Source organism: Aliiruegeria sabulilitoris (genome assembly GCF_001558155.1).
GTDB classification, from domain to species: Bacteria; Pseudomonadota; Alphaproteobacteria; order Rhodobacterales; family Rhodobacteraceae; genus Tropicimonas; species Tropicimonas sabulilitoris.
In genome coordinates this window covers 170,308-227,426 of sequence record NZ_LOAS01000008.1, presented here as the reverse complement: position 1 = coordinate 227,426, position 57,119 = coordinate 170,308, and the positions used below count along the sequence as shown (strand labels likewise).

Below are 57,119 nucleotides of genomic sequence, written 5' to 3'. Positions count from 1 at the left end.
TGCCGCCCGGCTCGCTTGATCATATTGGCCAGACAGCGTGCGCAGGATGGAGCCGACGTTGCGAAGCTGCTCGCCTTCGACGCCGCCTTGCAAAAGTGGCTCCAGAAGGCATTGCTCCCGGATCTGCCGATACCGTTCGCAGAGTTCCTGACCTGCTTCCGAGGCGCTGTAGAAAACTTCCTTGCCGCGCTTTTCGGAGACCAGAAGGTCCGATTTCATCAGCTTGCGCAGCGCGTAGTTCACCGTGTGCATGTCCTCGATATTGAGCAGGAAGCAGATGTCCGAGAGGCGCTTCTCCCGGTCGCGGTGATTGACGTGGTGGAGGACGAGAATTTCCAGCGGCCCCAGATCGGCCCCGCCGGCCGCGGTCATGCAGCGCTGCATCCAACGGTTGAAGGCATTGTGGACAATGATCATGCCGTATTCGAATTCCGACATCTCCCAGCCTTCGCCTTCGGCAAGGTGACGGGAAGAGACGATACGGCGCGGCGCGGTGCTGGTCACGTTTTCACCCAGATATCGTTGATGTTTCGCCGGTATATTATCAACGATTGTACGAAACGCGAGGGAATTACGCGCGCTTTTTCAGGTCGGACTGGGGTAAAATCGCGTTCTCCATGCAGGCGAAATGCATGGACGAGCCGGATCAGGAGAGTTTCTGGTCCGGAAACAGGTCTTCGGGCAGCACGACGCCGCGTTTCTCGGCGCCGTCCTGAACCGCCCGCCGTATCGCCTCGCTCCGCTTGAGAAGGCGCAGGAACCGCTCCTCGTCCAATTCGAGCAGAGTCGACGGCGCGATGGCACGGACCTCGGCGAGGCGGGGTTTGCGCATCAGGATAGCCATATGCCCGAACATCTCGCCGCGTCCCAGCCGCCATGTTTGCCCGGCACGTTCCAACTCGACCGCGCCGGAGGCGATGAAGTAGACGCTCTTGCTCGCTTCCTCCCTGTGGATGATCACGTCGCCGGAATTCACGTGGCGGGTTTGCATCGCGCGCCCCAGACGCTTCTGAAGCTTGGCATCGAGATCGGAGAAGAGCGGGAACTGCCGGATGATCTCGGTGCGCCGGAGTGCGATGTCGAGGCGCGGGCGCTCCTCGCTCGCCGCACGCCGCGCCGAGAGGTCCTGCATCAGCGTGGAGTAGACCTCTGCCCCGATCAGGCCATCCTCGCGCATTGTGGTGTATTCGCGCTCCTCGATCCGCAGCGCGGTACGACGGATGAAACGGCGTTCCAGTTCCTCGGCATAGCCGGGATATTGCAGCCGCAACCCTTCCAGCGCGGTTTCCACCCCTTCGACCCTTCGCGAGAGCAGTTCGGCGAGCAGATCGGCCACCCGCCGACCATGAATGCGGCGGATGCGCCCGTCGATGAAGGCGCCGAGATCGCGCAGGATAAGGCGCTGAGAGAGCAGTCGTTCGAACCGGTCGGCGGTCATGCGCGCCAGTGGCCGGGACAGGCCAAGCCGGTTGTTCAGCCAGACAGCGGTTCGGAAGGCGCGTCCATAGGTGATGCTGCGCCGCGCTGCCTGCTGATAACCGCTGCGGCCAGCGATGCGTGCGCCCTCGATCAGCCGGTCGGCATCCGAGAGCACCTGTTCGGCCATGCGCGCCGAAATCATCCTCTCGCGCATTCCGGCCAGGATCGTATCGCGTTCATGGCCGGCCAGCGCGATCAAGCCGAGCGTGATGCGGTCGCGGTCGAGAATGTCGGCGCTGTCCTCGGCCTGTTTGACGGCCCCTTCCAGTCGTTCGCCGAACCTCTTGGCCTCGACGCGCACGATGTCGTGGCTCAACTCGTAATCTACGGTGGTCCGGGCCACGTCCTCTCGTACCGTTTGTAGCGCCACGGCCACCACCTGCCGCGACAACGCCTCGTCAATAGGCGAGAGGCGGTCCAGCCCTAGCTTGCGGATGACCGTTCTGAGCGTGGTACCCTGCACGATCAGGGTGAACAGCACGAAGCCCGTCGCCAGGATGCCGACCACACGCTGGATGCCGTCGGGCACCCGGAAGCTTTCCGTCACTGCAAGCGCAAGCGCAAGGGTGACCGCGCCGCGCAGCCCGCCCCAGAGGATCGCGACCCGGTAGGGGCGTTCGACCGTGGGCGAGACCCGCAGCAGCGCAAGCAACGGTAGCAACCCGAACAGGATCACCGCGCGGGCTGCGATCGCGGCGGCGACCACCACACCGATCAGCGCGAAATCCGCCAGCCGGACCTCTTCCAGAAGCCGGGGGATCAGCAGCGCGGCGAGGATGAAGATGAGCGCCCCGGCCCAGTGCGCCAGCACGTCCCACAACTCGCGAAGATTGGCCCAGGCTTGCGGCGCCAGGCGTCCCGGTCCGGTCAGGTTCAGCGTCAGGCCCGCGGCGACCACCGCGATCACGCCGGAGGCCCCTATGCTCTGCTCGGCCACGATATAGGCGAGATAGGGCAGGGCGACCGAGATCGAAAGCTGCGCCATCTCGTGACGCGCGAACAGGGCCATGAGCCAGACCGCGAACTGCGCGGCCAGCCACCCCGTGACAGCCCCGCCCGCGATCAGATACGGGAAACGCCCAAGCGCGTCGCCCAGCGTCGGGTCCGGAACGCCGAGCATGACATAGCCCATGAACAGGCCGAACAGCGCGATCGCGGCGGCGTCATTCAGCAAGCTCTCGCCCTCGATGATCCGGGCAAGCCGCCGAGGGGCCGAGATCGAACGGAAGATCGACACCACGGCAGAGGGATCCGTGGTGGAGACGATGGCGCCGATCAACAGGCAGGCCACGAGGGGCAGGGTGCTGGTCCAGAACAGGGCGTAGCCGACACTCAACGTCGCCACCACCACCGCCACCACCGCGAGCACCAGAATCGGCACCCAGTCGTCGAGCATGCGGCGCAGGTTCATTCCCAGTGTCGCCTGGAACAGCAATGTCGGCAGAAAGACGTAGAGGAATACGTCGGACCGGATGGGCAGCCCCAGGATCGCCTCGGCCACCGGGTTCAGCGCGTCGGTGAGTTCGGTGCGCAGAAAGAAGGTCGCGCCGGCACCGATCAGCACGCCGAGGACGGCAAGAATGACGCTGTACGGCAAGCGCAGGCGCGCGGCGAGCGGTTCCGCCGCGCCGATGACGAGGAAGAGAGAAGCGATAACGGTCGTTACAAGAACTATTCCCATGGCACCGAATTAGCACGAAGAGCTGGCAACGCAGGGGCGAAAGTGAGTATTGCGCCCCGGTATGGCCCGCCAGAAGACGGGCCGCCGCCGGATCGATCTCTCATGCCCCTTGGTGGCCACTCTTCGCGCGCAGATTTGAAAGAAGTGGAAGCCGTCGAGACGACGACCACCGCCGCCTCCTGTTCGCTCCGTGATAGCAAGTTCTACCGACCTAGCGCCAGAGAGGGCGTGTTGCCGATTTCCTATCGTTGGTTCGCGGGTGGGGGGGCGGTGTCCGGTGCGTTGGCCCGGCCTTTGAGCGTAGAGGCGCGCGTGGCGGTGACGCGTCGGCAAAAGCCTGGAGCAGCGTTTGGATCGCCGTCGAAACGGTGCTCCATCCGAGTCGGTGAGCCGATTGTCAGAGGATTTTTGCTCCTGCGATTTTGGTATCTATACCGGGGATCGTCATGAAAAACAGGACTCCAGTTGCGGCGCTAACATGGGATTCAATCACAAGTAGAGCTGATTCGTCCGCGCGCGGTCACGCGCGGGCTGGGTCACTTCCGAAGGTGTGGCGTAGCGCTTTGTCCGGCCGCGACGTGGGCGGGTTGGTCCAACGCCAAACCGCCACTGATACTATTTTTACCGGATGCAAAAACCAAATGCTCACACCCCGTTTGAGCTGTTTACATCCGCCGTCTGCTTCCGTTCGCTTCATCAAGGCGCCTCAAAAAGGGGCATTCCTGCAAGTTTCATCCCGACGGGTGATTGAAAACTGCGCAACATATGAAGTCGAGGTGGAGCCGTGGCTAAGGCACTTGTTCTGGAGGAAAAGGGGAAACTGTCGCTTCGGGAGTTCCCTGTGGAATTGGATCTGGGGCCGGAGGATGTGAAGGTTGCCCTGCGCACTGTCGGCGTCTGTGGCTCCGACGTCCATTATTACACCCACGGCAAGATCGGTCCCTTCGTGGTCAAGGAGCCGATGATCCTCGGCCACGAGGCGGCGGGTGTCGTCGTCGAGGTCGGCGATGCGGTGACGGATCTGAAACCCGGCGACCGCGTCTGCATGGAGCCGGGCATTCCGAACCCGACTTCGCGCGCTTCCAAGCTCGGCATCTACAATGTCGATCCGGCCGTGACCTTCTGGGCGACGCCCCCGGTCCACGGCTGCCTGACCCCTGAAGTCGTGCACCCGGCGGCTTTCACCTACAAGCTGCCCAAGACCGTCTCCTTTGCCGAAGGGGCAATGGTGGAACCCTTTGCCATCGGTATGCAGAGCGCCCTTCGGGCCCGCATCCAGCCGGGCGATGTCGGCGTGGTCGTGGGCGCCGGTCCCATCGGGATGATGACGGCGCTGGCCGCGCTGGCGGGCGGATGCGCGAAGGTTTACGTGGCGGACCTAGCCCAGCCCAAGCTCGACATCATTGGCGAGTATGACGGCATCGAGACCATCAACATCACTCAACAGCCCGTCGCGCAGGCCATTGCCGAGGCGACCGATGGCTGGGGCGCCGATGTGGTGTTCGAATGCTCGGGCGCCGCACCGGCCATTCTGGATGTGCCCGCACTGGTCCGCCCCGGCGGCGCCATCGTGCTCGTCGGGATGCCGGTGGAGCCGGTTCCGATGGATGTCGTCTCGCTACAGGCCAAGGAAGCAAGGCTGGAAACCGTCTTCCGCTATGCCAATATCTATGACCGGGCGATCGCGCTGATCGGGGCGGGCAAGGTCAATCTCAAGCCGCTGATCTCCAAAACCCTGCCATTCGAGCAAAGCATCGCCGCCTTCGACCGTGCCGCCGAAGGGCGCCCGACGGATGTGAAGATCCAGATCGAAATGCCGGTCGCTTAACGCCGCAGGAGGAGCCAGCAGATGTATCTCGGATTGGATATCGGAACCTCGGGCGTCAAAGCGATGCTCGTGGACGACGCCTTCGCCACCGTCGCGGTCGCCCAGGCCCCGCTCACGGTGTCCCGGCCGCAGCCCGGCTGGTCGGAGCAGGATCCGCAGGACTGGATCACCGCCTGCGAGGCGGCTATCTCGCAGATCGCGGCGGAACATGGCGCAGCGCTGGCGGGCCTCAAGGCCATCGGCCTGTCAGGGCATATGCACGGCGCGACACTGCTCGATGCGGCAGACAAACCGCTGCGGCCCTGCATCATGTGGAATGACGGGCGTTCGGGGCAGCAATGTCTGGAGCTTGAAAAGCGCGCCGATTTTCGCGGCATCGGCGGCAATATCGTCATGGCGGGCTTCACGGCGCCGAAACTGCTTTGGGTCGCCGAAAACGAGCCGGAGATTTTCGAGAAGACGGCCAAGGTCCTTCTGCCGAAGGACTATGTGCGCCTGTGGCTGACCGGTGAGCATTTCGCTGAAATGTCGGACGCCGCGGGCACCTTGTGGCTCGATGTTGCCGCCCGGAAATGGTCGGACGCGTTGCTTTCCGCAACGGGCCTGACGCGGGATCACATGCCGGCCCTCGGCGAGGGATCGGATGTGTCGGGAATGCTCCGGCCCGAACTTGCTGAAAAATGGGGCGTTCCGCGGGTGCCGGTTGCCGGAGGCGGCGGCGACAATGCCGCAACGGCCTGCGGCATGGGGGTGACGTCGCCCGGAACCGGGTTCCTGTCGCTCGGAACATCCGGCGTTCTCTTCGCCGTGACGGATAAATTCGCGCCAAATACCGATGAAGGGGTACACGCTTTTTGTCACGCGATTCCGAAAACTTGGCACCAAATGGGTGTGATACTTTCTGCCACTGACAGCCTGACCTGGCTTTCGGAAATGTCCGGCCGCAGTCCAGCGGATCTTGCCGGGTTGCTGCCGCCGAAAATCGAGGCGCCCTCCGGTGTCGGCTTCCTGCCCTACCTTTCCGGGGAGCGCACGCCGCATAACAACCCGAGCGCTTCGGGGGCATTCCTCGGGTTGCGCCGCGTGACCCGACTGCCCGATCTTGTCCAGGCGACGATGGAGGGTGTGGCGATGGCCTTTGCCGACTGCGTCCGCGCGCTGCGGCTTGCGGGGACCGAGATCGATGCGGCCTATGCGGTGGGCGGCGGTGCGCGCTCCGATCAATGGCTGGAAATCATGGCGGCCGTGACCGGGCTCACCTTGTTGAAACCGGAAGATGGCGACTTTGGAGCCGCTTTTGGGGCCGCCAAGCTGGCAGTTGCCTGCGCTACCGGCGATGTTTCGGAAAATGTCTTTGCCAAGCCCCGGGTGGATCGGGAGATTGCGCCGGACAGGGAGCTGGCGAAGAAATATGCCGAAAGCTACCAACTTTATCGTGAAAGCTACCCCGCGCTTGCGGCGTGGCAGGGCGGTTCCTAGCAATCCGCCACGAAGGTACCCGGCGCATATTCCGGTTTCCGCCGAAGGGTTTGAAGACGGCAAGGAAGGGGGGCAGGGGTGCCTCCCTTTTTCATTTTCCGCGGCGGCTCTCATTCCCGGTACGCCCGTTCGGGTCCGAGACGGCCAGGCCCTGCGAGGCACCATATCACGCTTCGGGTCCGGGGGAGGCGGGTGGACCAATGAAGATTCACGTTTGGAAGGCCCCCGAGGCCAGCTATGCCAAAAACCACAAATTCAGGTCAAAAAACTACCAGTAAATACCTTGTGGCGACGTGGAGTCCCCTCCCGACTCTCTGGTAGAAACGAGTCACCGCACAGGGCGCGTTCAGGGACATAGCGGGCGCCATCCCAAGCGGAAGGGAGGTCTTTCGTGCAACCGGATCTGGAACTTGTACACATCAGGAAAGGTGAGTCGTTCGCGGCCTGGCAGCACGGGTATCCGTTCCGCACCGTGCGCTGGCACTACCATCCTGAATACGAGATTCATCTGGTCGTCGCGACATCCGGAAAATTCTACATCGGCGACCATATCGGCCATTTCGAACCCGGCCAACTGGTCATGACCGGCCCGAACCTGCCCCAGAACTGGATCAGCAATGTGGCCGAAGGAGCGATCGAACCACGCCGGAGCCGTGTCATCCAGTTCGCCGAAACCTTCATCGACGGTGCGCTCGAAACGATCCCGGAGATGCAGGCGTTTCGTCCGCTGCTCGAGCGCAGCCGCCGTGGCCTGCTGTTCGACGAGGCCACGGGCAAGGCCGTCCAGCCGATCATGGGCGAGTTGATCGAGGCGCGTGGCGTCCGGCGCATGGCGCTGTTCTGCGAAATCGTGGATCGGTTGATCCAGGCGCCGGAGCCTCAGATCCTGGCCAGTCTCAACTTCCAGCTCAACATGGGCAAGGCGGACGATGTCGGCATCAACCGCGCCATCGTGCATCTTCGCCAGAACCTGACCGAACAGGTGGGCGAGGCGGAGCTGGCCGAACTGACCGGTCAGAGCACGAGCAGCTTCTCGCGGTCCTTCAAGCGCCATACCGGCATGACCCTTGTGCGCTACAAGAACCAGCTTCGTATCGACCTGGCCTGCCAGATCCTGTTGTCGGACCCCGAGGTCCGGGTCGCTGATATCTGCTTCGATGTCGGGTTTTCGAACCTGTCCAACTTCAATCGTCACTTCTTGAGAATGAAAGGGATGTCGCCGTCGCAGTTCCGCGCCACCTTCGCGGCGAACGACCTGGTGCGAATGGCCGGATAACCCATCGAAAAATCGCAACCGAATTTCCACGCGCCCGCAATGATGCCGGCCGCGACCGGGAAGACTTTGACTATCTTCAACCAAGGGAGGAACCCAATGAAGAGCCTTTTGAAAACCGTATCCGCCGCAGCCCTGTGCATGACTGCATCCACCGCGTTTGCAGGCGACAACCTGAAAATCGGGATGACGTTCCAGGAGATGAACAACCCGTATTTCGTCTCGATGCAGGAGGCCCTGAAAGAGGCCGCCGACATGCTGGGCGCGGACCTGGTCATCACCGATGCCGGCCATGATGTTGCCAAGCAGATCTCCGACGTCGAGGACATGCTGCAGCAGGATATCGACATCCTGCTGGTGAACCCGACCGACAGCGCCGGGATCGAGACCGCCGTCAAGATGGCCAAGGATGCCGGCGTCATCGTCGTCGCCGTCGACGCCAATGCCAACGGCCCGGTCGACACCTTTGTCGGCTCCAAGAACCGCGACGCCGGCTACATGTCCTGCAAGTACATGGGCGAAAAGCTTGGCGGTGAAGGCGAAGTCGCCATTCTCGACGGTATCCCGGTCGTGCCGATCCTGCAGCGCGTCGAAGGCTGCAAGGCGGCTCTGGAAGAGTTCCCGGGCATCGAAATGGTCGACATGCAGAACGGTCGTCAGGACCGCTCGGTTGCGCTCGGCGTGGTCGAGAACATGATCCAGGCCCACCCGAACCTGAAGGGCATCTTCTCGGTCAATGACGGTGGCGCAATGGGCGCGCTGGCTGCCATCCAGGGCTCCGGCCGCGACATCGTTCTGACCTCTGTCGATGGTGCCCCGGAAGCCGTTGCCGCCATCGCGCAGGGCACGCCCTTCATCGAGAGCACCGCGCAGTTCCCGCGTGACCAGGTCCGTGTCGGCCTCGGCATGGCGCTGGCCCAGCTTTGGGGTGCCCGTGTTGTTCCCGCCGAAGTGCCGATCGACGTGATGGTCGTGGATGCCGAGAACGCCGAAGGCTTCTCCTGGTAAGACTTCCCTCCCTGGCTGCTTCCGTGCTTCCGGGCGGGAGCGGCCCCTTTTTCTCTAACGCGCGGGGGATACCATGCTGGAAATGAACAGGATCAGGAAGAGCTTCGGCAAGGTCGAGGTTCTGCACGGCGTCGATCTCGAGGTGCGCGCCGGCGAGGTGCATGCGCTTCTGGGCGAAAATGGCGCCGGCAAATCGACCCTGATGAAGGTGTTATGCGGCATCATCAGCGCGACCGACGGAACGATCCGCATCAATGGCGAGGAACGCTCATTCGCCAACTACGACGAGGCCATCGCCGCCGGCGTCGGGATCGTCTTTCAGGAATTTTCGCTCATTCCCTACTTGTCGGCAGTGGAGAACATGTTCCTCGCTCGCGAATTGAAGAACAAGCTCGGCCTGCTCGACCGCAAGGCCATGCGCAAGCGCGCGCATGAGATCCTGCAACAACTCGACGTGGACCTGCCGCTGAACGCGCCGATCACGACCCTGTCGATTGCCGAGCAGCAATTCGTCGAGATCGCCAAGGCCCTGTCGCTGGACGCCCGCATCCTGGTGCTGGACGAACCCACCGCCACGCTCACCCCGACCGAGGTCGAGCATCTCTTCAAGGTGCTCCGCGAGTTGCGCCGCAAGGGGGTCGCTATCATCTTCATCTCGCACCACCTGGAAGAGATCTTCCAGATCTGCGACCGGATCACCGTGCTGCGTGACGGCGAATACATCAACACCTGCAACGTGTCCGATGTCGATAATGACCGTTTGGTCGAGATGATGGTTGGCCGCCGGATCGAGCAGAGCTTTCCGACAAAGCCGGACCTGCCCGAGGACACGGACCTGGTGCTTGAGGTCGATGAACTTCAGCTCAAACGTACCGACCCGGTATCGTCCTTCCACTTGCGCAAGGGCGAGATCCTGGGCTTTTCCGGGCTTGTCGGCTCCGGCCGGACGGAAACCGCGCTGGCCATGCTCGGCGCGCATCCCTACGCGAAACGCAGCATGAAGCTCAACGGCAAGGAAGTGAATTTCGCCGAGCCCGCCGACGGGCTCGTGGCCGGGATCGGCCTGCTGCCCGAGAACCGCAAGGAGCAGGGGCTGATCACCAGCTTCTCGATCCTGCGCAATATCTCGATCAACAATTATGGCAAGTACCGCAAGGGCCGTTACTTCATCGACCTGACGAAGGAACTGACCTGCACCGTGGAGGCCATGGAGCGTGTGGGCGTCAAGGCGGGCGGCCCGAACGACCGGCTGGACACCCTTTCGGGCGGCAACCAGCAAAAGGTCGTGGTGGCGCGCTGGCTGAACCACGACATGAAGATCCTGATCTTCGACGAACCCACCCGCGGGATCGATGTCGGCGCCAAGGCGGAAATCTATCTGCTGATGCGCAAGCTCACCGAGCTGGGCTGTTCGATCATCATGATCTCTTCCGAGCTGCCGGAAATCATCGGCATGTCCGATCGTGTCTGCGTCTTCCGGGGAGGCGGCATCGTGGCGACCGTCGAAGGGGAAGACATCACGTCGGAAATAATCATGACCTATTCAACGACGGGGAAACTCGAAAATGCCGCATGACACAGCAATGGGCACCTCGGTGCAAGGTACCAAGAAAATGAATGCAAACATCCGTCAGCTGATGCGGTCCCCGCTTGTCCTTCCGATGGTCGGCCTGATCGTGGTCTCGGTTCTCATGGGATTTGCCAGCGAGAACTTCTTCAGTGTTTCCAACATTCTCAACGTGTTGCGGCAGGTCTCGATCAACGGCATTCTCGCCGTCGGCATGACCTTCGTGATCCTGACCGGCGGCATCGACCTGTCGGTTGGCGCGGTCATGGCCTTCTCGGGCACGGTCTGTGCAGGCCTGATCGTCAATATGGGGATGCCGGGTTCGGTCGGTCTGGCCGGCGGGTTGTTGGTGGGCCTCGGCCTGGGTGTCTTCAACGGCATTCTGGTCGCCTGGGGCCGGATGCCGGCCATCATCGTCACGCTGGCGACGATGGGCATCGCGCGTGGCCTCGGGCTGATCTATTCCGGCGGCTACCCGATCAGCGGGCTGCCTTCCTGGATCGCCTGGTTCGGCATCGGGCGTATCGGGATCATTCCCGTGCCTGTCATCGCCATGTTCCTCATCTACGGCCTCGCCTGGGTGTTGCTGGAACGGACCGCCTTTGGCCGCCACGTCTATTCCATCGGCGGCAACGAGACCGCGGCCCGGCTCTCCGGCGTGAAGACCCAGCGGATAAAGCTCGCGATCTACACCATCTCCGGCATGACCTCGGCGTTTGCCGCCGTGATCCTGACGGGGCGCCTGATGAGCGGCCAGCCCAACGCGGGGGGCGGCTTCGAACTCGATGCCATTGCCGCCGTGGTCATGGGGGGCACCTCCATCGCCGGTGGCCGGGGCCTGATCTTTGGTACCCTGATCGGCGCGGTGCTGCTGGGCATCCTGAACAACGGGCTGAACCTGGTCGGCATCAACCCCTACCTGCAGGACGTCATCAAGGGCTTCATCATCCTGCTGGCCATCTATATCGGCCGCGGCGAACGACGGTAACCGGCGCTCGGAGGGGATCTTCCCTGAGGTTCCCTCCACTTACGACCAGCCGGTAGCCGAGGATGGGGCGGCGTTCTCCCGAAGGCCGGAAACGGTCGACCGTCCGCCTCATCCTCGGCCACGAATGGTCGCAACGAAACAACCGAACGTTTTCAGGCCACCGACGCGAGGGCACGGGAGAGGTGCGTTCCGCAGGTCGCCGGAAGGCTCACGATACCAGGGGTGGGTGGCCGCAACCGGCCCCACCACAAGGACAGAAATTCAGGCCCGGACCGGCCAGAGATCTCACGAGGAAAATCATGGAATTCGAAGGGAAATCGGTGATCATCACGGGGGCGGGCAAGGGCATCGGCCGCGCGACGGCCATCCTGCTGGCCAAGCGCGGCGCGCAGGTCGTCGGCATCAACCGCTCGCGCGATACGCTCGAGACCCTGCGCGAAGAGACCGGCGCCCGCATCGTCACCGCCGATCTTGCCAAGCCCGACGAGGCGCGCGCCGCGATGCGCGAGGCGGGAACCTGCGATTACCTGATCAACTGCGCTGGCACCAACGTTCTCGAAACCGTGCTCGATCTGACTGACGAGGGCTACGAGACGGTGATCGGCATCAACCTGCGGGCGGCGCTGATCTGCGCCCAGGAATTCGCTCTGGCGCGGGTCGCCGCCGGCGGTGGCGGAGTGATCGTCAATGTCACCTCCATCGCGGGTCATCGCGGCTTCCCGCAACACCTATGCTACGCGGCTTCCAAGGCCGGGCTCGAAGGGGCAACGCGGGTCATGGCCAGGGAGCTTGGCCCGCATGGCATCCGCGCCGTGGCCGTCGCCCCGACCATTACCATGACCGAACTGGCCGCCGACGCCTGGAGCGATCCGGCCAAGAGCGAGCCGATGATGCAACGTCACCCGACCGGACGGTTCGCTGAACCCGACGAAGTTGCCCGCTGCATCGCGATGGCGATGAGCGATGACGCGGCGATGATCACCGGCTCCGTCATCAGCGTCGACGGCGGCTTCCTCGCCGTTTGATCCCCCAGCCCCGCACCCCCTCACATCGACACAAGGAGAAGAACATGTCCCAATCCCTCGAAGGCAAGATTGCCGCCATCACCGGTGCGGCATCGGGCATTGGCCTGGCAACCACCGAAGCGCTGATCAAGGCCGGCGCGACCGTCGTCATGGTCGACTATGACAAGGCAGCGCTTGAGAAGGAAACCGCGCGTCTCGGCGAAAAGGCGATTGCCCAGGTCACCAACCTGATCGACCCCGACAGCTGCGCGGCGATGGTGCCCGAGATCCTGCAGAAGGTCGATCACATCGACATCCTGTATTGCAACGCCGGCACCTATATCGGTGGCGATCTGGTGGAGACGGATTCCGCGAGCATCGACCGGATGCTCAACCTCAACGTCAACGCGGTGATGAAGAACGTCCGCGAAGTGGCGCCCCACATGATTGAACGCGGTACCGGTGATATCGTCGTGACCTGCTCCATCGCGGGCCATTTCCCGACCTACTGGGAGCCGGTCTATTCGGGCTCGAAGTGGGCCGTTACCAGCTTCGTGCAAGGCATGCGCCGCCAGATGATCCCGCATGGCATCCGCGTGGCCCAGGTCTCGCCCGGCCCGGTGATCTCCGCGCTGCTGGCTGACTGGCCGGAAGAGAACCTGCGCAAGGCCAAGGAAGCCGGCAGCCTGATCGAGGCCAGCGAAGTGGCAGATGCGGTGATGTATATCCTGACGCGGGACCGCAATGTCACGATCCGTGACATGCTGGTCCTGCCGACGAATTTCGACCGCGTCTGACGCCAACGACACTGCGCCGTGCCCGTTGACCGGGCGCGGCGTCTGACCCGATTCCGCCCGGGGCGGGGACAGGTTAAGAACCGGATCGAGGCCCGGGCGGGCGGCTGCAAGGCGCCACCCTCGTACCCGCGCCGAAATCGCCGCCATGCTGCAAGGAAAAGATCAGAATGTCACAGTATTTCATGGGGATTGACGTAGGCACGGGCAGTGCCCGCGCTGGTGTTTTCGACCTGTCCGGAACCCTGCTGGGAACCGAAAAACAGGACATCGCCCTATTTCGTGAAGCGGGTGCGATTGTCGAGCAATCCTCCAACGAGATCTGGCGCGCCGTCTGCACGGCCAGCCGTGGCGCCATCGCCGCCTCCGGTGTCGATCCGTCCGAGATCGCGGGCGTGGGGTTCGACGCCACATGCTCGCTCGTCGTGCTTGACGAAGACGGTGCGCCGCTGCCCGTGGGGCCGAGCGAGGATCCGGAGCGCAACATCATCGTCTGGATGGATCACCGCGCGCTTCCGCAGGCCGAGCGGATCAACGCGATGGGCCATCGGGTGCTGGATTACGTCGGCGGTCGTATCTCTCCGGAGATGGAAACCCCCAAGCTGCTCTGGCTCAAGGAGAACCGCGCGTCGGTATTCGACAAGGCGTGGCAGTTCTTCGATCTGACCGATTACCTGACCTGGCGCGCCTCGGGCAGCCTTGCGCGGTCGGTCTGCACTGTGACCTGCAAATGGACCTACATGGCGCATGAAGCCGCCTGGGATGCGAGCTACTTCCGCCAGATTGGCCTTGATGGCCTTGCCGATGAAGGCTTCGCGCGGATCGGCACCGAGGTGGTGGATGCGGGCACGGCGCTTGGCGATGGCCTGCTGGCCGAAGCGGCCGCAGATCTGGGGCTTGCACCGGGTACCAAGGTCGCCGCGGGTTTGATCGACGCTCATGCGGGCGGGATCGGCACCGTGGGCGCCAAGGGCGGCGGCCTGCCTCAGGACAACCTCGCTTATGTCTTCGGCACCTCCTCCTGCACGATGACGACCACCAGCGAGCCGGTCTTCGTTCCCGGCGTCTGGGGGCCATACTATTCCGCCATGGTGCCCGGCGCCTGGCTGAACGAGGGCGGTCAGTCGGCCGCAGGTGCGGCGATCGAGCAATTGCTGCGTTTCCACCCCGCCGTCGGCGAGGCGCAGGAACTGGCGCGCGCCGCCGGGAAGTCGCTTCCGGGCTGGCTCGTGGACCGTGCCGTGGAGCTTTCCGGCCCCGACGGCGACCCCGCGCGCCTGGCCAACGGGATGCACGTGGTCCCCGAGTTCATCGGCAACCGCGCGCCCCATGCCGATCCGCATACCCGCGCTGTGATCGCGGGGCTGGGAATGGAGACGGACACGGACAATCTCGTGGCGCTCTACATCGCCGGCCTCTGCGGGCTGGGCTACGGGTTGCGCCAGATCATCGAAACGCAGGCCGAGAAAGGCGCCCCGATCAAGACCGTGGTCATCAGCGGCGGTGCCGGACGGAGCGATCTCGTGCGCCAGATTCTGGCCGATGCCACCCGGGTGTCGCTTGCTTCCCCGACGACCGAGGAACCGGTTCTACTTGGCTCCGCGATCCTCGGAGCTGTGGCGGCAGGTGCGTTCGCGGACATGCCGAGTGCGATGGCCGAGATGTCCTCCAACGAGGCCGTCTACGCGCCGTCCGCCGCTGCGGCGGACTATCATGACGGGCGCTTCGATCTGTTCGAGAAGTTCCAGGCCCTCGCACGCGAAGCCGCGATACGCGGTTGATCCTTTAAACGGAATCGGCCGCTGTTCGCCCGCCCTGGGCGCGCCGCGGCCTTCCAACATGGGAAGATGACATGGAGCGTCCCGACGCAATAATCTTCGATCTGGACGGCGTTCTCGTCGACAGCGAGCCGATGTCTCTCGCGGCACTGGCCGAGCAGATGCAAGCCGTCGGCATCGCCGAGGCGAGCTACGAGGACGTCCGTGCGCTTTATCTCGGCGTGTCGCTGCCGACGGTCAAAAAGGATGTCGCGGCGTATCTGGGCGCGCCCTGTCCCACAGATTTCGAGGCAAGTTACCTCCGCCGGCTCTACGCGGCCTATGATGGCGGCTTGCAGCGCATTGATGCGATGGTCGACGTATTGGACCGGTTTCAGGCGGACGGCTTCGCGACCTGTATCGCTTCCGGTGGGTCGCTGTCGCGGATTCGCAAGACGCTCGCCTTCACGCGATTGTCAAAACGGTTCGGTAACAGGATTTACAGCGGCGAGGACGTCGCCAGGGGCAAGCCCGCGCCGGATCTCGTGCTTCATGCCGCCATGAGCATTGGCGCTACACCGTCGCGATGCCTCGTGATCGAGGATTCTCCGCACGGAGTCGAAGGCGCGCGGGCGGCTGGAATGCGGGCCGTGGGTTTCACCGGCGGCAGCCATCTCGATCCGATCCGCGAGCGCCACGCCCAGACCCTCCGGGATGCGGGGGCCGAAGCGGTCTTCCAACACGCGGTGGACGTTCAATCCCTCGTGCTGGGGGCGGCCGCGGCGTAAGGCTACGCAATCAGGATCGCGCGGAAGTCGTTCACATTGGTCAGCGTCGGTCCGGTGATGACCTGATCGCCAAGTGCTTCGAAGAAGCCGTGGCCATCGTTGTTCTCAAGGCTTGCGCGGGGCGAGAGGCCAGCCCGTCGGGCCTTGGCGAGTGTTTCGGGGCCGATAACGGCACCGGCGACCTCGGTGGCCCCATCGACGCCATCCGTGTCCCCGGCAAGCGCATGGACGCCCGCCGCTCCGCCAAGCGCCACTGCAAGGGACAGCAGGAACTCCACGTTGCGCCCGCCGCACCCGTCACCGCGCAGCGTGACCGTCGTCTCGCCGCCCGAAAGCAGCACACAGGGGCGCCGGAAGGGCTGGTCGTGCTGCAGGATCTGGCGCGTGATCCCGGCCATGACGATTGCCACCTCACGGGCTTCGCCCTCGATGGAGTCGCCAAAGATATGCGTGGCATATCCGGCATCGCGCGCGACCGATTCCGCCGCCAGCAATGACTGCTGGGGGGTGGCAACCAGATGCGTTTCGACGCGGACGAGGCGTGCGTCGTCCGGTTTCACGCTCTCGCACTGGTCCGACGCGAGCGCCGATCGCACCGCATCGGGCAGATCGAGCCGATAGCGGTCGACGATTTCCAGCGCATCGGCGCGCGTCGTCGGGTCGCCGACTGTCGGGCCGGAGGCGATGTTCATCGGATCGTCGCCCGGCACGTCGGAGATCAGCAGGTTGACCACGCGTGCCGGATGACAGGCGGCGGCAAGGCGCCCGCCCTTGATCGCCGACAGGTGGCGGCGCAGGCAGTTCAACTCGTCAATTGTCGCACCGCATTTCAGCAGCGCCCGGTTCACCGCCTGCTTCTCGGCCAGCGTGATCCCGTCGAGCGGGTAGGGCAGCAGCGCGGAGCCGCCGCCGGAGATCAGGCACAGGACCGTGTCCTCTTCCGTCAGGCCCTCAACCAGCGAGAGCATCCGCCCGGCGGCCTTCTGGCCGGGCGCGTCGGGCACGGGATGGGCGGCCTCGACAATCTCGATCCCCTCGCAGGCAACGGCGTGGCCGTAACGAGTAACGACCAGCCCTTGCAGGGGCTGGCCGTAATGGCGCTCGGCGGCCCGCGCCATCGCGGCGGAGGCCTTTCCGGCGCCGATCACCACGAGGCGCCCCCGCGCAGGCATGGCAGGGAGGTAAGGGGGAACGCAGAGATCGGGCTGTGCTGCCGCGACCGCCGCGTCGAACATGCTGCGCAGGAGCGCCTCGGGCGTTGGCATGCTCAGGCGATGTCGTGATTGCCGAGCATTTCCAGCGCCTTGACCATTGCCGAATGGTCCCAGGCCGAGCCGCCATGCGCGGCGCAGGCGTTGAAAAGCTCCTGCGCGGTGGCGGTGTTGGGCAGGCTGAGGCCCATCTGGCGGGCGTTGGACAGCGCGAGGTTGAGGTCTTTCTGGTGCAGCTCGATGCGGAAGCCCGGATCGAAGGTCCGCTTGACCATGCGGTCGCCATGGATTTCGAGGATCTTCGACGAGGCGAAGCCGCCCATCAGCGCCTCGCGCACCTTCGCAGGGTCGGCCCCGGCCTTGGAGGCAAAGAGCAGCGCCTCGCCCACGGCCTCGATATTCAGCGCGACGATGATCTGGTTGGCGACCTTGCAGGTCTGCCCGTCACCATTTCCGCCGACCAACGTGATGTTGCCGCCCATCAGGTCGAGCAACGGCTTGAGCGTGGCGAATGTCTTTTCGGAGCCGCCGCACATGATGGAGAGGGTCGCGTTCTTGGCTCCAACCTCGCCGCCGGAGACCGGTCCGTCGAGATACTCACAGCCCAACTCGTTGATCCTGGAAGCGAATTCCTTGGTTGCGATGGGCGAGATCGAGCTGTGATCGACCACGATCTTGCCGGCGGAGAGCCCTTCGGCCACGCCGTTCTCGCCAAAGAGCACGGCCTCCACATGCGGCGTATCCGGCACCATGATGAAGATGGTATCGGCGGCCTCGGCCACCTCCTTGGCGGTGGCGCAGGCGGTTCCGCCGGCCTCGATCAGATCGGAGGGCACTTCCGGGATCGAGTTGAGGAAAAGCTCGTGGCCCGCCGCGATGAGGTGGCCGGCCATGGGTTTGCCCATGATGCCGAGGCCGATAAATCCGAGTTTGCTCATGTGAATGCTCCTTGAAGTGTCAATAACCGCCGCTGCCGCTCTTGGGCATGCCGGCGCGCATCGTGCCGAGAACCTGCTGCGAGCCCGCGGCCATCAGCCGGGCGTCGGAGGAAATGGTGACGAAACGGAAGCCCATCTCGATCCGCTTCAAGGCGAATTCGGGCGTGCCGTTATGGATGCCGGGGATCTTGCCGGCCTCCGTGGCCTTGCGGACGATCATCTCGATGGCCTCGGCGACCGGCTTGTCCACATCATCGAAGGTGGGCGTGCAGCCAAGCGCGAGCGAGAGGTCGGAGGGGCCGATATAGACCGCGTCGAGCCCGTCGACCTTGAGGATCTCGTCGAGATTGTCGAGCCCGGCCCGGGTTTCGATCATGGCGAAGGTGGCGATTGTGTCATTGGCGTGCTGCGGGTAATCCGGCCCGCCATAGAGCAGGCCCCGGATCGGGCCGAAGCTGCGCGTGCCCATGGGCGGATAATGCGTGTAGCTGACCAGCATCTCCGCATCCTCGGCGGAATTGATCATCGGGCAGATCACCGCATAGGCGCCGGCATCGATGATCTTCATCAGGTGGGCCGGATCGAGCCAGGGCACGCGCGCCATGGGCACGGTGTTGGTGGTCGAGATCGCCTGGAACATCGAGACGGCTGCCTGGTAGTCCACGACGCCGTGCTGAAGGTCCACGGTCAGGGAATCCCAGCCCTGATGCGCCATGGTCTCGGCCGAAAACCCGCTGGGAACAGCCAGCCAGCCGTTCACGGCAGCCTCGCCGCGAGCCCAGATCTCGCGAAGTCTGTTGGGGCGCATTTTCAGTCCTCCTTATCGCACCAGGCAGGGGCGCTTGTTGTCGAATGTCCAGTTGGGGATCAGGAATTGCATCGCTTCCGCATCGTCGCGCGCGCCCAGTCCCTTTTTCTTGTAAAGCTCATGTGCCGCCTCGATCCGGTCGAGGTCGGGCTCGATGCCGAGGCCCGGACGCTCCGGCACCCGCACCATGGAATCCTCAATCTTCGGTGGCTCCTTGGTGAGCTGCTGGCCGTCCTGCCAGATCCAGTGCGTGTCCAGCGAGGCGATCTCGCCAGGGGCGGCGGCGCCGGCATGGGTGAACATGGCCAGCGAGATGTCGAAATGGTTGTTGGAATGCGAGCCCCAGGTGAGCCCCCAGTCGCGGCACATCTGTGCGACGCGGACGGTGCCGGCCATGGTCCAGAAATGCGGGTCGGCCAGCGGGATGTCGACCGATTGCAGCAGGATCGAATGGCCCATCTGCCGCCAGTCCGTCGCCACCATGTTGGTCGCAGTGCGCAGCCCGGTGGCGCGGCGAAACTCGGCCATGATCTCGCGGCCTGAATAACCGTCTTCGGCGCCGCAGGGGTCCTCGGCATAAGCGAGAATGTCGTCACGCCCCTTGCAGAGCCGGATTGCCTCGTCGAGCGACCAGGCGCCGTTCGGGTCGATATTGACGGCCGCATGCGGGAAGCGGCTCTTGATCGCCTCGATGGCCAGCATTTCTTCCTCGCCGGCCAGCACGCCGCCCTTGAGCTTGAACTCGGTGAAGCCGTAGCGCGCCTCCGCCGCCTCGGCCAGCCGCAGTACGGCCTCCGGCGTCAGCGCTTCCTCGCTGCGCAGCTGGTCCCAGTCGCAGGTGGCACCACTCTCGTCGCGGTAGTCCAGCGTCGTCTTGTTGCGGTCTCCGACATAGAAGAGATAGCCCAGCATGCGGACGGCATCGCGTTGCTGGCCTTCGCCGAGAAGTGCTGCGACCGGCAGGTTCAGGAACTGGCCCAGCAGGTCCAGCATCGCCGCTTCGACGGCGGTGACGGCATGGATCGTGGTGCGCAGATCGAAGGTCTGCAACCCGCGCCCGCCGGAATCGCGCTCGGCAAATTCCCGGCGCATCGCGTTGAGCGCGGCGTTGAAGTCGCCAATACCCCGGCCGACGACGAGGGGGATGGCATCTTCCAGCGTCTGGCGGATCTTCTCGCCGCCGGGAACCTCGCCAAGGCCGGTATTGCCTGCGGAATCGGTCAGAAGGACGATATTGCGCGTGAAGTAGGGGCCGTGCGCGCCGCTGAGATTGAGCAACATGCTGTCGCGACCGGCAACAGGGACCACCCTCATCGAGGTCACCCGTGGCGTGTCTCCATTGGCTGTATCGATTCCGGGCATGTCGTCGCTCTCCTCCGCCGGCGCGCCTGTGATAAGCGCCCTCCACATGGCACAACTTGTTTCTAAGTCATCATACAAATTTATGCAACAGAAAGAATTGGGGCAGCTCGGGGTAATGCCGAACCTTGGTTGTGTTGTTGTCGTTCTGGGGTTGAGGCTCAGGCCTTGCGTCGAAGAAGGGACCTGTAACGAGCCTGGCTGCTGCGCAAATGGTCCCGCATGGCCGCGCGTGCGCCTTCCTCATCGCCTTCGAGGATCGCGTTCACGATGGCTTCGTGCTGGGTGCAGAGCATGGTCACGTACTCGGCCCGTTCGGCCTCGGTGTGGTCGGTTTCCAGTGTGCGCCGGGGGATCGATTCGGGGCCGATCAGGGACAGGAACTCGGGGAAACGGGCGTTGTTCGCGGCCTCGGCAATGGCCATGTGGAGCGCGAAGTCGGCATTGGTTGTTTTCTCTCCGGCCTCTGCCGCGGCGCAGAAGTCATGAAAGGCGTCAATGATTTTGCCTTCTTGCGCGGGGGAGCGCCGTATGGCGGCTAGGGCGGCCGACTCGCATTCGACGGCTGTGCGGATCTCGAGGATTTCCAGCATGGAGGAGACCCGGCTGGGGTCCACTTCCTGGAAGGGCAGGAGGTTGGCGCGCTCCAATGCCAGTATATATACGCCAGATCCCTGTCGCGATTCGACCAGCCCGTCGGCGCGCAAGGAGGCGATTGCTTCGCGAATCACCGTGCGGCTGACGGAGAACTCCTCGGTCAGCCGGGCTTCGCTTGGCAGCTTGTCGCCGGGTGTGTATTTGCCCGCATTGATCTGGTCGAGCAGCCTTGCGCGCACGCTGGCCGCGAGTGTCCGGCGTCGATTGCCGGCGGGCCTTTCGGGCTGTTCCGTATCGGAGTCTGCCATGAATACGAGTGCCTTTCCGGGTTTTGTCATGCGGCTGACCATTCTCTTACCTGTTCGACGATTTTGCGTCGAGGTCTCCCTTTTGTCGTGGTGGCCGCGAACCGATCGCATTTCCGAGGGGTGATTTGTTCGGGTGCGGGTGCTCTTGCGCGGTGATTTCCTGTTTGGGTGGCGTTGCTTTGATAAGTTGTATGATAAATATTGACCGAGGTTACGGCAAGCGGTAAGAGTTATCGCACAAGTTGTGCCGCGCGGGCAGGGAGGGCGATCGGAGTTCTCTTGTCCAGCCGGGGCGGCCTGATGGAGTGACACCGCCGGGAGGGTGGTGTCGAGCAAGGGAGATCGGAATGCTCAAGAAACTGACAAAGACGCTTTGCGTGGCGACCGCCTGTGCCGTGGTTGCGATGCCGGCACTCGCAGCCGACGGCCCGCTGCGCGGAAACCTGCGTGTCGTGATCGGGTCAAGTTCGACCGGCGGTGATACCTATCAGAACTCGAGCATCATCGCCGAGGCGCTGGCCGAGAATATCGGTATCAACATCAAGGTCGACGCGACAGGCGTGACCGAAGCCTACAAGGCGCTCGGCCGGGACAAGCGCGGCAATACGGTCATGATCTTCCACGACCAGGCCTATCTGGGCAATCTCTACGGTGTGAAGGGCTATGCCGATCCGTTCGAGAGCTACATCATCGGGCCGACCGTCGCGATCAACCCGGGCAATGCCTATCTCGTGCCGAAAAGCTCGCCCTACCAGACGGTCGAAGACATCATCCAGGCCTGCGCGAACGACGCGCAGATCCGTGTCGCCATTCAGCCCGGCGGCGTTTCCGAGATCGGCTACACAGCGCTGAAGAACGCGATCAAGGTTCGCTATCCCGGCAAGGAGGGCAACCTCGTCGCCGTGAATACCGGTTCGCAATCCGACAAGAACCAGCTTCTCTTCGACGGCCAGGCCGACCTGATCAACGGCTCCGTCCAGGCCAACGAGCAATATACCCGTCTGCCCGAGGACGACCAGAAAGCCATGCGCTTCGTCTGGCTGACCGCGCGCAAGGAGACCATCGAGCAGGCCCACGAAGAGGGCATGGGCGCGACCACGCGTGACGACCTTCTGCAATTCGTCAGCCCGAATGCCTCGGTCACCTTCGATGGCGAGAAGGATTTCACCTTCGATAAGGAATTCTTCTTCCTCTACAACAAGGACATGGATCCGGCGATCATCGAACAGATCGACGCTTCTCTGACCGAGATCTTCGAGGCCGGTGAGATCCAGGAAACCCAGAAGAAATCCTTCTTCATCCCCAACTTCAAGCCTTCCGCAGAGGCGCAGGCCTACCTGAAGGACAAGCGGGACCAGTATGAAGTGATCATCGAGGCCCTGCAGTAAGAGTGCAGATCTTGCGGCCCCGCCCGTGCGGGTGGGGCCGCGCAAAACTTCGGCAGGCGCCACGCCTTGGCCGGGTCACCTCGACCGGGCTAACATAAGGCGCCACCGAATCCCGCGCAGGATCCATGGGAGGAAGCCCGCATGGAACAGGAAACCGGCCCGTTCAGCGTCTCGATCGATTTCGATCAGTCGCATCTTTTCTTTCCGAACATCATCCACTGGGTTCTGGTCATACTCGCCCTCTCGATCGTCCTCGTGCATGGGCGCGAGATCGTCCGTCACGTGCAGGGCTGGAAAGAGAGCTACAGCGAGAACGGGCTGGACTATGACCGGCTGAGGTTGTTCGGCACGCTCGGGCTCGTGGTTTCCTATTTCCTTCTGATGAACTGGGTCGGGCAGCTCTTTCCCAATACCGGAATGGGGTTTCTTCTAGTCTCCATGCCCTTCATGGCGCTTCTGTCGTTGCTCTACGTTCATGACCTCGACCGCAAGAAGATCCTGCTTATCCTCGCGAACTCGGTGATCGCGCCACTTGTGGCCTGGTACGTGCTTGCGCAGCTTTTCTACATCACCCTTCCTTAAACGTTGGTCGACGGGGCTGCTCCATGGAAATCCTCTCTCACCTCACCCCGATGTTCTTCGCGCTGACCGCGTTCGGCGTCATGGTGGGGATCGTCTTCGGTGCAATTCCGGGCATGACGGCCACGATGGCGCTCGCCGTCTGTCTTCCAATGACCTACGGCCTCGATCTCACGAACGGGCTGGCCTTGTTGCTGGGCCTTTACGTGGGTGGTATTTCCGGCGGCCTCGTGCCGGCGATCCTGCTGAACATCCCCGGCACACCATCCTCGATCACCACCACCTTCGACGGCTATCCGATGACCCAGAAAGGGCAGGGAGAGCGCGCGCTGAAGGTCGGGATCACCTCGTCGCTCTTCGGGGGCCTTTTCAGCGCTGTGATCCTGTTTCTGTTCGCGCCGACGCTGGCCGATGTCGCCATCAAGTTCTCGTATATCGAGAAGTTCCTGATCATCCTGTTCGCGCTGACCGTCATCGCCTCGCTTTCGCAACGGCTCCTTGTGGGGCTGTTCAGCGGTGCGCTCGGGATATGGTTCAGCCTTATCGGCACCTACGACATTTCCGACGGCGGCAATGGCGAATACCGGCTGCTCCCGGATTTCCTTGTGAACTATCTTGATGGCGGCTTCTCTCTTCTGCCGGTGCTGATCGGCATGTTCGGTCTCGGTACCATCCTGTTGGAGGCCGAAAATGGCGTCCGGGAAGAATCCGTCGACAGCGTGAAGTTCCAGAAGGGCGCGAAATTCTCCTTCTCGATCTTCAAGGGGCAGTTCGTGAACCTGACCCGCTCGGGCGCGATCGGCACTTTTGTCGGCATGTTGCCGGGGGTGGGGGGCAGCGCGGCCTCCGTTCTCTCCTACACGCAGGCCAAGAACTTCTCCCGCAAACCCGACAAACTTGGAACGGGAGAACCCGAGGGCGTCATCGCTTCGGAATCGGCCAATAACGGGCTTACGGGCGGGGCGCTCATTCCTCTGCTCTCGCTCGGCATCCCGGGCGACTCGACCACGGCCGTCCTGATCGGTGCCTTCACGCTGCAGGGCATCCAGCTCGGCCCGCTCTTCATCGGCGAGAACACTGTCACATGGGACGTGATGATGGTCTCGTTGGTCTTTGCGAACCTGGTCATGTTCCTGGTGATGTTCTTCGCCATCCGGCATATCGCCAAGGTGGTGATGGTACCGAAATTCCTGCTCTATCCTGGCATCCTGATGATGTGCGTGGTCGGTGCCTATGCGATCAATTACGGCGTCATGTTCGACGTCTGGACCCTGCTGATCTTCGGTGTCTTTGCCTGGCTCGGACAGAAGGTCGGGCTGGAGATCGCGCCCTTCATCATCGGTTTCATCCTGGGCGGGCAGGCCGAAATCTATTTCGTCAAGAGCCTCGAAAGCTTCGGCACGCTGACGATCTTCTTCACCAAGAGCCCGATTGCGCTGTTCCTCTGGGGCCTGATCGCGGTCTCGGTCGCCTATTCGGTCCATCACACGATCCAGGCCGTGAAACGCAAGAACGGGGGGAACGGAGCATGACGGAAGCATCGATCCCCGCGTTGAAGATCCACGGCGCGGACAATGTCTCGGTGGTGCTAACCGAAGGCGGGCTTCAACCGGGCGTACGTCTCGACGATGGAACGGAGCTGCGAGAGGCGGTTCCCTTCGGCCACAAGGTCGCGCTGGACGACATTCCGCGCGGCGGGGCGATCACGCGCTACGGCGTGACCATCGGCATCGCATCGGAGGATCTGCCGCGCGGCGCCTGGGTCAACGAGCACCGCATGCGCCTGCCGGAGCCGCCGGCGCTGGACGACCTTCCGCCGCCCGCGCCGCATCCGGCGCCGCCGGCGCCGCTGGAGGGCTACACGTTCGAGGGCTATCGCAATGCCGATGGCAGCGTCGGCACGCGCAATATCCTCGCCATTTCGACCAGCGTGCAATGCGTTGCCGGGGTCGTCGATCACGTCGTCTCACGGGTGGAGGCGGAGCTTCTGCCCCGCTACCCGAATGTCGACGGCGTTGTGGCGCTCAACCATGCCTATGGCTGTGGCGTGGCGATCAATGCGCCCGATGCGGTCATTCCAATCCGCACCGTGCAGAACTTGGCGAAGAACCCGAATTTCGGCGGCGAGGTCATGATCGTCGGGCTTGGCTGCGAGAAGCTGCGCCCGGAATGGCTGCTGCCCGAGGGCGATCCATCAGCCACGATGCTCACGCTTCAGGACCCCGCGCATATCGGCTTCGCGGAGATGGTCGATGCGATCCTGAAACAGGCCGAGCGGCATCTGGAACGGCTGAACCGGCGGACGCGGGAGACATGCCCGGCCTCCGACCTCGTGGTGGGCGTGCAATGCGGCGGCAGCGATGCCTTTTCCGGCGTCACCGCCAACCCGGTGATCGGCTGCGCGGCGGACCTGATCGTGCGCGCGGGCGGCTCGGTGATGTTCTCGGAAGTGACCGAGGTCCGCGATGCCGTGCACCTGCTGGCGCCGCGCTGTGCCGACGCGGAAACCTCAGCCGCGCTCGCGCGCGAAATGGCCTGGTACGACGCCTATCTCGCCCGTGGCGGGGCCGACCGCAGCGCCAACACCACGCCGGGAAACAAGGCCGGCGGGCTTTCGGGCATCGTCGAGAAGTCGCTTGGGTCGGTCGCGAAATCCGGCAGCTCTCCGCTGGTCGATGTCACCGGGCCCGGCGAACGGATACGCCGCAAGGGGCTGACATTCGCCGCGACCCCGGCGGGGGATTTTGTCTGCGGCACGCTGCAACTCGCGGCCGGCATGAACGTGCATATCTTCTCCACCGGACGCGGAACGCCCTACAATCTTCCGGCAGCGCCGACGCTCAAGGTTGTGACGAACTCCGCGCTGGCCAGGCGCTGGTTCGATCTGGTGGACCTCGATACCGGGCGCGTCGCGACCGGGGAGGCGACGATCGAGGCGCTCGGGATGGAGCTTTTCCAGCTCATTCTCGACACCGCCAGCGGCAAGCGGGTCACCGCCGCCGACCGGCTCGGCATCGTCAACGATCTGGTGCTGTTCAACCCCGCGCCCGTTACCTGACGCGGGGCGTCGTTCTCAATTCGGCTTTCCGGTCGGGCGCCGACGCGGCGTCCCGCATCCACCTGGACGCAGGAGACCTTGCATGACACTCGACCTTTCTTCCCGGCGCATTCAGGCCCGTCCCCCTTTTGCGGGAACGGATCGGGGGGCTGCAAGTCAGGACGCTCTGACGGGGCTGCGCGTCTCGCATGTTGTCGCGCCGCTGAAAGCCGCCCTTTCCGACGCCAAGGTGCTTACCGGCCGGCAGACGCCGCTGGTCCAGTTCGATCTGCTGGTTGTGGAGGCGCAGAGCGAAACCGGTGCAACCGGCATGGGGTATTCCTACACGCTGCGCGCGGGAGGGCCGGGGATGTTTTCGCTTGCCTGCGAGATCGCGCCGCGGATCCTCGGGGAGGATCCGAACGATATCGGCCGGCTTTGGGAAAAGCTGCGCTGGCAGGTCAATTCGCTCGGCCGCGGGGGCATGGCCTTCCAGACCATCGCCGCCTTTGACACGGCCTTGTGGGACATGAAGGCAGCCGCGCCGGGCTGCCGCTGGCCAAGCTGCTCGGGGCGCATCGCGACCACGTTCGGATCTACAATTCCGAGGGGCAGTATCTTCAGGCGTCGATCGACGAGATCAAGGCGGCGGCAGATCGTTCCCTTGCGCTCGGAATGGGGGGGATCAAGCTGAAGGTGGGCCAGCCCGACGGTCAGGAGGATCTGAGGCGCATCGATGCGCTCCGCACGCACCTTCCCGACGATGTCGCGATGATGGTCGATGCGAACCAACAATGGGACAGGACCTACGCGCTGCAATTCGGCCGCATCGTGGATGAGCTGGGCCTCGCCTTCATCGAGGAACCGCTCGACGCGCTCGATTTCGAGGGCCATGCGATGCTGGCGCGAGAGCTTGCCACGCCGATCGCGACCGGCGAGATGCTGACCTCGCTCGCCGAAGCCGTGCAATTGATGCGGGCGGGTGGCTGCGATATCGCCCAGTTCGATGCGCCCCGGATCGGCGGGATCAGCCCGTTTCTCAAGGCGATGACCGTTGCCGAGGAGTTGCGTATCGATATCGCGCCGCACTGGATGATGGAGCTGCAGGTCCATCTTGCCGCCGCCTATCCGCAAGAGCCCTGGGTTGAGCATTTCTTCAGTCTTGAACCGGTTTTCAACGAACGCCTGGAAATTGCAAACGGGCGTGTCGCGGTTCCATCCCGTCCCGGGCTCGGGCTGTCGCTAAGCGATGCCGCGCGCGATTGGACGGTGTCCCGCAGTGCGTTCGGAGAGATCTCCCGCCTCTGACTTGCGCCCGGACCACCATCTGCAAGCGGCTTGACGGTTTTGCCGTAACGGCATTCGACATGCGCGTATTCTGCATGACGCGTGGTCCGTCTATCCCGAATAAGTACCTGAGACATGGAAGCAGTCTTGGCCTTCGCGCCCTCCCGAGGTCGGGATTCTCGGGGGTGTGCCTTGAGGGGGTGACGGAATCGTCCATGTTTTCGAGTGAAAGGCATATTCCGAATCGAGCGGCTTGCAGGCATGGTGTTTGCAGGAGGACAAAGCTCTTCGAGTTTTGGAGCCCGACTTCGGCGGGGCCAGTTCGAGAGAGTTCACGTTAAGGGATGTGTTGGGCAGCACGCGGCGCCGGAAACCGGTCGCAGCACAAGAGAGGTTTTCCCGATCGGGGAGGCATCGATCATCCATGTCGCCCAATCGTTCCGTGAACTCACATTGGCCCGGAAGGTCTCAACTTCTAAGCGCACAGGGTTTGCGCAGATCTGGGAGGATCACATGCGTGGTTTGAAGAACTGGACGGCAGCACTGGCCGTCGGTGCCATGACGGCTGTTTTCGGCACGTCGGAGGCATTTGCCGCCGACAAGGGCTATGTAGGTATCTCGATGCCGACGAAGAGCTCTTCGCGCTGGATCGCCGACGGCGAGAACATGGTCAAGCAGTTCAACGAGGCCGGTTACGAAACCGACCTGCAATATGCCGAGGACGATATTGCCAACCAGCTCCAGCAGATCGAGACGATGATGCTGAAGGGCGTCAACGTGCTGGTCATCGGCGCCATCGACGGCACCACCCTGTCGGCTGCGCTGGAGAACGCCGCCGCGTCCGGTATCAAGGTCGTCGCCTATGACCGCCTCATCCGCGATTCCGGCAATGTCGACTACTACGCCACTTTCGACAACTTCCAGGTTGGCGTGCAGCAGGCCTCCTCGCTGGTCGCCGGTCTCGAAGAGCGCTTCCCGGACGCATCGCCCTGGAACATCGAAGTCTTCGGCGGCAGCCCGGACGACAACAACGCCTACTTCTTCTATAACGGCGCGATGTCGATCATCCAGCCGCTGATCGACGAAGGCAAGATCAGCATCGTCTCCGGCCAGATGGGCATGGACACCGTGGGTACGCTCCGCTGGGATGGCGCCGTCGCGCAGGCCCGTATGGATAACCTGCTGTCGGCCAACTACACCGAAACGCAGCTGCACGGCGTGCTTTCGCCCTATGATGGCCTGTCCATCGGCATCCTCTCCTCGGTGAAGGGTGTTGGCTACGGCTCCGGCGATCTGCCGATGCCGATCGTCACCGGCCAGGACGCCGAAGTGCAGTCGGTCAAGTCGATCCTCGCCGGCGAGCAATATTCCACCATCTACAAGGATACCCGCGAGCTTGCCCGCGTGACCGTCGGCATGGTGGATGCGCTGCTGCAGGGCGGCGAGCCGGAAATCAACGACACCGAAACCTATGACAACGGTGTCAAGGTCGTGCCCTCCTACCTGCTGGCCCCGCTCCCCGTGGACGCGTCCAACTGGGAAGAGCTGCTGATCGGCTCGGGCTACTACACGATGGATCAGATCAAGTAAGATTTCCTCCCCCGGGGGCGGCGCGTCAGGCGCCGCTCCCTCCGGACAAGAAACAACGAAAATCTCCGGACCTGGAGTCGCATAATGAACGCCATCCTGGAAATGCGCGGCATCACCAAGACGTTCCCTGGCGTGAAGGCGCTGGACAACGTCAACCTCTCGGTCGAGGAAGGTGAGATCCACGCGCTTGTCGGTGAAAACGGTGCCGGCAAATCCACCCTCATGAAGGTTCTGAGTGGGGTTTATCCGCACAACGAGTTCGAAGGGGACATCCTCTATCGCGGTGAGACGCAGAAATTCTCCCGCATCGCCGACAGCGAGGAAAAGGGGATCATCATCATTCACCAGGAGCTGGCGCTGGTGCCGCTTCTGTCCATCGCCGAGAATATCTTTCTTGGCAACGAGACCGCCAAGGGCGGCATCATCGATTGGAACGAGGCGCACCGCCGAGCCAAGGAGGTGCTGGGCAAAGTCGGGCTGAGCGAGCCGACCACGACCAAGATCACCAATCTCGGCACCGGCAAGCAGCAGCTTGTGGAGATCGCCAAGGCGCTTTCCAAGCGGGTTGAATTGCTGATCCTCGACGAACCGACCTCTTCGCTCAACGAACACGACAGTGCCGCGCTGCTCGAGCTGATGCTCGAATTCAAGCGCCAGGGCATCACCTCGATCATCATCTCGCACAAGCTCAACGAGGTCGCCTATGTCGCCGACACGATCACCGTGTTGCGCGATGGCCAGACGGTGAGCAGCTTCCCCTGCGAGCACGGCCCCGAGATCGAGAACCGGATCATCAAGGAGATGGTGGGCCGGGAACTGACGAACCGCTTCCCGCCGCGTGACGTTGCCAAGGGCGACGTGATCATGGAGGTGAAGGATTGGAACGTCTATCACCACCTGCATTCCGACCGCCACCTGATCCGTGACGTGAACATCAACGTGCGTGCCGGCGAGATCGTCGGCATCGCGGGCCTGATGGGCGCGGGGCGTACCGAGCTGGCGATGAGCGTGTTCGGACGCTCCTATGGCCAGAAAATCTCCGGCGAGGTTCGCCTGAAAGGCGCACCCGTGGATGTCAGCGACATCAACAAGGCGGTGGAACTCGGCATTGCCTACGTGACCGAGGACCGCAAGGAATACGGCCTCGTGCTGGAGAACTCGATCAAGAACAACCTGACGCTGGCCAACCTGGAAGGCGTCTCCCGGAAGGGCATTCTTGACGATCAGGCCGAACGGCGGGTCGGGCGCGAATATATCGACAAGATGAACATTCGCTGCTCGTCGATGCTGCAGGACGTGGTGAACCTCTCCGGTGGCAACCAGCAGAAGGTCGTGCTCGGCAAATGGCTCTATTCCAACCCGGAAGTGCTGATCCTCGACGAGCCGACCCGCGGGATCGACGTGAATGCCAAGTTCGAGATCTACACGATCATCAACGAACTGGCGGCACAGGGCAGGGGGATCGTTTTCATATCTTCCGAGATGCCCGAGCTGCTCGGCATGTGCGACCGGATTTACGTGATGAACGAAGGCCGGATCGTGGGCGAACTGCCCGCCTCCAAAGCCTCCCAGGAAAAGATCATGACCATGATCGTCAAGAGCGATGGGTGACAAGATGCAACAAGTGGTCAACGCCCCGGCTTCTTCAAAAGAAGCAGAAAACAAGATTACGATCGGCAGCTATATCAAGGCAAACATGCGCGAATACGGGCTGTTGCTGGCGCTGATCGTCGTCATGGTCTCCTTCCAGATCATGACCGACGGCATCCTGATGAAGCCGCTCAACATCACCAACCTCGTGCTGCAGAACAGCTATATCGTCATCATGGCCATCGGCATGCTGTTGGTCATCGTGGCCGGCCATATCGACCTGTCGGTGGGCTCGGTCGTGGGCTTCATCGGTGCGCTGGCGGCGGTGCTGATGGTCTCCTGGGAGTTGCCGGTCTTCCTTGCCGTCATCATCTGCCTGCTCGCCGGTGTCGCCATCGGCGCGGTGCAGGGCTACTGGGTGGCCTATCACAGGATCCCCGCCTTCATCGTGACGCTCGCCGGCATGCTCGTCTTCCGCGGCCTGACGCTGGCGCTGCTACAGGGCCAGTCCATCGGACCGTTCCCGAAGAGCTTCCAGCGGCTGTCTTCCGGTTTCATCCCCGACCTGACCTTCATGGAAGGCATGCACGGGCTGACGCTGCTGCTCGGCGCCGTCATCTCGCTCTACCTTGTCTATGCCAATTTCCGCTCCCGGATGGCACAGCAGAAGATCGCCGCGGCCGAGGAACCGCTCTCCGTCTTCATCTTGCAGAACGGCCTTATCCTGTTCGCGATTAACTACTTCACCTTGCTGATGGCCGGGTATCGCGGCCTGCCCAACGTGCTGATCGTGATGGCGGTGCTGATCGCGGCCTACAGCTTCTTCACCTCGCGCACCACGATGGGCCGGCGCATCTATGCGATTGGCGGCAACGAGAAGGCCGCGCGCCTCTCGGGCGTCAATACGCAGAAGCTCACCTTCCTCGCCTTCGCGAATATGGGCTTTCTGGCCGCGCTTGCCGGTCTGGTCTTTGCCGCGCGGCTCAACTCCGCCTCGCCCAAGGCCGGTGTCGCCTTCGAGCTTGACGTGATCGCGGCGGTCTTCATCGGCGGTGCGTCGATGTCGGGCGGTGTCGGCACGGTTGTCGGTGCGGTGATCGGTGCCTTCCTGATGGGGGTGATGAACAACGGCATGTCGATCATGTCCGTGGGCATCGACTACCAGCAGGTTATCAAGGGCCTCGTGCTGCTCGCTGCCGTCATCTTCGACGTCTACAACAAGAAGAAGGCCGGCTGAACGAAACCTCCGCTGCTGGCGTCCTCCCCCGTCCAGCAGCACCCCTCGGAGCCGGCGGCGGATCACCACTCACTTACCGGCCGCCGGCTCCACCCTGATCCCCAATCCGCCGTGGCAAGCGCGCCACTGTCCAAGGAGTTGCCGCCATGTTGAAAGCGCTGCGCGAGGCCGTTCTGGAGGCCAATCTTGAACTCAACCGCCGGGGCGTCGTGATCTACACTTGGGGCAATGTCTCTGGAATCGACCGCGAGGCCGGGCTGGTGGTCATCAAACCCTCCGGGGTCTCCTATGACGCGATGTGCGCCGATGACATGGTGGTCGTGAATCTCGAAAACGAGACCGTCTGGGGCGAGAAGAATCCCTCCTCCGACACGCGGACCCACACCGCGCTCTACCGCGCGTTTCCCAGGATCGGCGGCGTCGTTCACACCCATTCCCCCCATGCCGTCGGCTGGGCGCAGGCGCGGATGGAGATCCCCTGCCTTGGCACCACGCAGGCCGACTACTGCTCCGGCCCGATCCCTTGCACCGAGCCGCTTACGCCCGAGCAGGTGCAGCGCGATTACGAAGGCGAGACCGGCGTGAACATCGTTCGCGCCTTCGAGGGGCGCGACCCGATGACCCAGCCGATGGTGCTGCTGGCCGGTCACGGCCCTTTCGCCTGGGGCAAGACGCCGGACGACGCGGTGCACAACGCCGTTGTGCTGGAGAAATGCGCCGAGATGGCGACGATCACGCGGATGGCCTGCGGAGGCCTGCCGCCGCTCGAAGATTACGTGCTCGACTACCACTACCAGCGCAAGCACGGCGCGAACGCCTGGTACGGGCAGAAGTGAACCGGATGCGGCCCGGACGGCCGGAATTAGGAAAGGCAAGAACATGATCGGACTGAACCCGCTGAAAATCTGGTTCATCTGCGGCTCGCAGCACCTGTACGGGACCGAGGCACTGTCCAAGGTCGAGGCCAATGCGCGCGAGGTCGTCGCCGGGCTCGACGGCTCCGGCAAGCTGGCCCTGCCAGTGGAATATGCCGGCCTCGCCACGCGGTCGAGCGAAGTGGCCGAGTTGTGCCGGCGCGCGTCCGCCGACCCCGAATGCGGCGGCGTGATCCTGTGGATGCACACCTTCTCGCCCGCCAAGATGTGGATCCGGGGCCTCGGCCAGCTCACCAAGCCGGTTCTGCACCTGCACACCCAGTTCTATTCGGAGCTGCCCTGGGACAGCATCGACATGGATTACATGAACCTGCACCAGGCCGCGCATGGCGACCGGGAAGCGGGCTTCATCCATTCGCGCCTGCGGTTGGGGCGCAAGGTTGTCGTCGGCCATTGGTCCGATGGCGAGGTGCTGGAGCGCATCGACACCTGGATTCGCGCTGCGCGCGCCTGGGACGACTGGCAGGGCGCCCGTTTCTGCCGCTTCGGCGACAACATGCGCGATGTGGCCGTGACCGACGGTGACAAGGTCGGTGCCGAGATGGCCTTCGGGTTTGCCGTGGACGGCTATGGCATCATGGATCTCGCGGACCGGATGGCCACGATTCCGCAGGCCGATATCGAGGCGCTCGCCGCCGAATATGTGAAGCTCTACGATGTCGATCCGGTGCTCGCGCCCGGCGGTGCCCGCCACGAAGCGCTGCTCTACAACGCGCATCAGGAACTCGGCATGGGTGCCTTCCTCGCCGAGGGCGGTTTCAAGGGCTTTACCCATACGTTCGAGGACCTGCACGGGCTGACCCAACTGCCCGGAATCGCCACCCAACGGCTGATGGAGCAGGGCTACGGTTTTGCCGGCGAGGGCGACTGGAAGACCCCGGCAATGGTGCGGGCGATGAAGGTCATGGGGCACGGGCTCACGGGTGCTACCTCCTTCATGGAGGATTACACCTATGACATGGTGCCGGGCGCCGAGCGCGTCCTCGGTTCGCACATGCTCGAGGTCTGCCCCTCCATCGCCGAAGGGCCGCAGAAGGTCGAGATCCACCCGCTTGGCATCGGCGGCAAGGACGACCCGGTCCGGCTCGTCTTCAACGCCCGCAAGGGGCCGGCGGTGAATGCCTGCCTGATCGACATCGGCAACCGCTTCCGCCTGGTGGCCAATGCCGTCACCGCGGTCGATCACCCCGATCTGCCGAAACTGCCCGTGGCCCGGGTCGTCTGGGAGTGCAAGCCGGACTTCAAGACTGCCTGCGCGGGCTGGATCCATGCTGGCGGCGCCCATCATACCGGCTTCAGCTATGACGTGACGCCGGAGATGCTGGACGATTTTGCCACCATCGCCGGGATCGAACTGGCTATGATCGACGAGGGGACGGAACTCGGCCGCTTCCGCCAGGATCTCCGGATGAACGAGGTCTACTGGCATATCGCAGGCGGCTTCCGCGCGTAAACGGGCAGGGCAAGTTTTGGTGAACAGAAGCGGCGGCAGATCGATCAGATCTGCCGCCGTTCTTTTGGGCTATAGACGAAGCCGCCGCGCGGGTTGCGCGCATTGCCCGGATCACCCGCCCGGCGCGCCCGCGATATTGACGTATAGCGCATAGATCGACTGCGAGGCGGCCATGAAGAGGCGGCTGTTGGCCCGTCCGCCAAAGCAGAGATTGGCGCAGCGCTCTGGCAGCGCAATGCGCCCAATCGGCCTGCCATCGGGGGCAAAGATCATGACGCCATCCAGCGCGGGATCGCCCATGCCCCAGCCGCACCACAGATTGCCGTCGACATCGCACCGCATCCCGTCGGGCGTGCCGGGGCCGGCGTCGATCAGCACGCGTTTTTCCGATAATGTGCGTCCGTCCGTGTCGAGGTCGTAGGCCAGGATCTTGCGGCTCGGAACCCCTCGTGACTCGACGATATAGAGGATACTCTCATCCGGCGAGAAGCAGAGGCCATTCGGGCCGAGTATGTCATCCGCAACAATGATTGCCTCTCCCGTCTCGGGATCGAGGCAATAGACATTCTGCCCGATCTCGGGCTCGGATCTGTAGCCCTCGTAATTGCCGAGGATCCCGAAAACGGGATCTGAAAACCACACGGAGCCGTCGGACTTCACCACGATATCATTCGGCGAATTCAGACGCTTGCCCTCGAAACTGTCCATCAGCGTGGTGATCGTCCCGTCATATTCCGTGCGCGTGATCCGGCGTCCGCCATGTTCACAGGAAACAAGGCGCCCCTGCCTGTCACGCGTATGGCCATTGGCGAAATTGGACGGGGATCTGTATTCACTGACATGACCCGTTTCCTCGGTCCAGCGCATGATGCGGTTGTTTGGAATATCGCTCCACAGCAGGTGACGTGCATCGCCGAACCAGACGGGCCCTTCGCACCAGCGCATTCCGGTCGCCAGGCGTTCGACGGCCGCCAATGGAAGACGGTACTTGTCAAAAGCCGGGTCAAGCGATTCCACCGCCGGATCCGGATAGCGGGTCGTCGGTTTCCAGCCGTCGGGAAATGGGTCTTTGCTGTTCATCGAGCTTTCTCTTCCTGTTGGAGCTATAGCGTTTCGCCCGCGTTGCCTTCCTTTTGCGCCACCGGCAGGATTTCCGTGTGGCGCTCTCGGAAATGGCGGGGACTCATCCCAGTATGGCGACGGAATACGCGGGAGAAATAGAGCGGATCGTCATAGCCGACCATCTGGCTGAGCGACTTGATCGGCACGCCGCTGATGCGCAGCAACTGCATCGCGTATTGCACCCTTTGCGCGTCGCGCCATTGCACAACGCCCGTGCCCATGTATTTGCGAAACAGGCTGGAGAGCCGCGAGGGTGACAGGCACACATGGTCGGCCACCTCGCGCACGCCGATTGGCCGGGCGAGGTCCCTGGAGATCATCGCGCAGGCCGCCAGAACCCGTTCGTCCACCACCTCGGGCGAGTTGCGGGCGTCGCGGGCCAGCCGCGCGCAGGAGAGCAGGATATGCTCCAACCGGTTGAAGGCGAGATCGAGCGAGAGCGCGTCCTGGCGCTGCGACCAGCCCTCGACCTCCACGAACAGCCGGAACAGCTCCGAGAATTTCCCCTCGTCGCGGTGGCGCAGCAAGTGCACGCCATCGACCTGCGTGCCCCAGTCCAGCCAGGGTTTCCAAAAGGCGCGCGGCTGGAAATAGATCCAGCGGTGCCACCACTTCTCCGCCCCCTCGGCGCGGCCATAAAAATGCGCGGCCTCGGGCGGGAAGAGCAGCAGGTCGCCGGCGCCGACGGTGAATTGCTGTTCGCCTTCGAAGACCTGTCCCGTCCCGTCGACGGTCAGGTTGACGATCCAGCCGCGCATGCCCTTTGGCCGGTCGACGAAGAAATCCAGCGGTCCGTTTTTCTCGATCGGGGTGATGCCGGCGACAAGGCGCACGTCGAAGCGAAAGCCGGGAAAGAGCGAGGCGACCTGATCGTCGTCGCTTTCCGATGGTGAATAGGCCAGCTTGGAGATGATCCGTTCGACCTGCGGATCCTGCAGCGGGTCGAAGTCAGTTTTTTCGTCCATGTCTCCAACTCTATGCTGCATTGTTTGGAAGCCTTCTGATCCACTATATTAATAGAGCGGATCGAATTGGAAAAGAGATGAAGCCGGGCATCCCAAGTGGATTGTCCATAATGCTGACATCGCGCTCCGTGTTGATGGAGGAGGAACAGGATGGCTGATACGGGTGAAACCTGCGTACTCGGGCTGGATTTCGGGTCGGATTCCGTGCGTGCCGTCGTGGTGCGGGCTGCCGATGGCGAAGAGATCGCCTCGAGCGTGGCGGAGTATCCGCGCTGGGCAGAGGGGCGCTTCTGTGCGCCCGCGCGCCAGCAATTCCGCCAGCACCCGGCCGATTACATGGAGGCGATGGTTTCCGCCGTTCGCGGCGCGCTGGAAGACTGCAGCGCAACCTCGCCCCGGATCGCCGGGATCGGTGTCGATACCACCGGATCCTCGCCGCTTCCCGTCGCCGCCGACGGCACCGCGCTGGCGCTCAAGGACGGCTTCACCACCGATCCCGATGCCATGTGTATCCTGTGGAAGGACCACACATCCGTTGCCGAGGCCGAGGCGATCAACGAGCTTTGCGCGCGCGGCGAGCACGAGAATTACATCAAGTATGTTGGCGGCATCTACTCCTCCGAATGGTACTGGGCCAAGATCCTGCGGGTTGGCCGCGTGAACCCGACCGTGTTCCGCGCGGCGGCAAACTGGGTGGAACTTTGCGATTACATTCCCGCGCTTCTGACCGGGGTCGACGACGCCTCGAAGATCGTGCGTGGCCGTTGTGCCGCCGGGCACAAAGCGCTGTGGCACCCCGATTGGGGCGGCCTGCCCGATCGGGACTGGCTCACGGCGCTCGATCCCTGCCTGGGCAATCTCGCCATGCCGCTCTTTACCGAAACCCGCACCTCGGACCAGGAAGCGGGCAAGCTCTCGCCCGAATGGGCCGGACGTTTCGGCATCGAGGCTGGCATCCCGGTCGCCGTCGGCGCCTTCGACTGCCACATGGGCGCCATCGGCGCCGGCATCGAACCCTACACGCTCGTCCGCGTCATGGGCACATCGACCTGCGATATCCTCATCGCGCCACCGGACGAGGTGGGCGATACGCTCGTCCACGGTATCTGTGGGCAGGTGCCGGGCAGCGTCATGCCGGATTATATCGGCTTCGAGGCCGGGCAGTCCTCCTTCGGCGATGCCTTCGCGTGGTTCGAGCGGATCCTGCAATGGGGCCGCAACGATGCAGGCCGCAAGGGTTCTCTGCTGCCAGCGCTGGAGGCGGAGGCTGCCGAGCTACCTCCCGGGGCGCTCGGTGAGCGGGCGCTGGACTGGCTCAATGGCCGCCGCACGCCGGATGCCAACCAGAAGGTGCGCGCGATGATGGCGGGGATGCATCTTGGCTCTACCGCGCCGTCGCTCTACCGGGCTCTGGTCGAGGCCACCGCCTTTGGCACCCGCGCCATTGTCGAGCGGTTCGAAGACGAGGGCATTCCGGTCAAGAGCATCGCCGGCATCGGCGGAATCGCGCGGAAGTCGAACCTGATCAGCCAGGTCTGCGCCGACGTGATGAACCGCGAGATCGACGTGATCGAATCCGATCAGGCCTGCGCGCGCGGCGCCGCGATATGTGCCGCCGCCGCTTCCGGGCTTCATGCCGATATCGGCGCGGCCAAGGCGGCCATGCTCAGCCCGGTCGAAAAGACCTTCAGGCCCGATCCGGAGGCCCACAAGGCCTACGAGGCCATCTATGCCGATTACAAGCGGCTGGGGGCTTTCGCCAACGATTTCTGAGCCTGCTCGGGAGTTCGCGGCATATCCTGAAGCGCCGTTTCTCAAGACAAATCCCGGACGCCTCGGCGCCCGGGATTTTCTTTTGTTCGTCATGCCTTGTGGAAGACGAAGGACCGCATGGAAACCGATCCGAGGTCGATGGAGGCGGTCATGAAGGTCAGCTCGTCCTTCGCGTCGGACGCGCCGGCCACGGTCAGCGCCGGCAAGTAATGATCCACCGACGGATGCGCCATGCGCAGCAAGCTGCCCAGTTGCTGTTGGTCGGCCAACGCCGCGAGGTTGCGGTCGGTCAACCGGTCGGCAAAGAGCGTGTCGAATTCCAGCGCGAAATCCTGCGGCTTGCCACCGGGGCGCATGGCGCGCAGATTGTGCACCACGTTGCCCGAGCCGAGGATCAGCACGCCACGATCGCGCAGCTCCGATAGGGTCCGGCCGAGCTCAAGTTGGTAGTCCAGTCCCCGGCCCATGTCGATCGAGACCTGGAAGACCGGCACGTCCGCCTCGGGGTAGAGGAATTTGAGAATGGTCCAGGCCCCGTGATCGAGCCCCCATGTCTCGTCTTCCTCGGCGTGGTGGCTGGCCAGCAGAGTGACAACCTCGCGGGCGAGTTCCGGGTTGCCGGACGCGGGGTAGCTCTCGGCGTAGAGCGCCTCCGGGAAGCCATGGAAATCGTGGATGGTCCGCGGCATGGCCGAGACATCGACCAGCGTCGTGCCGCGGGTCATCCAGTGGGCCGAGACCACGAGGATTGCCTTGGGGCGCGGCAGACTCTGGCCCAACTCGGTCCAGGCGCGGCTGAAGGCGGTATCCTCGATGGCATTCATCGGGCTGCCATGTCCGAGGAAGACGAGCGGCATCCGGTCCGACGGCGACAGGCGGTCGCGCAGGTGTCTCAGGGCTTGTGCGGTACTCATGTCGATCTCCCAGGGGGCAGGGGGCCGCCATTGCGGCGGCCCGGTCGGATCAGGCGAATTGGCCGAGCGCCTTGTTCAAGACCGGCAGACGCAACGCGTAGGCACCGCTGCCCAGCAGGACGAGCGTGGATTGCACGACGGCCCAGAACAGCGGGAATTCCCAACCCCCGCCTTGCGCGGAGAAGCTCCAGCCATTACCCCAATGCGCCCACGTGGCGCCCAGAAGGATCGGGACCAGCGCCAGCGACACGAGCCGGGTGGCAACGCCTGCGATCAGCGCCACGCCGCCGGCGATCTCGGCGAAGATGGTCAGGTAGGCGAGAATGCCCGGCAGGCCAAGGCTTTCAAAATACCCCACGGTGCCGGGGATGGTAAATACCTGCACCTTCATCAGGCCATGGGCGAGGAACAGGGCGCCGCTGGAGACACGGAGAGCCAAGGCGGCGTAATCGGAGGGTGTATGCGTGGTCATGTCTTTGGTCCTTTTTGGGGAGGGGGCACCGGCGGCTGGTGCGATTTTCCACTCGCCGTTTTGCCTGCCGCCTTGTGGGTGCCGTTGTTGATCTGAAGCGAAGCTATGGCTCACAGGCGGTCCATGAAATGGCGAAGGTGGAGAATGACTATCCCTGAAATGTTCTCAATTGGGGCGCGGGAAACCGGTTTCGTGCCGTTTCCATCGAGCCTCCCGGCGTTATTGCCGCGGAAATCGCTTTGGGAAACGCGTCGAATGCGGGCTGTTCGGGAAGCGCCGTGCCGCGCTTCACTTTCTCAAAAGGAAAACTAAACCGGATAAATCGTCAATTGACTTGTTCGTTTCCGTATTGGATCGTGCCCTATCCGTTATGACCCATAATCAATTTGCGGAGAAACCGCCATTCGGTGGAGCGGGCAGGTTGACGGGACGTTGGAACGATCAGGGAGGAAACAATGATCAAAGCGCGCAGGAATATCCTGCAATTGCTCGGGGCAACGGCCCTCACGGCGATTGGTTTCGGCAGCACTGTAACAGAGGCATCGGCCGCAGACGTGACGCTGCGCCTGCACCAGTTCCTGCCGGCACAGGCGAACGTGCCGAAAAACATCTTCGAGCCGTGGATGGCAAAGATCCAGGAGGAGTCCGGAGGGCGCATCGAGTTCCAGCACTTCCCGGCAATGCAGCTTGGCGGCAAGCCGCCCGAACTGATCGATCAGGCAATTGACGGCGTGGCCGATATCGTGTGGACGCTGCCCGGCTACACGCCCGGTCGTTTCCCGCGCACCGAGGTGTTCGAACTGCCCTTCACCATGACCAATGCCGAGGCGACCTCGCGCTCCTTCTGGCAACTGGCCGAGGAGACCATGCTGGACCAGGACTTCAAGGATGTGAAGGTTCTGGGCCTTTGGGTGCACGGGCCCGGCCTGATCCACTCCAAGAACCCGATCGCGTCGATTGACGATCTCAACGGTGTCAAACTGCGTGCGCCGACACGGGTGACCAACCAGATGTTCAGCGAGCTTGGCGCGACGGCGATCGGAATGCCGATCCCGGCCGTTCCCGAGGCCCTGTCCAAAGGCGTGATCGACGCCACCGTGATCCCGTGGGAGGTGACCGGCGCGCTGAAGATCAATGAGCTGGTCGAGAACCACACCACCTTCGGCGAGGACTCGCTCTATACCTCGACCTTCGTGCTGGCGATGAACAAGGACCGCTGGGACGCGCTGCCTGACGACCTCAAGGCGATCATCGACGCCAATTCCGGCGAGGAATTCTCGGCCTTTGCCGGCAAGCAGATGCAGATGGACGATGCCGGCCCGCGTGACGCCGCAATCGGGATGGGGGCGACTATCATCGAGCTTTCTCCCGACCAGGTGGCCACGTGGAAAGAAGCCGCGGCTCCGGTTGCGGAGACCTGGATCGCCGAGATGGACAAGAACGGTCTCGACGGGACCGGCCTGCGCGCGCGCGCGCTCGAGCTGATCGAAGCCAACACCAAGTGATCCTGCAGGTCCCCGGGCGCATCCGTCCGGGGACACTTCCTCCAACCGAGAGTTCGTTGCCATGATGCTGAAGCACGTGGAGCGCCTGGCCCGTTTCATGGCGGTACTGGGCGGTATTGTCCTGACATTGCTGGTCATCCTGACCTGTCTGAGCGTTCTGGGCCGTGGTCTCAACACGTTTGGGCATTCCGCCTTTCTGACCTCGCTGTCCGAAAGCGCGGCGCATGCGTTGATTGCCTCCGGCGTCGGTCCGATCACGGGCGATTTCGAGCTGGTGGAGGCCGGTATAGCCTTCGCCATCTTCGCCTTCCTGCCCTATGCGCAATTGCACCACGCCCATGCGACGGTCGATATCTTCGCGGCGAGCTTCCCGCATTGGTTCAACCGATTCCTCATCGTTTTCTGGGAGTTCGTTCTCTCCGCGATCATCCTGCTCATCACCTGGCGGCTCTTTGCCGGGATGCAGGGCAAGATGTTGAACGGCGAGATCACCTTCCTGCTGCAATTCCCGGTCTGGTGGGCCTATGCGGCGAGCTTCGTGGCCGCTGTCACCGCCTCCATCGTCGCAATCTACTGTGCCATTGCCCGGATCCTTGACGTCGTGACCGGTCGCAGCCACCTGCCTCACTCCGAAGGAGCGCACCATTGAGTATGCTTGAGCTGGGATATGCTTCCTTCCCGATCCTGCTCCTGATGATCTTTCTCAGGGCGCCGATCGGGCTGGCGATGCTGCTCTGCGGGATCGGGGGGCTCTATTTCTCCATGGGCGGATCGAACATGTTCATGGCGAAGCTGAAGAGCGAGACCTACTCGACCTTCTCTAGCTATTCGCTGTCGATCATCCCGATGTTCCTGCTGATGGGGCAGTTCGCAACGCTTTCGGGCATGTCCAAGGCGCTGTTCAAGGCCGCGGAAAGCTGGCTCGGGCACCGCAAGGGCGGTGTCGCGATGGCCGCCGTGGGCGCCTGTGCGGGTTTCGGCGCGATCTGCGGCTCCTCGCTGGCCACCGCGGCCACTATGAGCAAGGTCGCCCTCCCGGAGCTGCGCCGCTACGGCTATTCGGGCGGCTTCTCAACCGCGACGCTGGCCGCCGGCGGCACGCTCGGCATCCTGATCCCGCCTTCGGTCATCCTCGTCATTTACGCGATCCTGACCGAGCAGAACATCGCCAAGTTGTTCCTCGCCGCCTTCGTTCCCGGCATCCTTGCCGCGATCGGCTACATCATCACCATCTCGATCTATGTCCGCGTGAACCCCAAGGCCGCAGGTACCCGTGAGCCGATCCCCTATGCCGAGCGTTTCAAGGCGCTGATCGATGTCTGGCCGGTGCTGCTCGTCTTCGGCCTCGTGGTCGGCGGCATCTATCTCGGCTGGTTCACCCCCACCGAAGGCGCGGCCGTTGGCGCCGCCGGAACCGGCGTTATCGCGCTGCTCTCCGGCAGCCTGACCTGGAAGATCTTCGTCGACTCCATCCTGCAAACGGCGCTCAGCACCGCGATGATCTTCTTCATCGTGCTCGGCGCCGGCCTCTACAACTCCTTCCTCGCGTTGAGCCAGGTGCCGCAGGAATTGTCCGGCTGGGTCGTGGGGCAGGGCTTCAGCCCGTGGACGATCCTGATCCTGATCCTGGCCTTCTACCTCGTCTTCGGCTGCCTGATGGACAGCCTCAGCATGATCCTGCTGACGATCCCGATCTTCTTCCCCGTCATCAGCTCGCTCGATTTCGGCATGAGCCCGGAACATGTGGCAATCTGGTTCGGCATCCTCGTGCTGATCGTGGTCGAGGTCGGGCTGATCACGCCACCGGTGGGGATGAACCTCTTCATCATCAACGCGATGGACCGCCAGACGGCTATGAAGGACACCTACAAGGCGGTGCTCTGGTTCGTGACCTCGGACATTGTTCGCGTCATCATTCTGGTGCTCTTCCCCGCAATCACACTCTTCCTTCTGCCCGGTTAAATCCGGGCAGTCGCCCACCTCTGACGCGGGTTCGATCCGCATCCAGATAGGTATGAAGTATAACGATGATTCAACATAACGATAGGGAGGCAAGCCGATGCTGATTAAGGGACAGGTTGCGCTGGTGACCGGTGCGGCCAGTGGCCTCGGTGCGGCGACGGCCCGACACCTGGCGGAACAAGGCGCGAAAGTCGGTGTGCTCGACTACGATCACGAGCGTGCCAGAGCGGTTGCCGCCGAGATCGACGGTTTTGCGGTTCAGGTGGACGTTTCCGACGAGGCCGCGGTGGATGGCGCCATTGGCGCGGTAGCGGAACATTTCGGCCAGGCCGCCCGCATTGCGGTGAGCTGTGCCGGTGTCGGCTCGGCGGCGCGGATCGTCGGGCGCGAGGGCAAGACCTCGGGCGATGTCTTCGAGCGGACGCTTCGGGTGAACCTCTTCGGCACCTATTACGTCATGAGCCACGCGGCCAAGCGGATGATGGAACTGAAACCGCTCGCCGATGACGAGCGCGGCGTGATCGTCAACACCTCCTCGGTGGCATACCAGGACGGCCAGCTGGGACAGTCCGCCTATGCCGCCTCCAAGGGCGCGGTTGCCTCGATGTGCCTGCCGGCGGCGCGCGAGTTTGCCCGCTTCGGTATCCGAGTCGTGGCCATCGCGCCGGGGCTGTTCCACACCCCGATGATGGAGGGGCTGCCGAAGGAGGTGACCGACGAGATCACCGCCAACATTCCCTTCCCGCACCGTCTGGGCGCGCCGTCTGAATACGCGCTGCTGGCCGAGCAGATCATCACCAACCCGTTCCTGAACGGAACCACCATCCGGTTGGACGGCGCCGTGCGCCTGCCACCGCGCTGAGGAGAGCACCATGTCCGAACAGATGCTCACGATCGAGATCGACGGCGATATCGCCATCCTGACCATGAACCGTCCCGCCAAGCGCAACGCCATGTGCGACGCGCTTCTGGAAGCGATCGACGGCTTTTTCCGGAATCCGCCGAAGGAGGTGAAGGTCGTCGTTCTGACCGGCACGGCCGGGCATTTCTGCTCCGGGCTGGACCTCTCCGAGCATGTCTCCCGCGATGCCGAGGGCACGATGCGCCATTCGCGCGGCTGGCACGAGGTGATGCAGCGCATCCAATTCGGTGGTTTGCCGGTTATCTCCGCCATGTTCGGCGCCGTGATCGGCGGCGGGCTGGAGCTGGCCTCGGCCACGCATGTGCGGATCGCGGAGCCCTCGACCATCTTCCAGCTTCCCGAGGGGCGGCGGGGGATCTTCGTCGGTGGCGGAGCGTCTGTGGGCGTTGGCCGTATTCTCGGCGCGGACCGGATGACCGAGATGATGCTGACGGGGCGCAAATACAGCGCGGAGGAGGGGCTGGCGCTCGGCCTGACCCATTACAGCGTCGGCGAGGGCGAGGCACTGCCGCTGGCGATGGATCTGGCGCGCAAGATCGCCTCCAATGCGCCGCTGTCGAACTACATCATGATCCAGGCGTTGGCCCGGATTCAGGACATGCCGCGCAATGACGGCCTGTTCACCGAAAGCCTCTGTGCGGCGATCACCCAGACCAGCCCGGACGCGGTGGAGGGGCTCGCCGCCTTCCTCGAAAAACGCGCCCCGCAGTTCCGCTAGAGCCATGCCGGACCCCGCCACAAACCTGCCGGAAGCCGTCACGGTGGATGACACCACGCTGCGTGCCTATTTCGGCTACCGGATGAAACGCTGTTTCAATGCGATCCAGGCGGATCTGGCGCAGGCGCTGAAACCGTTCGAGCTGCGCATGCTCACCTTCACGGCGCTGGCGCTGGTGGTGGAAAACCCAGGGCTGCGCCAGTCGCAACTGGCCGACGCGATGGATGTGGAGCGGCCCAATCTCGTCACCGTCGTGGAGGAACTGGTGCGGCGGGACCTGATCAGCCGCGACCGGGTTCCGACGGATCGTCGCGCCTATTCGCTCGAGGCGACGGCGGCTGGCAAACGGCTCTTTGCGGAAGCCGCAGCCGCCGTTGAGGCCCATGAAAAGACGCTTCTGGCGGGGCTCGATCCGCAGCTTCGGGCCGGGGCCATCGAAGCCATGCACCATATTGAAAAAGGCCGCCAACGCGGCTGACCGGAGAGGGAGGATACCCCCGATGAAACGGACGACGAGATTTCGCCCGCATTCCGTGACGCGCGAGAACCGCGCGGACGGAAGCATCCTGCTCACATCGAACTACCTGCTCGGACCCGTGGCCGAAAAGACAGGCGCGTGGTTGCATCACTGGGCCAGCGAAGCGCCGGACCGGGTGTTCCTGGCCGAGCGTTACGGTGCAGGCTGGCGACGGGAGAGCTATGTTTCGGTGCTGGAGAAGGTGCGGGCCATCGGAACCTCGCTTCTTGCGCGCGGGATGGGTCCGGATACGCCGATCCTGATCATGTCCGGCAACGGGATCGATCACGGGTTGCTGTCGCTGGCGGCGCAATATGTGGGCGTGCCGACCGCGCCGGTGGCCGAGCAGTATTCGCTCGTCCACGGAGCGCATGGCCGGCTGCGCGGCGCCATCGAGCTGTTGAAGCCGAAAATGGCCTATGTGGTCGATGCCAATCTCTATGTCGAAGCGCTCGGTCTGGACGCGCTGGCCGGGGTGGAGATCGTGTCGAGCCGGCCGGGCCATGTGATCGGCGTGACACCGTTCGAGGAGCTTTTGACGGGCGACGGATCGGTCGATCTCGACGCGGCTTATGCGCAGGTCACGCCCGACACGGTGGGCAAGATCCTGATGACCTCGGGTTCCACCTCCAGCCCCAAGGGCGTGCTCACCACCCAGCGGATGATGTGCACCAACCAGACACAGCTGGCCGATGCACTGCCTTTCCTGCGCGACCGCCCGCCACGGATCGTGGACTGGCTGCCCTGGAACCACGTCTTTGGCGGCTCGCATAACTTCAACATGATGCTGGCCAATGGCGGCTCGCTCTATATCGACGACGGAAAGCCGGTGAAGGGGCTATTTGAACGGACGTTGGAGAACCTGTCGCTAGTGACCGGCACCGCCGCCTTTAACGTGCCCGTGGGCTTCGGCATGCTGCTTGCCGCGCTACGCGCGGATGTCGGGCTGCGCCGGCGTTTTTTCGAGGATCTGGACCTCGTCTTCTATGCCGGCGCCTCGCTGCCGCAGGATGTCTGGACCGGATTCGAGGAGATGGCGATGGAGGTGAAAGGCGAGGTGCCGCTGATGACCTCGTCCTGGGGGCTGACCGAAACCGCTCCCGCGACCATGATGCAGATGGAGCCGACGGAGCGCTCCGGCATTGTCGGCGTGCCGATGACCGGCGTGACGGTGAAGCTTTTGCCCGATACCGATCTGCGCTGCGAGGTGCGGGTGAAGGGGCCGAACGTGATGACCGGCTATTTCGAAGCCCCCGAAAAGACGAAGGACGCGTTCGATGAGGAAGGTTTCTTCATCACCGGCGACGCGATGGCCTTTATCGACCCCGCCGACCCGAACAAGGGGATGCGCTTCGATGGCCGGATCTCGGACGATTTCAAGCTGCTCACCGGCACATGGGTTCGCGCAGCGCAGCTTCGGCTGGACATGCTGGCGCATCTGGCGCCGCTGGCCTCCGATCTTGTGATCACCGGGGCCGACCGCAACCAGATCGGGGTGATGATCTTCCCCGACCGGGCGGAGCTTCAACGTGAAGGGTTCGAGTTGCATGAAGACGGCGGCGCGCTCACCTGCAAACTCCTGCAGGGCGAGATCCATCGCCGCCTCGCCGAGCGGGCGCGGGAAATCTCAGGAAGCTCGACGCTGATCTCGCGGGCCATCGTGCTCTCCGAGCCACCCTCGATGCCGGAAGGCGAGATGACGGCCAAGGGCAACCTGAACTTCCGCAAAGTCCTGACCCGTCGCAAGGACCTGCTGGAGCGGCTTTACAACGATGCCGATCCGGCGGTGTCTTTGGCATGACCCTTGCGCCCCCGACCGGAAAAGCATCGCAATGCGTATAGAATTTCCCAATGAGGACAATCATATGGTCGACCTGAAAAAGATCCGTGCGATCGACATTCACACCCATGCCGAGGAACCCTGCGGCTGCCATTCGGATGACGGCTATGACGACCTGCAGGCGACGATGGCGAAGTATTTCCGCGCGCCCTGGAACCACCCGCCCACGGTGCCGGAGACCGCCGCGCATTACCGTGAACAGAACATCGCCGCGGTGATCTTCCCCGTCGATGCCGAGCGCGAGACCGGCTATCGCCGTTACAAGAATGAGGAGGTGGCGGAACTCGCCGCCGAGAATGACGACGTGCTCATTCCCTTCGCTTCCATTGACCCGCACAAGGGCAAGATGGGCGCCCGCGAGGCGCGCCGCCTGATGAAGGATTTCGGCATCAAGGGGTTCAAGTTTCACCCCACGATGCAGGGTTTCTATCCCAATGACCGCATGGCCTACGAGCTCTACGAGGCCATCGCCGAGGAGGGGGGTATCGCGCTCTTCCACACCGGCCAGACCGGCGTCGGCTCCGGTATGCGCGGTGGCAACGGGATGCGGCTGAAATACTCCAACCCGATGTACATGGACGATGTCGCGGTCGATTTCCCCGACATGAAGATCATCCTCGCCCATCCCTCCTTCCCCTGGCAGGAGGAGGCTCTGGCCGTCGCCCAGCACAAGCCGAATGTCTATATCGACCTCTCGGGCTGGTCGCCGAAATACTTCCCCGAGATCCTCGTCAAATACTGCAACTCGATCCTGCGCAAGAAGGTCCTGTTCGGTTCCGATTGGCCGATGATCACGCCGGAGCGCTGGCTGGCCGATTTCGAGAAGATCGCGATCAAGGACGAGCTGCGCCCCGATATTATCAAGGGCAATGCTGCGCGCTTGCTCGGACTGTCGTAAGGGGGCTGCGATGAAACCGTTTCAGGCACCATTGGACGACATCCTCTTCACCCTGACCCACGTGGCCGGGGCGAACGAGTTGCCCGAATTCGAGGCGGAGCTGACGCAGGAGATCGCCGGCCATTTCGCCAGCTTCGCGGAGGCCGAGATCGCCCCGCTCGACGAGCCCGGCGACCAGCAGGGATGCCGGCTGGAAGCGGGCCGGGTGGTGATGCCGGACGGGTTTGCCGAGCTTTATCACTCTTATGCCGAGCAGGGCTGGCAGGGGTTGACCGCGCCGGAAGAGTTTGGCGGGCAGGGGCTGGATTCTACGCTTCTCTCGGTCACATCGGAGATCTTCACCGGCGCCAACCATTCGCTTCAGATGATCACCGGGCTGGTGCCGGGCGCGATCCGCACGATCGTGCATTTCGGCTCCGAGGCGCAGAAAGCCGCCCATATCCCGCCGCTTGCTTCTGGCGAGACGCTGGCCACGATGTGCCTGACGGAATCCGGCGCGGGCTCGGATCTCTCGTGCATTCGTTGCCGGGCCGCGCGGGATGGTGACGGATGGCGGATCGACGGCGAGAAGATCTTCATCTCGGGTGGCGATCAGAACATGAGCGCGCGGATCCTGCACCTCGTGCTGGCGCGCACCTCCGATGACGGCATCAAGGGGCTGTCGCTGTTCGTGTGTCCCTGCACCCGTGCCGATGGGAGCCGCAACGCGGTTTCGGTGACCCGGATCGAGGAGAAGATGGGGCTGCATGCCTCGCCGACCTGCCAACTGGCCTTTGACGGTGCCGAAGCGGAGCTGATCGGGCAGGAAGGGCAGGGGCTGGCGGCGATGTTCACCATGATGAACCACGCCCGCGCCGATGTGGCCCTGCAGGGCGTGGCCCATGCAGCGCGGGCGACCGACATCGCGCGCAGCTATGCCGCCGAGCGGGTGCAGGGGCGCGGCTCGGACGGCGCGCCCGCCACGCTCGATGCCCATGCCGATGTGCAGCGGATACTTGGCCGGATGGATGCGCTGGCGCTCGGTGGCCGCGCGCTCGCCCATCTGGCGGCCGTGGCGCTGGAACGCGGCGACCAGCCGGATCTCGTCGAGGCGCTGACGCCGATCGCCAAGGTCTATTGCACCGAAGCCGGCATGGAGGCCGCCGAACTCGGCATTCAGATCCTCGGTGGCTATGGCTACCTGCAGGAATATCGCGTCGAGCAAACCTATCGCGATGCCCGCATCACCGCGATCTACGAGGGCGCGAACGGGATCCACGAACGGGCACTTGTGACGCGCCTGCTACCGGGGCGTTGGGGCGATGCGCTGGAAGCCTTCCTGGTGGCGGAGGCAGGGGTTTCGGGAGATGAAAGCTGTACTGCCTCCGTCGCGCTCTGGAAACAGATGCGCAAGGACCTGCGCGACCGGCCGGACCCGACACCCGCTGCACATGATTTCACCGGGCTGAGCGCGGAGGTGCTGCTGCAATGCCTCTGGCAGCGCATGCTGCGCGCGGCCGATGCGCATCCGGACCCGGAGCGCATCCGGCGTGTGGCCGCGACGGCTGTCGCGGCGGGAAGGGCGCGCGCGGACTACCACGCGGCGATGGTGCGGCTGGCCGGATGATCCCGGCAAGCGGCCCGTCCGCGCTATTCGGACAGCTTGCCCAGAACGGTATCGACAGCCATGCGGAAAATCTCGCCGGCGGGCGAGGGCTGGCTGTCGGGGCGGGTCATGAGGCCGACCGGGCCGGAGGTGATGGCGTTGTCGAAAGGCAGGCGGATCAGCGTGCCGTCCGCGATCTCCTTGGCTGCAACGCCTGAGGAGATGATCCAGATCGCGTCCGTCATCCGTACGAAATTGCGGCCAAAGGCGCCCGAGACGCTCTCTATCTTGTGGGGGATCTCGCCGATCCCATGCGCGATGAGGACCCGCTCCACCAGCGGGCGGATGGCGGAGCCTTCGGGGGGGAAGATCACGGTCCACTCGCCGATGCGGTGCATGTCGGGATCGTCCAACAGCGGGTGGCCGGCGCGTACGACGAATTCGACATACTCGTTGTAGAGCTGGGTAAAGGTGATCCCCTTCATCGTCTCCGGCTGACCCAATCGGCCGATCACAAGGTCCAGCTGGCCGTGGCGCAGCAGGTCGATCAGGTATCCATGCGGCCCGTCCGTGATGCGCAGGGTGACCTCGGGGGCAAGCTCGGAGAATTCCTGCGCCACCTCCGGCATCAGCCGGGCCGCGACGCTGGGCAGCGCGCCAACCGCCAGCGTGACCTTGCCGCCAAGCCCGATCTGCTCGACGCCGTCCAAGCCCTGTTGCAGCGCGGCCAGGCTCATCTCGGCGAAATGCAGGAAAATTTCGCCCTGCCGGGTCAACGAGATTCCGCCCCGGTTCCGCACCAACAGATCGCAGCCGATGATTTCCTCCAACTCCTTGAGCGTCTTGGAGATCGCCGGCTGGGTCAGGAACAGCCGCTCGGCGGCGTTCTTCATGCTCCGTTGGCGCACGATCTCCACGAAACACTGGATGTGGCGGAACTTGATACGGCGGTCGATCATGAGTTTCATACCAAATTTGGCAACAAAGAGGTCAATTATCTCATTTTACTTTGGAAGATCAACAATTCAATTTGGGAACGGGAGGACAAGACATGCGAACACAAGTGGCGATCATTGGCGGCGGCCCGTCGGGGCTACTTCTGTCCCAGCTTCTGCACCGTCGCGGGATCGATACCGTGGTTCTGGAGCGGAAAACGCGCGACTACGTGCTGGGCCGCATCCGTGCCGGTATCCTTGAGAGCGGTTTTGTCGAGCTGATGCGCGAGGCCGGCGTTGGCGCGCGGATGGATGCGGAGAGCTTTACCCATGAGGGGACGGTCATCGCTTATGGCGACGAGGAGTTCGGCATCAATTTCCGCGAACATACCGGCACCGATGTCGTCGTCTACGGCCAGACGGAGCTGACGCGGGACCTCTATGACGCGCGGGAGGCTGAGGGCGGCAAGCTTGTCTTCAATGTCGAGAATGTCGTGATCAATGATGCCGATAGCGACGCGCCCTTTGTCACCTACACGGTGGATGGTGTCGAACAGCGGTTGGATTGCGATTACGTCGCCGGCTGCGACGGCTTCCACGGTGTCAGCCGGCAGACCATTCCGCTCACCGTGCGCCGCGAATACGAGAAGGTCTATCCCTTTGGCTGGCTCGGTATCCTGTCCGAAACCCCGCCCGTGCATGACGAGCTGATCTATTCCTGGTCAGAGCGCGGCTTCGCGCTCTGCTCGATGCGCAATGCCAATCTCAGCCGCTACTACATCCAGTGTTCGCTCTCCGACAGCCCGGAGGATTGGAGCGACGAGAATTTCTGGGAAGAACTCAAGCGCCGCATCCCGGCCCGTCATGCCGAGGCGCTGGTCACCGGCCCGTCGATCGAGAAAAGCATCGCGCCACTCAGGAGCTTCGTGACCGAGCCGATGCGGTGGGGACGGTTGTTCCTGTGCGGCGACGCAGCCCATATCGTGCCGCCGACCGGGGCCAAGGGGCTGAACACCGCGGCGTCCGATATCCATTACCTCGATCACGGGCTGGTCCAGTTCTACGAGGAAGGCGATGCGGAGGGGATCGATCGCTATTCGGAGAAGGCGCTGGCGCGGATCTGGAAGGCGGAACGCTTCAGCTGGGCGACGACCAATCTGCTGCACCGCTATCCCGACCAGTCCGAGTTCGACCTGAAGATGCAACAGGCCGAGATTGCCTTCCTGCGCGACAGCAGCGCTGCGCAGAAGGTCTTTGCCCAGAACTATGTCGGGCTGCCCTATTGATGCGGATGATCGAGGCAAATGGCGTCGCGCTGCATGTGCGCGAGGATGGGGACCGCGCCGGCAGGCCGGTCGTCTTCTCCAATTCGCTCGGCACGGATTTGCGGCTCTGGGATGCAATCCTGCCGCTTCTGCCGGCGGGACTGCGGATCATCCGCTATGACAAGCGTGGCCACGGCCTGTCGGATTGCCCTAAAGGTCCCTACGCGCTGGACGATCTGGTTGCCGATGCCGAGGCGCTGCTGGAGGCGCTCGACATTCGCGATTGCGTCTTCGTCGGGCTCTCCATCGGCGGGCTGATCGGGCAGGGGCTCAGCGCAAGGCGGCCGGATCTGATCCGGGCGGCAGTGCTTTCCAACACGGCCGCGCGCATGGGCGAGCCCGAGATGTGGCAGGCCCGCATGGAGGCGATCCGCGCGGGCGGGCTGGAGTCCATCGCCGAAGCAGTGATGGACCGCTGGTTCGGCCCTGCCTTCCGGAAACGCCCGGAAGTGGCGGCGTGGAAGAACATGATGATCCGCCTGCCGCAGGAGGGGTATCTGGGCTGTTGCGCCGCCATTTCCGCGGCTGATCTGACCGAGAGCACCGCCGCGTTGACGCTGCCCGTTCTCGGGATCAGCGGTGCGCGCGACGGGGCCTGCCCGCCCGAAAACACGGCGGCGACGATCCGGTCCATTGTCGGGGCGCGGATGGAAACCATTCCCGACGCCGGCCATCTGCCCTGTGTCGAAGACCCCGAAACCTATGCCAGATTGCTTGCTGAATTCCTGAAGGAGACCGGACATGTCTGAACGATACGACGCCGGCATGTCCGTCCGCCGCAAGGTGCTGGGCGATGAGCATGTAGACCGGGCGGAAGCCAACAAATCGGAATTCGACGCGCCGTTCCAGGAGTTGATCACCGAGGGCGCCTGGGGCACGGTCTGGGCGAATGACAAGATAAGCCTGCGGGAGCGGTCGATGCTGACGCTGGCGCTTTTGGCGGCGACAGGGAATTTCGAGGAGATCCCGATGCATATCCGTGCCACGGTCCGAACGGGCGCCAGCAAGCAGGACGTGCTGGAGGCCTTCCAGCACGTGGCGATCTATTGCGGTGTGCCGCGTGCCAACCATGCGATCAAGCTCGCCAAGCAGACTTATGCAGAGATGGACAGGGAGTGAGCCGAAGATTTCCGGCTCGGGGAGGAGATAGCAGATGAGACAGCCAGGAGAATTCTACCAGCGCGACCGCGAATGGCACCCGCCCGCGAAGACGCCCGACTACAAGACATCCGTTACCCGCTCGCCGGAATACTCGTTGCTGAGCCTTCAGCAATCGGCCAGCGAGATCACCGGGCCGACCTTTGGCCACAACGATATCGACCCGATCGACAACGACATGATCCACAACTACGCCCAGCCGGGCGAGGCCGCCATCGGCGAGCGGATCATCGTGCATGGCCGGGTTCTGGACGAAAATGGTCGGCCGGTGCCGAACACGCTGGTCGAGGCCTGGCAGGCCAATGCCGGCGGTCGCTACCGGCACAAGAAAGACACCTATCTCGCCCCGATCGACCCGAATTTCGGCGGTTGCGGGCGGGTGTTGACCGACCAGGACGGCTATTACTTCTTCCGCACGGTCAAGCCCGGCGCCTATCCATGGCGCAACTGGGTCAATAACTGGCGTCCGGCGCATATCCACCTGTCGATCTTCGGCACTTCCTTCAGCCAGCGGCTCATCACCCAGTGCTATTTCGAGGGCGACCCGCTGATCGCGAAATGCCCGATCGTGAACACGATCCCGGATCAAGCCGCACGCGGGCAACTGGTCGCCGCGCTCGACATGAACGCGACCATCCCGCTCGACACGATGGCCTACAAGTTCGACATCGTTCTGCGCGGGCGTCGCTCGACGCTGTTCGAGAACCGTCTGGAGGGGAACTGATCATGGTGCAGAAGCTTGATTATCTGAAGGAAACGCCCTCCCAGACGGCTGGGCCTTACGTCCATATCGGGCTCGCGCCCGGTGCCGCCGGGTTCGAGATTTACGACAAGGAACTGGGGTGGGACATTGCCGGGCCAAATGCCAAGGGCGAGCGCATTCGCGTGGAAGGCATCGTCATCGACGGCATCGGCTCGCCGATCAAGGATGTCATGCTGGAGGCCTGGCAGGCCAATGCCGACGGCAACTACGCCCATTCGGAACATTCGGGCGCAGTCGAGGAGGGGTTTCGTGGCTGGGGCCGCGTGATCACCGATTTCGAGACCGGCGAATGGGGTTTCGAGACCGTGAAGCCCGGCCCGGTGATGGGACGGAACGGCAAGATGATGGCGCCGCATATCAATCTGTGGATCGTCGCGCGCGGCATCAATATCGGGCTGAACACCCGGGTCTATTTCGAGGACGAGGCGGAGGCCAATGCCGCCGATCCGGTGATCAACCTGATCGAATGGGAGCGCCGCCGGGCGACGCTCATCGCCAAGCGTGGTGAGAGGGACGGGCAGATCGTCTATCGTTTCGACATCAAGATTCAGGGCGAGGACGAGACGGTCTTCTTCGATATCTGATGTTTGCCAGGGGGGCTTTGCCCCCCGCGCTCTGGCGAGCGCTCCCCCCAGGATATTTTTGAACAGATGAGGCGTGGGGGGCGTTCCTGCGCCCCCAAATGAGGATTTCGACATGAGCAGGCCCTGTATCCTGTGTTGTGCCATCACCGGATCGTTGCCGACGAAGGCCAACAACCCGGCGGTGCCGATTACGATTGCCGAGCAGGTCGAAAGCAGCCACGAGGCGTTCGAGGCGGGCGCGTCGATCATTCACGCCCATGTGCGTAATGAGGATGAGACGCCCTCCAGCGATCCGGAGAAATTTGCCCGTCTCAAGGAAGGGTTGGAGGCGCATTGCCCCGGCGTGATCGTGCAATTCTCCACCGGCGGGCGATCCGGGGCGGGGCAGGCGCGTGGCGGCATGCTTTCGCTGCGGCCGGACATGGCATCGCTTTCGGTGGGCTCGAACAACTTCCCGACCCGTGTTTACGAGAACCCACCCGATTTGGTGGCGTGGCTGGCCGGGGAGATGCGCAGCTACGAGATCACCCCGGAGGTGGAGGCGTTCGACCTGAGCCATCTCCTGCAGGCGATCCGCATGCATCGGGCGGGGGAGCTATTTGGCAAGCTCTATGTCCAGTTCGTCATGGGGGTGAAGAACGCCATGCCGGTGGACCGGGAGGTCTTCGATTTCTACGTGCACGTGATGAAGACGCGCGCGCCGGAGGGGGAATGGTGTGCCGCCGGGATTGGCGCGGCGCAACTTACGGTCAATGAATGGGCGATTGCCGCGGGTGGTCATACCCGGGCTGGGCTGGAGGACAATGTCCGGCTTGACCGCGACCGGTTGGCTCCCTCCAATGCCGCCCTTATCCAACGGGCAGCGGAGCTTTGCGAGAAATACGAGCGCCCCGTGGCGACGCCGGCACAGGCGCGCGAGATCCTTGGGCTGAGACCTGCAGGCGTCTGAACGCAGCGCTATTTGCTAATGGGACTGGTGCCTATCGGGCCGGACCCAACCGCTCTATCTTTCCAAGCAGATCCTGCGCCAACAGCAAAGCCTTGCCGGTCGCACCGGCCATGGCGGGCAGGATCATCCATTCCAGCGTCCAGGCGGCGCCGGAGCGTTCCTGTTCGTGCAGCAGCGCCTGGTGCATACCGCCAAGCTGCACGGCGTTGTAGCGCGCCAGCGTCACCAGCATTTCGGCCAGAACGGGGTTCTGCTTGTGCGGCATGGCGGAACTCGACCCTCCGCTCGAGAGGCGTAGTTCGTCCACGCCCTGCTGGGCCATGAGGCAGAGATCCTGCCCCATCTTGCCCAATGTGCCCGTCACCAGCGACAGCCAGCCGGCATATTCGGCCATGCCGTCGCGCATCGCGTGCCAGGCGCGGGGCGGGTTGTTCAGGCCAAGCGCCCCGGCCATATGTGCCGCGACCGCTTCCTGCGCCGTGCCGGTGGCCGCGCGGTTGCCGACCGCGCCGCCGAATTGCAGCTGTTCTATCCGGGGGCGGATCTCCTCCAGCCGTTCCAGATGCGTGGCAAGCGGCATCTTCCAGCCGGCAATGCGGTCGGAGACCGTGATCGGCAGCGCGGCCTGCATGCGGGTGCGGCCCATCATCTCCACCTTGCCGAACGTGCTGTCCAGCTTGTCCAGCGCCGCGAGGGTTGCGTGCAGCCGTTGGCCAAGTTCCTCGGTGACCTCCCGCAGGGCCAAGACGGTCGCGGTGTCGACAAGGTCCTGGCTGGTGGCGCCGGCATGGATCGCGGCGAGGCAGTCGGGGCCGGCATGGGCCTTGAGTTGGCGGGCATATTCGGGCGCGGGCACGCCGTCGGTCAGCACCTTGGCGCGGATCGCTTCGAGATCCGGGACAAAGCTGTCGATGGCGGCGACGGCGGCTGCCGAGACCTTGGGTGACACCACGCGGGCCTCGCCAAGCGCTTGCGCCAGCGCCCGCTCGAAGGCGGAAAAATGGGACAGGAAGCGGGCCGAGGAAAACGCCGCCGATATCGTCTCATCGGTGAAGAGGGGGCCAAACATGTGGGGTTCGTGGGTGAGCGGGTTCATGGGGTCTCGGGCAACCTGCCTGGAAAGGAAATGACCCAACGCCTCATGCGCCAACGGTCCCTGGCGCGTATCAAACCCGCGTGGCGCGGGGCAGGTCAAGCGCCGAGCCCGGGATTTGCATGAAATCTTGCGGCGGTTACTTGCGTTTGTGCGAAACGGCGACCGGTTCGCGGTGAGTCTGGCAGGTCTGGCAAGGGCGCAGTTATTTTGTCTGGTCGCGACGGAAGTAGTTTCGATGCGCGTTCAACGGACAACGGCCGTTTATAACGAGGACATGCCATGTCATTTCGCAAGATCCTGTTCTGGAGCCATCTCGTTGCCGGCATCGGCGCCGGTCTCGTGATCCTGATGCTCGCTATTACCGGCGTGCTGCTTACCTACGAGGTTCAAATCACCCGATGGGCGGAAAGCGGCCTGAATGTGAGCGCCGCAGGAGAGCCGTTGCCTGCCGACAGGCTCGCCGAAGCCGCCCTGATCGAGACCGGCGGCGCCGCTTCCGCGCTTATTTTCGAGAATGACGCGCAAGCGGCGGTCATTGCCGCCAGTGGGCGCAGCGACAAGGCCTTTCTCGATCCCTATACTGGGGAACTGCTCGCATCCAACAAGACGGCAACGCAGGAGTTCTTTGCTACGGTCACCTCGCTGCACCGCTGGCTTTCTTTCTCCGGGCGCAGCGAGACCGGCGCGGCGCTGGTCGGCGCGGCCAATCTCTTCTTCGGCTTCCTTCTGCTTTCGGGGGCTTACCTCTGGCTGCCGAGGATCTGGAAATGGGGCATGCTCAAGACGAAGATGCTGTTCCGGCGAAGCTATCCGAATGCCAAGGCCCGCGATTTCGCCTGGCATCATGTCTTTGGCTTCTGGGCGGCCATTCCGCTTTTCCTGATCATCCTGTCCGGCGTGGTGATCTCCTATGACTGGGCGTCCAACCTCGTCTTCGCCGCCTATGGCGAACAACCGGCGATGCGCGGCGCTTCGGGCGGTCAGGGTCAGGGTCAGGGCAAGGGCGGCGGTCGCGGACTGGGTATGGGGCGTCTCGGCGGAGGCGGCGGACATGAGGACCACGAGTCCGAGGGCGGGGCGCTCGCGCTTGCCCCCGGAAGCCTGGCCTTGCAGGCGGTGCTGGAGACGGCCGAGGCGTATGACCCCGACTGGA

General features: G+C 63.5%; 51 protein-coding genes (2 of these 51 only partly in view). 38 read left to right on the top strand and 13 right to left on the bottom strand.

Features of this window, described 5'->3' with window-relative positions; translation table 11 throughout:
• Both AX756_RS08550 and AX756_RS08545 read right to left on the bottom strand, forming a co-directional pair.
• Positions 1–504 carry the 5' portion of a winged helix DNA-binding protein gene (locus tag AX756_RS08550; protein ID WP_438938397.1) on the bottom strand. Its footprint begins 12 nt before the window's first position, so 504 of the gene's 516 nt are visible here — the first part of the coding sequence; it begins with the start codon at positions 502–504; its stop codon lies off the left edge, out of view.
• Positions 505–646: 142 nt separating this feature from the next.
• Entirely contained in the window at positions 647–3,160 is a 2,514-nt protein-coding gene (locus tag AX756_RS08545) for a cation:proton antiporter (protein WP_068310028.1), read from the bottom strand.
• Between the two features lie 784 nt (positions 3,161–3,944).
• Between AX756_RS08545 and AX756_RS08540 the strand changes: the two genes are divergently transcribed.
• From AX756_RS08540 to AX756_RS08495, 10 genes are all read left to right on the top strand, one after another.
• Positions 3,945–4,988, top strand: coding sequence for an NAD(P)-dependent alcohol dehydrogenase (locus tag AX756_RS08540; RefSeq protein WP_068310027.1), 1,044 nt, complete (start codon positions 3,945–3,947; stop codon positions 4,986–4,988).
• 21 nt (positions 4,989–5,009) lie between these two features.
• The gene (xylB, locus tag AX756_RS08535; RefSeq protein ID WP_068310026.1) at positions 5,010–6,467 is read left to right on the top strand and encodes a xylulokinase; all 1,458 of its coding nucleotides are present in this window, start codon (positions 5,010–5,012) and stop codon (positions 6,465–6,467) included.
• A gap of 391 nt (positions 6,468–6,858) precedes the next feature.
• Positions 6,859–7,743 (top strand): helix-turn-helix domain-containing protein, encoded by an 885-nt coding sequence (locus AX756_RS08530; protein WP_068310025.1) that lies wholly within the window; start codon positions 6,859–6,861, stop codon positions 7,741–7,743.
• Between the two features lie 96 nt (positions 7,744–7,839).
• A complete protein-coding gene (locus tag AX756_RS08525; protein WP_068310024.1) occupies positions 7,840–8,748 on the top strand; it encodes an ABC transporter substrate-binding protein in 909 nt (302 codons plus the stop codon).
• An 82-nt stretch (positions 8,749–8,830) separates the two neighbouring features.
• Positions 8,831–10,324, top strand: coding sequence for a sugar ABC transporter ATP-binding protein (locus tag AX756_RS08520; protein ID WP_231701015.1), 1,494 nt, complete (start codon positions 8,831–8,833; stop codon positions 10,322–10,324).
• Complete coding sequence (locus tag AX756_RS08515; RefSeq protein WP_068310022.1) at positions 10,314–11,303, top strand: ABC transporter permease; 990 nt, start codon at positions 10,314–10,316, stop codon at positions 11,301–11,303. The genes AX756_RS08520 and AX756_RS08515 overlap by 11 nt, the downstream gene beginning before the upstream one ends.
• A 299-nt stretch (positions 11,304–11,602) precedes the next feature.
• Positions 11,603–12,328: an SDR family oxidoreductase gene (locus tag AX756_RS08510; RefSeq protein ID WP_068310021.1), complete on the top strand. Its 726-nt coding sequence runs from the start codon at positions 11,603–11,605 to the stop codon at positions 12,326–12,328.
• Positions 12,329–12,372: 44 nt separating this feature from the next.
• A complete protein-coding gene (locus tag AX756_RS08505) occupies positions 12,373–13,104 on the top strand; it encodes an SDR family oxidoreductase (RefSeq protein ID WP_068310020.1) in 732 nt (243 codons plus the stop codon).
• A gap of 167 nt (positions 13,105–13,271) precedes the next feature.
• Positions 13,272–14,882, top strand: a complete 1,611-nt coding sequence (locus AX756_RS08500) for an FGGY-family carbohydrate kinase (RefSeq protein ID WP_068310019.1) — start codon at positions 13,272–13,274, stop codon at positions 14,880–14,882.
• A 71-nt stretch (positions 14,883–14,953) separates the two neighbouring features.
• Positions 14,954–15,646 (top strand): HAD family hydrolase, encoded by a 693-nt coding sequence (locus tag AX756_RS08495; protein ID WP_068310018.1) that lies wholly within the window; start codon positions 14,954–14,956, stop codon positions 15,644–15,646.
• Positions 15,647–15,648: 2 nt separating this feature from the next.
• Here the strand turns inward: AX756_RS08495 and AX756_RS08490 are convergent, their stop codons facing one another.
• The 5 genes from AX756_RS08490 to AX756_RS08470 form a co-directional block, all read right to left on the bottom strand.
• Positions 15,649–16,911: a glycerate kinase type-2 family protein gene (locus AX756_RS08490; protein ID WP_068310017.1), complete on the bottom strand. Its 1,263-nt coding sequence runs from the start codon at positions 16,909–16,911 to the stop codon at positions 15,649–15,651.
• A gap of 2 nt (positions 16,912–16,913) precedes the next feature.
• The gene (glxR, locus tag AX756_RS08485; protein ID WP_068310016.1) at positions 16,914–17,795 is read right to left on the bottom strand and encodes a 2-hydroxy-3-oxopropionate reductase; all 882 of its coding nucleotides are present in this window, start codon (positions 17,793–17,795) and stop codon (positions 16,914–16,916) included.
• Between the two features lie 19 nt (positions 17,796–17,814).
• Entirely contained in the window at positions 17,815–18,603 is a 789-nt protein-coding gene (locus tag AX756_RS08480) for an HpcH/HpaI aldolase family protein (RefSeq protein ID WP_068310015.1), read from the bottom strand.
• A 12-nt stretch (positions 18,604–18,615) separates the two neighbouring features.
• The gene (locus tag AX756_RS08475) at positions 18,616–19,965 is read right to left on the bottom strand and encodes an enolase C-terminal domain-like protein (protein WP_068310014.1); all 1,350 of its coding nucleotides are present in this window, start codon (positions 19,963–19,965) and stop codon (positions 18,616–18,618) included.
• A gap of 158 nt (positions 19,966–20,123) precedes the next feature.
• On the bottom strand, positions 20,124–20,897 hold the full coding sequence (locus tag AX756_RS08470; protein ID WP_231701014.1) for a FadR/GntR family transcriptional regulator: 774 nt from the start codon (positions 20,895–20,897) through the stop codon (positions 20,124–20,126).
• Positions 20,898–21,214: 317 nt separating this feature from the next.
• Here AX756_RS08470 and AX756_RS08465 point away from each other — a divergent pair, with 317 nt between their 5' ends.
• The 11 genes from AX756_RS08465 (at position 21,215) to araA (ending at position 33,963) form a co-directional block, all read left to right on the top strand.
• Complete coding sequence (locus AX756_RS08465; protein ID WP_068310013.1) at positions 21,215–22,255, top strand: type 2 periplasmic-binding domain-containing protein; 1,041 nt, start codon at positions 21,215–21,217, stop codon at positions 22,253–22,255.
• A 141-nt stretch (positions 22,256–22,396) separates the two neighbouring features.
• Complete coding sequence (locus AX756_RS08460) at positions 22,397–22,837, top strand: tripartite tricarboxylate transporter TctB family protein (RefSeq protein ID WP_068310012.1); 441 nt, start codon at positions 22,397–22,399, stop codon at positions 22,835–22,837.
• Positions 22,838–22,860: 23 nt separating this feature from the next.
• On the top strand, positions 22,861–24,366 hold the full coding sequence (locus tag AX756_RS08455; RefSeq protein ID WP_068310011.1) for a tripartite tricarboxylate transporter permease: 1,506 nt from the start codon (positions 22,861–22,863) through the stop codon (positions 24,364–24,366).
• Positions 24,363–25,892, top strand: coding sequence for a galactarate dehydratase (gene garD / locus AX756_RS08450; RefSeq protein WP_068310010.1), 1,530 nt, complete (start codon positions 24,363–24,365; stop codon positions 25,890–25,892). The genes AX756_RS08455 and garD overlap by 4 nt, the downstream gene beginning before the upstream one ends.
• Positions 25,893–25,974: 82 nt before the next feature.
• Positions 25,975–26,565 (top strand): enolase-like domain-containing protein, encoded by a 591-nt coding sequence (locus AX756_RS26345; RefSeq protein WP_231701013.1) that lies wholly within the window; start codon positions 25,975–25,977, stop codon positions 26,563–26,565.
• Entirely contained in the window at positions 26,547–27,179 is a 633-nt protein-coding gene (locus AX756_RS08445) for an enolase C-terminal domain-like protein (protein WP_231701016.1), read from the top strand. Before AX756_RS26345 ends, AX756_RS08445 begins: the two co-directional genes overlap by 19 nt.
• A 537-nt stretch (positions 27,180–27,716) precedes the next feature.
• Positions 27,717–28,748 (top strand): multiple monosaccharide ABC transporter substrate-binding protein, encoded by a 1,032-nt coding sequence (gene chvE, locus AX756_RS08440; protein WP_156461430.1) that lies wholly within the window; start codon positions 27,717–27,719, stop codon positions 28,746–28,748.
• A gap of 84 nt (positions 28,749–28,832) precedes the next feature.
• The gene (gene mmsA, locus AX756_RS08435; RefSeq protein WP_170307731.1) at positions 28,833–30,359 is read left to right on the top strand and encodes a multiple monosaccharide ABC transporter ATP-binding protein; all 1,527 of its coding nucleotides are present in this window, start codon (positions 28,833–28,835) and stop codon (positions 30,357–30,359) included.
• A gap of 4 nt (positions 30,360–30,363) precedes the next feature.
• Positions 30,364–31,575: a multiple monosaccharide ABC transporter permease gene (gene mmsB / locus AX756_RS08430; protein ID WP_068310145.1), complete on the top strand. Its 1,212-nt coding sequence runs from the start codon at positions 30,364–30,366 to the stop codon at positions 31,573–31,575.
• Positions 31,576–31,721: 146 nt separating this feature from the next.
• Positions 31,722–32,411 (top strand): L-ribulose-5-phosphate 4-epimerase, encoded by a 690-nt coding sequence (locus tag AX756_RS08425; RefSeq protein ID WP_068310007.1) that lies wholly within the window; start codon positions 31,722–31,724, stop codon positions 32,409–32,411.
• A 43-nt stretch (positions 32,412–32,454) separates the two neighbouring features.
• On the top strand, positions 32,455–33,963 hold the full coding sequence (gene araA / locus AX756_RS08420; protein ID WP_068310006.1) for an L-arabinose isomerase: 1,509 nt from the start codon (positions 32,455–32,457) through the stop codon (positions 33,961–33,963).
• 111 nt (positions 33,964–34,074) lie between these two features.
• On the opposite strand, the gene AX756_RS08415 is transcribed toward araA, so the two are convergent.
• Both AX756_RS08415 and araC read right to left on the bottom strand, forming a co-directional pair.
• Complete coding sequence (locus tag AX756_RS08415; RefSeq protein WP_068310005.1) at positions 34,075–35,043, bottom strand: SMP-30/gluconolactonase/LRE family protein; 969 nt, start codon at positions 35,041–35,043, stop codon at positions 34,075–34,077.
• A gap of 23 nt (positions 35,044–35,066) precedes the next feature.
• Entirely contained in the window at positions 35,067–36,050 is a 984-nt protein-coding gene (araC, locus tag AX756_RS08410; RefSeq protein ID WP_068310004.1) for an arabinose operon transcriptional regulator AraC, read from the bottom strand.
• Positions 36,051–36,200: 150 nt separating this feature from the next.
• On the opposite strand from araC, the gene AX756_RS08405 reads away from it, so the two are divergent.
• A complete protein-coding gene (locus AX756_RS08405; RefSeq protein WP_068310003.1) occupies positions 36,201–37,823 on the top strand; it encodes a ribulokinase in 1,623 nt (540 codons plus the stop codon).
• A gap of 89 nt (positions 37,824–37,912) precedes the next feature.
• Here AX756_RS08405 and ygiD read toward each other — a convergent pair whose 3' ends face one another.
• Together ygiD and AX756_RS08395 are read right to left on the bottom strand one after the other, a co-directional pair.
• Complete coding sequence (gene ygiD, locus AX756_RS08400; protein WP_068310002.1) at positions 37,913–38,737, bottom strand: 4,5-DOPA-extradiol-dioxygenase; 825 nt, start codon at positions 38,735–38,737, stop codon at positions 37,913–37,915.
• 49 nt (positions 38,738–38,786) lie between these two features.
• The gene (locus tag AX756_RS08395) at positions 38,787–39,209 is read right to left on the bottom strand and encodes a DoxX family protein (protein ID WP_068310001.1); all 423 of its coding nucleotides are present in this window, start codon (positions 39,207–39,209) and stop codon (positions 38,787–38,789) included.
• A gap of 455 nt (positions 39,210–39,664) precedes the next feature.
• Between AX756_RS08395 and AX756_RS08390 the strand changes: the two genes are divergently transcribed.
• The 9 genes from AX756_RS08390 to AX756_RS08350 all read left to right on the top strand — a co-directional run bounded on the left by AX756_RS08390 (position 39,665) and on the right by AX756_RS08350 (position 49,177).
• Positions 39,665–40,714: a TRAP transporter substrate-binding protein gene (locus tag AX756_RS08390; protein ID WP_068310000.1), complete on the top strand. Its 1,050-nt coding sequence runs from the start codon at positions 39,665–39,667 to the stop codon at positions 40,712–40,714.
• 61 nt (positions 40,715–40,775) lie between these two features.
• Positions 40,776–41,363 (top strand): TRAP transporter small permease, encoded by a 588-nt coding sequence (locus AX756_RS08385; RefSeq protein WP_194247527.1) that lies wholly within the window; start codon positions 40,776–40,778, stop codon positions 41,361–41,363.
• On the top strand, positions 41,360–42,676 hold the full coding sequence (locus AX756_RS08380) for a TRAP transporter large permease (protein ID WP_068309999.1): 1,317 nt from the start codon (positions 41,360–41,362) through the stop codon (positions 42,674–42,676). Before AX756_RS08385 ends, AX756_RS08380 begins: the two co-directional genes overlap by 4 nt.
• 97 nt (positions 42,677–42,773) lie before the next feature.
• Positions 42,774–43,538, top strand: coding sequence for an SDR family NAD(P)-dependent oxidoreductase (locus tag AX756_RS08375; RefSeq protein WP_068309998.1), 765 nt, complete (start codon positions 42,774–42,776; stop codon positions 43,536–43,538).
• 10 nt (positions 43,539–43,548) lie between these two features.
• The gene (locus tag AX756_RS08370) at positions 43,549–44,316 is read left to right on the top strand and encodes a crotonase/enoyl-CoA hydratase family protein (protein ID WP_068309997.1); all 768 of its coding nucleotides are present in this window, start codon (positions 43,549–43,551) and stop codon (positions 44,314–44,316) included.
• A 4-nt stretch (positions 44,317–44,320) separates the two neighbouring features.
• Positions 44,321–44,794: a MarR family winged helix-turn-helix transcriptional regulator gene (locus AX756_RS08365; RefSeq protein ID WP_068309996.1), complete on the top strand. Its 474-nt coding sequence runs from the start codon at positions 44,321–44,323 to the stop codon at positions 44,792–44,794.
• A gap of 22 nt (positions 44,795–44,816) precedes the next feature.
• A complete protein-coding gene (locus AX756_RS08360; protein WP_068309995.1) occupies positions 44,817–46,634 on the top strand; it encodes a feruloyl-CoA synthase in 1,818 nt (605 codons plus the stop codon).
• A gap of 64 nt (positions 46,635–46,698) precedes the next feature.
• Positions 46,699–47,571: an amidohydrolase family protein gene (locus AX756_RS08355; protein ID WP_068310141.1), complete on the top strand. Its 873-nt coding sequence runs from the start codon at positions 46,699–46,701 to the stop codon at positions 47,569–47,571.
• Positions 47,572–47,581: 10 nt separating this feature from the next.
• The gene (locus AX756_RS08350; RefSeq protein WP_068309994.1) at positions 47,582–49,177 is read left to right on the top strand and encodes an acyl-CoA dehydrogenase family protein; all 1,596 of its coding nucleotides are present in this window, start codon (positions 47,582–47,584) and stop codon (positions 49,175–49,177) included.
• Between the two features lie 23 nt (positions 49,178–49,200).
• Here the strand turns inward: AX756_RS08350 and pcaQ are convergent, their stop codons facing one another.
• Positions 49,201–50,115 (bottom strand): pca operon transcription factor PcaQ, encoded by a 915-nt coding sequence (gene pcaQ / locus AX756_RS08345; RefSeq protein WP_068310139.1) that lies wholly within the window; start codon positions 50,113–50,115, stop codon positions 49,201–49,203.
• A 92-nt stretch (positions 50,116–50,207) separates the two neighbouring features.
• Here pcaQ and pobA point away from each other — a divergent pair, with 92 nt between their 5' ends.
• The 6 genes from pobA to AX756_RS08315 all read left to right on the top strand — a co-directional run bounded on the left by pobA (position 50,208) and on the right by AX756_RS08315 (position 54,870).
• Positions 50,208–51,377 carry a 4-hydroxybenzoate 3-monooxygenase gene (gene pobA / locus AX756_RS08340; protein ID WP_068309993.1) on the top strand — a complete coding sequence of 390 codons (1,170 nt, stop codon included), beginning with the start codon at positions 50,208–50,210 and terminating at the stop codon, positions 51,375–51,377.
• The gene (gene pcaD, locus AX756_RS08335; protein ID WP_068309992.1) at positions 51,377–52,165 is read left to right on the top strand and encodes a 3-oxoadipate enol-lactonase; all 789 of its coding nucleotides are present in this window, start codon (positions 51,377–51,379) and stop codon (positions 52,163–52,165) included. The genes pobA and pcaD overlap by 1 nt, the downstream gene beginning before the upstream one ends.
• Positions 52,158–52,535, top strand: coding sequence for a 4-carboxymuconolactone decarboxylase (gene pcaC, locus AX756_RS08330; protein ID WP_068309991.1), 378 nt, complete (start codon positions 52,158–52,160; stop codon positions 52,533–52,535). The genes pcaD and pcaC overlap by 8 nt, the downstream gene beginning before the upstream one ends.
• A 34-nt stretch (positions 52,536–52,569) precedes the next feature.
• Positions 52,570–53,298, top strand: a complete 729-nt coding sequence (pcaH, locus tag AX756_RS08325) for a protocatechuate 3,4-dioxygenase subunit beta (protein WP_068309990.1) — start codon at positions 52,570–52,572, stop codon at positions 53,296–53,298.
• Positions 53,299–53,300: 2 nt separating this feature from the next.
• Complete coding sequence (gene pcaG / locus AX756_RS08320) at positions 53,301–53,921, top strand: protocatechuate 3,4-dioxygenase subunit alpha (RefSeq protein ID WP_068309989.1); 621 nt, start codon at positions 53,301–53,303, stop codon at positions 53,919–53,921.
• A 112-nt stretch (positions 53,922–54,033) separates the two neighbouring features.
• Entirely contained in the window at positions 54,034–54,870 is an 837-nt protein-coding gene (locus AX756_RS08315; protein WP_068309988.1) for a 3-oxoadipate:acetyl-CoA acetyltransferase, read from the top strand.
• Between the two features lie 31 nt (positions 54,871–54,901).
• Here the strand turns inward: AX756_RS08315 and AX756_RS08310 are convergent, their stop codons facing one another.
• The gene (locus tag AX756_RS08310; RefSeq protein WP_068309987.1) at positions 54,902–55,966 is read right to left on the bottom strand and encodes a 3-carboxy-cis,cis-muconate cycloisomerase; all 1,065 of its coding nucleotides are present in this window, start codon (positions 55,964–55,966) and stop codon (positions 54,902–54,904) included.
• 279 nt (positions 55,967–56,245) lie between these two features.
• Between AX756_RS08310 and AX756_RS08305 the strand changes: the two genes are divergently transcribed.
• A protein-coding gene (locus AX756_RS08305; protein ID WP_068309986.1) for a PepSY-associated TM helix domain-containing protein crosses the window boundary here: on the top strand, positions 56,246–57,119 show its 5' portion. Its footprint extends 341 nt past the window's final position; only the first 874 of its 1,215 coding nucleotides appear in the window; its start codon is at positions 56,246–56,248; the stop codon falls past the right edge of the window.

Excerpts from the sequence above, each read along its gene's own strand:
- AX756_RS08500 (WP_068310019.1), top strand. The coding sequence starts at position 13,272 with ATGTCACAGTATTTCATGGGGATTGACGTAGGCACGGGCAGTGCCCGC.
- AX756_RS08525 (WP_068310024.1), top strand. The coding sequence starts at position 7,840 with ATGAAGAGCCTTTTGAAAACCGTATCCGCCGCAGCCCTGTGCATGACT.
- glxR (WP_068310016.1), bottom strand. The coding sequence starts at position 17,795 with ATGAGCAAACTCGGATTTATCGGCCTCGGCATCATGGGCAAACCCATG.
- pcaD (WP_068309992.1), top strand. The coding sequence starts at position 51,377 with ATGCGGATGATCGAGGCAAATGGCGTCGCGCTGCATGTGCGCGAGGAT.
- AX756_RS08505 (WP_068310020.1), top strand. The coding sequence starts at position 12,373 with ATGTCCCAATCCCTCGAAGGCAAGATTGCCGCCATCACCGGTGCGGCA.
- AX756_RS08375 (WP_068309998.1), top strand. The coding sequence starts at position 42,774 with ATGCTGATTAAGGGACAGGTTGCGCTGGTGACCGGTGCGGCCAGTGGC.
- AX756_RS08355 (WP_068310141.1), top strand. The coding sequence starts at position 46,699 with ATGGTCGACCTGAAAAAGATCCGTGCGATCGACATTCACACCCATGCC.
- AX756_RS08445 (WP_231701016.1), top strand. The coding sequence starts at position 26,547 with ATGGGGGGGATCAAGCTGAAGGTGGGCCAGCCCGACGGTCAGGAGGAT.
- AX756_RS08510 (WP_068310021.1), top strand. The coding sequence starts at position 11,603 with ATGGAATTCGAAGGGAAATCGGTGATCATCACGGGGGCGGGCAAGGGC.
- pcaC (WP_068309991.1), top strand. The coding sequence starts at position 52,158 with ATGTCTGAACGATACGACGCCGGCATGTCCGTCCGCCGCAAGGTGCTG.
- AX756_RS08470 (WP_231701014.1), bottom strand. The coding sequence starts at position 20,897 with ATGACAAAACCCGGAAAGGCACTCGTATTCATGGCAGACTCCGATACG.
- AX756_RS08460 (WP_068310012.1), top strand. The coding sequence starts at position 22,397 with ATGGAACAGGAAACCGGCCCGTTCAGCGTCTCGATCGATTTCGATCAG.
- AX756_RS08395 (WP_068310001.1), bottom strand. The coding sequence starts at position 39,209 with ATGACCACGCATACACCCTCCGATTACGCCGCCTTGGCTCTCCGTGTC.
- xylB (WP_068310026.1), top strand. The coding sequence starts at position 5,010 with ATGTATCTCGGATTGGATATCGGAACCTCGGGCGTCAAAGCGATGCTC.
- chvE (WP_156461430.1), top strand. The coding sequence starts at position 27,717 with ATGACGGCTGTTTTCGGCACGTCGGAGGCATTTGCCGCCGACAAGGGC.
- AX756_RS08520 (WP_231701015.1), top strand. The coding sequence starts at position 8,831 with ATGAACAGGATCAGGAAGAGCTTCGGCAAGGTCGAGGTTCTGCACGGC.
- AX756_RS08310 (WP_068309987.1), bottom strand. The coding sequence starts at position 55,966 with ATGAACCCGCTCACCCACGAACCCCACATGTTTGGCCCCCTCTTCACC.
- AX756_RS08350 (WP_068309994.1), top strand. The coding sequence starts at position 47,582 with ATGAAACCGTTTCAGGCACCATTGGACGACATCCTCTTCACCCTGACC.
- AX756_RS08360 (WP_068309995.1), top strand. The coding sequence starts at position 44,817 with ATGAAACGGACGACGAGATTTCGCCCGCATTCCGTGACGCGCGAGAAC.
- garD (WP_068310010.1), top strand. The coding sequence starts at position 24,363 with ATGACGGAAGCATCGATCCCCGCGTTGAAGATCCACGGCGCGGACAAT.
- AX756_RS08390 (WP_068310000.1), top strand. The coding sequence starts at position 39,665 with ATGATCAAAGCGCGCAGGAATATCCTGCAATTGCTCGGGGCAACGGCC.
- AX756_RS08475 (WP_068310014.1), bottom strand. The coding sequence starts at position 19,965 with ATGCCCGGAATCGATACAGCCAATGGAGACACGCCACGGGTGACCTCG.
- ygiD (WP_068310002.1), bottom strand. The coding sequence starts at position 38,737 with ATGAGTACCGCACAAGCCCTGAGACACCTGCGCGACCGCCTGTCGCCG.
- mmsA (WP_170307731.1), top strand. The coding sequence starts at position 28,833 with ATGAACGCCATCCTGGAAATGCGCGGCATCACCAAGACGTTCCCTGGC.
- AX756_RS08545 (WP_068310028.1), bottom strand. The coding sequence starts at position 3,160 with ATGGGAATAGTTCTTGTAACGACCGTTATCGCTTCTCTCTTCCTCGTC.
- AX756_RS08515 (WP_068310022.1), top strand. The coding sequence starts at position 10,314 with ATGCCGCATGACACAGCAATGGGCACCTCGGTGCAAGGTACCAAGAAA.
- AX756_RS08495 (WP_068310018.1), top strand. The coding sequence starts at position 14,954 with ATGGAGCGTCCCGACGCAATAATCTTCGATCTGGACGGCGTTCTCGTC.
- AX756_RS26345 (WP_231701013.1), top strand. The coding sequence starts at position 25,975 with ATGACACTCGACCTTTCTTCCCGGCGCATTCAGGCCCGTCCCCCTTTT.
- AX756_RS08465 (WP_068310013.1), top strand. The coding sequence starts at position 21,215 with ATGCTCAAGAAACTGACAAAGACGCTTTGCGTGGCGACCGCCTGTGCC.
- AX756_RS08405 (WP_068310003.1), top strand. The coding sequence starts at position 36,201 with ATGGCTGATACGGGTGAAACCTGCGTACTCGGGCTGGATTTCGGGTCG.
- AX756_RS08480 (WP_068310015.1), bottom strand. The coding sequence starts at position 18,603 with ATGCGCCCCAACAGACTTCGCGAGATCTGGGCTCGCGGCGAGGCTGCC.
- AX756_RS08315 (WP_068309988.1), top strand. The coding sequence starts at position 54,034 with ATGAGCAGGCCCTGTATCCTGTGTTGTGCCATCACCGGATCGTTGCCG.
- AX756_RS08455 (WP_068310011.1), top strand. The coding sequence starts at position 22,861 with ATGGAAATCCTCTCTCACCTCACCCCGATGTTCTTCGCGCTGACCGCG.
- pcaQ (WP_068310139.1), bottom strand. The coding sequence starts at position 50,115 with ATGATCGACCGCCGTATCAAGTTCCGCCACATCCAGTGTTTCGTGGAG.
- AX756_RS08490 (WP_068310017.1), bottom strand. The coding sequence starts at position 16,911 with ATGCCAACGCCCGAGGCGCTCCTGCGCAGCATGTTCGACGCGGCGGTC.
- AX756_RS08415 (WP_068310005.1), bottom strand. The coding sequence starts at position 35,043 with ATGAACAGCAAAGACCCATTTCCCGACGGCTGGAAACCGACGACCCGC.
- AX756_RS08370 (WP_068309997.1), top strand. The coding sequence starts at position 43,549 with ATGTCCGAACAGATGCTCACGATCGAGATCGACGGCGATATCGCCATC.
- mmsB (WP_068310145.1), top strand. The coding sequence starts at position 30,364 with ATGCAACAAGTGGTCAACGCCCCGGCTTCTTCAAAAGAAGCAGAAAAC.
- AX756_RS08425 (WP_068310007.1), top strand. The coding sequence starts at position 31,722 with ATGTTGAAAGCGCTGCGCGAGGCCGTTCTGGAGGCCAATCTTGAACTC.
- pcaG (WP_068309989.1), top strand. The coding sequence starts at position 53,301 with ATGGTGCAGAAGCTTGATTATCTGAAGGAAACGCCCTCCCAGACGGCT.
- araA (WP_068310006.1), top strand. The coding sequence starts at position 32,455 with ATGATCGGACTGAACCCGCTGAAAATCTGGTTCATCTGCGGCTCGCAG.
- AX756_RS08385 (WP_194247527.1), top strand. The coding sequence starts at position 40,776 with ATGATGCTGAAGCACGTGGAGCGCCTGGCCCGTTTCATGGCGGTACTG.
- araC (WP_068310004.1), bottom strand. The coding sequence starts at position 36,050 with ATGGACGAAAAAACTGACTTCGACCCGCTGCAGGATCCGCAGGTCGAA.
- pobA (WP_068309993.1), top strand. The coding sequence starts at position 50,208 with ATGCGAACACAAGTGGCGATCATTGGCGGCGGCCCGTCGGGGCTACTT.
- AX756_RS08365 (WP_068309996.1), top strand. The coding sequence starts at position 44,321 with ATGCCGGACCCCGCCACAAACCTGCCGGAAGCCGTCACGGTGGATGAC.
- pcaH (WP_068309990.1), top strand. The coding sequence starts at position 52,570 with ATGAGACAGCCAGGAGAATTCTACCAGCGCGACCGCGAATGGCACCCG.